Source organism: Spongiibacter tropicus DSM 19543, from assembly GCF_000420325.1.
GTDB classification, from domain to species: domain Bacteria; phylum Pseudomonadota; class Gammaproteobacteria; order Pseudomonadales; family Spongiibacteraceae; genus Spongiibacter; species Spongiibacter tropicus.
Map to the genome: position 1 here is coordinate 114,527 of NZ_ATUS01000004.1, position 55,864 is coordinate 170,390.

59 protein-coding genes and 2 tRNA genes (2 of these 61 cut by a window edge) are annotated in these 55,864 nt (G+C 58.0%); 49 read left to right on the plus strand and 12 right to left on the minus strand.

The features are described 5' to 3' along the window. The 5 genes in view from G411_RS0115385 to G411_RS0115405 are tightly spaced (at most 35 nt apart) and all read left to right on the plus strand, a layout consistent with a single transcriptional unit that may run on beyond the window. A protein-coding gene (locus tag G411_RS0115385) for an FAD:protein FMN transferase (protein ID WP_084495599.1) crosses the window boundary here: on the plus strand, positions 1-1,020 show its 3' portion. 30 nt of this gene lie to the left of the window's left edge; the window shows 1,020 of its 1,050 coding nt (coding positions 31-1,050); its start codon lies off the left edge, out of view; the stop codon is at positions 1,018-1,020. Positions 1,021-1,022: 2 nt separating this feature from the next. Further along, positions 1,023-1,256 (plus strand): (Na+)-NQR maturation NqrM, encoded by a 234-nt coding sequence (gene nqrM, locus G411_RS0115390; RefSeq protein WP_022960110.1) that lies wholly within the window; start codon positions 1,023-1,025, stop codon positions 1,254-1,256. A gap of 35 nt (positions 1,257-1,291) precedes the next feature. Beyond that, positions 1,292-2,539 (plus strand): lipoprotein-releasing ABC transporter permease subunit, encoded by a 1,248-nt coding sequence (locus G411_RS0115395; RefSeq protein ID WP_022960111.1) that lies wholly within the window; start codon positions 1,292-1,294, stop codon positions 2,537-2,539. An 8-nt stretch (positions 2,540-2,547) separates the two neighbouring features. Continuing rightward, on the plus strand, positions 2,548-3,258 hold the full coding sequence (lolD, locus tag G411_RS0115400) for a lipoprotein-releasing ABC transporter ATP-binding protein LolD (protein ID WP_022960112.1): 711 nt from the start codon (positions 2,548-2,550) through the stop codon (positions 3,256-3,258). Next, positions 3,258-4,466 (plus strand): lipoprotein-releasing ABC transporter permease subunit, encoded by a 1,209-nt coding sequence (locus G411_RS0115405; protein ID WP_022960113.1) that lies wholly within the window; start codon positions 3,258-3,260, stop codon positions 4,464-4,466. The genes lolD and G411_RS0115405 overlap by 1 nt, the downstream gene beginning before the upstream one ends. Before the next feature lie 7 nt (positions 4,467-4,473). On the opposite strand, the gene G411_RS20800 is transcribed toward G411_RS0115405, so the two are convergent. Beyond that, complete coding sequence (locus G411_RS20800) at positions 4,474-5,040, minus strand: DUF2062 domain-containing protein (protein WP_022960114.1); 567 nt, start codon at positions 5,038-5,040, stop codon at positions 4,474-4,476. A gap of 100 nt (positions 5,041-5,140) precedes the next feature. Between G411_RS20800 and G411_RS0115415 the strand changes: the two genes are divergently transcribed. From G411_RS0115415 to G411_RS0115480, 14 genes are all read left to right on the plus strand, one after another. Further along, on the plus strand, positions 5,141-7,477 hold the full coding sequence (locus G411_RS0115415) for a DNA internalization-related competence protein ComEC/Rec2 (protein ID WP_022960115.1): 2,337 nt from the start codon (positions 5,141-5,143) through the stop codon (positions 7,475-7,477). 57 nt (positions 7,478-7,534) lie between these two features. Then, positions 7,535-8,167 carry a MotA/TolQ/ExbB proton channel family protein gene (locus tag G411_RS0115420; RefSeq protein ID WP_028968504.1) on the plus strand — a complete coding sequence of 211 codons (633 nt, stop codon included), beginning with the start codon at positions 7,535-7,537 and terminating at the stop codon, positions 8,165-8,167. Continuing rightward, on the plus strand, positions 8,164-8,586 hold the full coding sequence (locus tag G411_RS0115425; protein ID WP_022960117.1) for an ExbD/TolR family protein: 423 nt from the start codon (positions 8,164-8,166) through the stop codon (positions 8,584-8,586). Before G411_RS0115420 ends, G411_RS0115425 begins: the two co-directional genes overlap by 4 nt. Before the next feature lie 23 nt (positions 8,587-8,609). Beyond that, a complete protein-coding gene (gene msbA, locus G411_RS0115430) occupies positions 8,610-10,421 on the plus strand; it encodes a lipid A export permease/ATP-binding protein MsbA (protein ID WP_022960118.1) in 1,812 nt (603 codons plus the stop codon). Next, positions 10,411-11,409: a tetraacyldisaccharide 4'-kinase gene (lpxK, locus tag G411_RS20805; protein WP_022960119.1), complete on the plus strand. Its 999-nt coding sequence runs from the start codon at positions 10,411-10,413 to the stop codon at positions 11,407-11,409. Before msbA ends, lpxK begins: the two co-directional genes overlap by 11 nt. Positions 11,410-11,429: 20 nt before the next feature. Beyond that, positions 11,430-12,197, plus strand: a complete 768-nt coding sequence (kdsB, locus tag G411_RS0115440) for a 3-deoxy-manno-octulosonate cytidylyltransferase (RefSeq protein ID WP_022960120.1) — start codon at positions 11,430-11,432, stop codon at positions 12,195-12,197. Then, the gene (locus G411_RS0115445) at positions 12,190-12,660 is read left to right on the plus strand and encodes a low molecular weight protein-tyrosine-phosphatase (protein ID WP_022960121.1); all 471 of its coding nucleotides are present in this window, start codon (positions 12,190-12,192) and stop codon (positions 12,658-12,660) included. The genes kdsB and G411_RS0115445 overlap by 8 nt, the downstream gene beginning before the upstream one ends. After that, positions 12,657-13,682, plus strand: coding sequence for a UDP-N-acetylmuramate dehydrogenase (murB, locus tag G411_RS0115450; RefSeq protein ID WP_022960122.1), 1,026 nt, complete (start codon positions 12,657-12,659; stop codon positions 13,680-13,682). Before G411_RS0115445 ends, murB begins: the two co-directional genes overlap by 4 nt. Positions 13,683-13,700: 18 nt before the next feature. Beyond that, on the plus strand, positions 13,701-14,288 hold the full coding sequence (locus tag G411_RS0115455) for an alpha-ketoglutarate-dependent dioxygenase AlkB family protein (protein ID WP_022960123.1): 588 nt from the start codon (positions 13,701-13,703) through the stop codon (positions 14,286-14,288). A gap of 101 nt (positions 14,289-14,389) precedes the next feature. After that, entirely contained in the window at positions 14,390-15,046 is a 657-nt protein-coding gene (locus tag G411_RS0115460; RefSeq protein ID WP_022960124.1) for a response regulator, read from the plus strand. Between the two features lie 8 nt (positions 15,047-15,054). Next, positions 15,055-16,890: an excinuclease ABC subunit UvrC gene (uvrC, locus tag G411_RS0115465; protein WP_022960125.1), complete on the plus strand. Its 1,836-nt coding sequence runs from the start codon at positions 15,055-15,057 to the stop codon at positions 16,888-16,890. A gap of 42 nt (positions 16,891-16,932) precedes the next feature. Next, entirely contained in the window at positions 16,933-17,487 is a 555-nt protein-coding gene (pgsA, locus tag G411_RS0115470; protein WP_028968508.1) for a CDP-diacylglycerol--glycerol-3-phosphate 3-phosphatidyltransferase, read from the plus strand. Between the two features lie 118 nt (positions 17,488-17,605). Further along, positions 17,606-17,681 (plus strand) — tRNA-Gly (locus G411_RS0115475). A gap of 38 nt (positions 17,682-17,719) precedes the next feature. Beyond that, positions 17,720-17,793 (plus strand) — tRNA-Cys (locus tag G411_RS0115480). 92 nt (positions 17,794-17,885) lie between these two features. On the opposite strand, the gene G411_RS0115485 is transcribed toward G411_RS0115480, so the two are convergent. After that, positions 17,886-18,470 (minus strand): hypothetical protein, encoded by a 585-nt coding sequence (locus G411_RS0115485; RefSeq protein WP_022960127.1) that lies wholly within the window; start codon positions 18,468-18,470, stop codon positions 17,886-17,888. Positions 18,471-18,705: 235 nt separating this feature from the next. Next, positions 18,706-19,032 carry a metalloregulator ArsR/SmtB family transcription factor gene (locus tag G411_RS0115490; protein WP_022960128.1) on the minus strand — a complete coding sequence of 109 codons (327 nt, stop codon included), beginning with the start codon at positions 19,030-19,032 and terminating at the stop codon, positions 18,706-18,708. A 127-nt stretch (positions 19,033-19,159) separates the two neighbouring features. Here G411_RS0115490 and G411_RS0115495 point away from each other — a divergent pair, with 127 nt between their 5' ends. Next, positions 19,160-19,582 carry a hypothetical protein gene (locus tag G411_RS0115495; protein WP_022960129.1) on the plus strand — a complete coding sequence of 141 codons (423 nt, stop codon included), beginning with the start codon at positions 19,160-19,162 and terminating at the stop codon, positions 19,580-19,582. After that, the gene (locus G411_RS22370) at positions 19,566-21,977 is read left to right on the plus strand and encodes a CFI-box-CTERM domain-containing protein (RefSeq protein ID WP_022960130.1); all 2,412 of its coding nucleotides are present in this window, start codon (positions 19,566-19,568) and stop codon (positions 21,975-21,977) included. Before G411_RS0115495 ends, G411_RS22370 begins: the two co-directional genes overlap by 17 nt. 702 nt (positions 21,978-22,679) lie before the next feature. On the opposite strand, the gene G411_RS0115505 is transcribed toward G411_RS22370, so the two are convergent. From G411_RS0115505 to G411_RS0115520, 4 genes are all read right to left on the minus strand, one after another. Then, positions 22,680-25,307, minus strand: a complete 2,628-nt coding sequence (locus tag G411_RS0115505; RefSeq protein ID WP_022960131.1) for an AAA family ATPase — start codon at positions 25,305-25,307, stop codon at positions 22,680-22,682. A 146-nt stretch (positions 25,308-25,453) separates the two neighbouring features. Beyond that, positions 25,454-26,413, minus strand: coding sequence for a reverse transcriptase family protein (locus G411_RS0115510; protein WP_022960132.1), 960 nt, complete (start codon positions 26,411-26,413; stop codon positions 25,454-25,456). Further along, on the minus strand, positions 26,379-26,684 hold the full coding sequence (locus G411_RS0115515) for a helix-turn-helix domain-containing protein (protein ID WP_022960133.1): 306 nt from the start codon (positions 26,682-26,684) through the stop codon (positions 26,379-26,381). Before G411_RS0115515 ends, G411_RS0115510 begins: the two co-directional genes overlap by 35 nt. 53 nt (positions 26,685-26,737) lie before the next feature. Further along, the gene (locus G411_RS0115520; protein ID WP_022960134.1) at positions 26,738-26,977 is read right to left on the minus strand and encodes a hypothetical protein; all 240 of its coding nucleotides are present in this window, start codon (positions 26,975-26,977) and stop codon (positions 26,738-26,740) included. 805 nt (positions 26,978-27,782) lie between these two features. Between G411_RS0115520 and G411_RS0115530 the strand changes: the two genes are divergently transcribed. Continuing rightward, a complete protein-coding gene (locus G411_RS0115530) occupies positions 27,783-28,289 on the plus strand; it encodes a JAB domain-containing protein (RefSeq protein WP_022960136.1) in 507 nt (168 codons plus the stop codon). Between the two features lie 40 nt (positions 28,290-28,329). On the opposite strand, the gene G411_RS0115535 is transcribed toward G411_RS0115530, so the two are convergent. Beyond that, entirely contained in the window at positions 28,330-29,139 is an 810-nt protein-coding gene (locus G411_RS0115535) for a hypothetical protein (RefSeq protein ID WP_022960137.1), read from the minus strand. A 364-nt stretch (positions 29,140-29,503) separates the two neighbouring features. Between G411_RS0115535 and G411_RS0115540 the strand changes: the two genes are divergently transcribed. After that, positions 29,504-29,899: a hypothetical protein gene (locus G411_RS0115540; RefSeq protein ID WP_022960138.1), complete on the plus strand. Its 396-nt coding sequence runs from the start codon at positions 29,504-29,506 to the stop codon at positions 29,897-29,899. Between the two features lie 1,122 nt (positions 29,900-31,021). Then, positions 31,022-31,330, plus strand: coding sequence for a DUF736 domain-containing protein (locus G411_RS0115545; RefSeq protein ID WP_022960139.1), 309 nt, complete (start codon positions 31,022-31,024; stop codon positions 31,328-31,330). A 46-nt stretch (positions 31,331-31,376) separates the two neighbouring features. Here the strand turns inward: G411_RS0115545 and G411_RS0115550 are convergent, their stop codons facing one another. Continuing rightward, positions 31,377-31,667: a helix-turn-helix domain-containing protein gene (locus G411_RS0115550; protein WP_022960140.1), complete on the minus strand. Its 291-nt coding sequence runs from the start codon at positions 31,665-31,667 to the stop codon at positions 31,377-31,379. A 448-nt stretch (positions 31,668-32,115) separates the two neighbouring features. Here G411_RS0115550 and G411_RS0115555 point away from each other — a divergent pair, with 448 nt between their 5' ends. The 9 genes from G411_RS0115555 (at position 32,116) to G411_RS0115595 (ending at position 39,403) form a co-directional block, all read left to right on the plus strand. After that, positions 32,116-32,463 carry a DUF2958 domain-containing protein gene (locus G411_RS0115555; RefSeq protein WP_022960141.1) on the plus strand — a complete coding sequence of 116 codons (348 nt, stop codon included), beginning with the start codon at positions 32,116-32,118 and terminating at the stop codon, positions 32,461-32,463. A gap of 370 nt (positions 32,464-32,833) precedes the next feature. Continuing rightward, positions 32,834-33,604 carry a DUF7011 domain-containing protein gene (locus G411_RS0115560; RefSeq protein WP_022960142.1) on the plus strand — a complete coding sequence of 257 codons (771 nt, stop codon included), beginning with the start codon at positions 32,834-32,836 and terminating at the stop codon, positions 33,602-33,604. A gap of 83 nt (positions 33,605-33,687) precedes the next feature. Further along, positions 33,688-33,978: a helix-turn-helix transcriptional regulator gene (locus tag G411_RS0115565; protein ID WP_022960143.1), complete on the plus strand. Its 291-nt coding sequence runs from the start codon at positions 33,688-33,690 to the stop codon at positions 33,976-33,978. Between the two features lie 14 nt (positions 33,979-33,992). Further along, entirely contained in the window at positions 33,993-34,829 is an 837-nt protein-coding gene (locus G411_RS0115570; protein ID WP_022960144.1) for a replication initiator protein A, read from the plus strand. A 250-nt stretch (positions 34,830-35,079) separates the two neighbouring features. After that, entirely contained in the window at positions 35,080-35,718 is a 639-nt protein-coding gene (gene parA, locus G411_RS0115575; RefSeq protein ID WP_022960145.1) for a ParA family partition ATPase, read from the plus strand. Next, a complete protein-coding gene (locus G411_RS0115580) occupies positions 35,715-35,966 on the plus strand; it encodes a hypothetical protein (RefSeq protein ID WP_022960146.1) in 252 nt (83 codons plus the stop codon). Before parA ends, G411_RS0115580 begins: the two co-directional genes overlap by 4 nt. Next, positions 35,963-36,496 (plus strand): DUF2840 domain-containing protein, encoded by a 534-nt coding sequence (locus G411_RS0115585; RefSeq protein WP_022960147.1) that lies wholly within the window; start codon positions 35,963-35,965, stop codon positions 36,494-36,496. The genes G411_RS0115580 and G411_RS0115585 overlap by 4 nt, the downstream gene beginning before the upstream one ends. Further along, complete coding sequence (locus G411_RS0115590; RefSeq protein ID WP_022960148.1) at positions 36,493-37,047, plus strand: S26 family signal peptidase; 555 nt, start codon at positions 36,493-36,495, stop codon at positions 37,045-37,047. The genes G411_RS0115585 and G411_RS0115590 overlap by 4 nt, the downstream gene beginning before the upstream one ends. Positions 37,048-37,453: 406 nt before the next feature. Beyond that, positions 37,454-39,403: a relaxase/mobilization nuclease and DUF3363 domain-containing protein gene (locus tag G411_RS0115595; protein ID WP_022960149.1), complete on the plus strand. Its 1,950-nt coding sequence runs from the start codon at positions 37,454-37,456 to the stop codon at positions 39,401-39,403. A gap of 380 nt (positions 39,404-39,783) precedes the next feature. On the opposite strand, the gene G411_RS0115600 is transcribed toward G411_RS0115595, so the two are convergent. After that, on the minus strand, positions 39,784-41,226 hold the full coding sequence (locus G411_RS0115600) for an aminotransferase-like domain-containing protein (protein ID WP_051151356.1): 1,443 nt from the start codon (positions 41,224-41,226) through the stop codon (positions 39,784-39,786). A 159-nt stretch (positions 41,227-41,385) separates the two neighbouring features. Between G411_RS0115600 and G411_RS0115605 the strand changes: the two genes are divergently transcribed. From G411_RS0115605 to panB, 3 genes are read left to right on the plus strand one after another with little or no spacing between them, the layout of a single operon-like run. Then, positions 41,386-42,180 carry a PhzF family phenazine biosynthesis protein gene (locus G411_RS0115605; protein WP_022960151.1) on the plus strand — a complete coding sequence of 265 codons (795 nt, stop codon included), beginning with the start codon at positions 41,386-41,388 and terminating at the stop codon, positions 42,178-42,180. Between the two features lie 43 nt (positions 42,181-42,223). Beyond that, positions 42,224-42,832 carry a 2-hydroxychromene-2-carboxylate isomerase gene (locus tag G411_RS0115610; RefSeq protein ID WP_022960152.1) on the plus strand — a complete coding sequence of 203 codons (609 nt, stop codon included), beginning with the start codon at positions 42,224-42,226 and terminating at the stop codon, positions 42,830-42,832. A 49-nt stretch (positions 42,833-42,881) separates the two neighbouring features. After that, positions 42,882-43,664 carry a 3-methyl-2-oxobutanoate hydroxymethyltransferase gene (gene panB, locus G411_RS0115615; RefSeq protein ID WP_022960153.1) on the plus strand — a complete coding sequence of 261 codons (783 nt, stop codon included), beginning with the start codon at positions 42,882-42,884 and terminating at the stop codon, positions 43,662-43,664. A 100-nt stretch (positions 43,665-43,764) separates the two neighbouring features. On the opposite strand, the gene G411_RS0115620 is transcribed toward panB, so the two are convergent. Then, positions 43,765-44,394, minus strand: a complete 630-nt coding sequence (locus G411_RS0115620) for a LysE family translocator (RefSeq protein WP_022960154.1) — start codon at positions 44,392-44,394, stop codon at positions 43,765-43,767. Positions 44,395-44,482: 88 nt separating this feature from the next. Continuing rightward, a complete protein-coding gene (locus tag G411_RS0115625) occupies positions 44,483-45,910 on the minus strand; it encodes an aminotransferase-like domain-containing protein (RefSeq protein ID WP_022960155.1) in 1,428 nt (475 codons plus the stop codon). 164 nt (positions 45,911-46,074) lie between these two features. Between G411_RS0115625 and ilvE the strand changes: the two genes are divergently transcribed. From ilvE to trbE, 13 genes are all read left to right on the plus strand, one after another. After that, entirely contained in the window at positions 46,075-46,992 is a 918-nt protein-coding gene (gene ilvE, locus G411_RS20810) for a branched-chain-amino-acid transaminase (RefSeq protein ID WP_022960156.1), read from the plus strand. Further along, on the plus strand, positions 46,989-47,495 hold the full coding sequence (locus tag G411_RS0115635; protein ID WP_022960157.1) for a DinB family protein: 507 nt from the start codon (positions 46,989-46,991) through the stop codon (positions 47,493-47,495). Before ilvE ends, G411_RS0115635 begins: the two co-directional genes overlap by 4 nt. A 102-nt stretch (positions 47,496-47,597) precedes the next feature. Then, on the plus strand, positions 47,598-48,044 hold the full coding sequence (locus tag G411_RS0115640) for a PaaI family thioesterase (protein ID WP_022960158.1): 447 nt from the start codon (positions 47,598-47,600) through the stop codon (positions 48,042-48,044). Positions 48,045-48,057: 13 nt separating this feature from the next. Further along, positions 48,058-48,714, plus strand: a complete 657-nt coding sequence (locus tag G411_RS0115645; RefSeq protein ID WP_022960159.1) for a cysteine hydrolase family protein — start codon at positions 48,058-48,060, stop codon at positions 48,712-48,714. A gap of 528 nt (positions 48,715-49,242) precedes the next feature. Further along, positions 49,243-49,554, plus strand: a complete 312-nt coding sequence (locus tag G411_RS0115650) for a DUF1330 domain-containing protein (protein WP_022960160.1) — start codon at positions 49,243-49,245, stop codon at positions 49,552-49,554. Between the two features lie 335 nt (positions 49,555-49,889). Beyond that, entirely contained in the window at positions 49,890-50,825 is a 936-nt protein-coding gene (locus tag G411_RS20815; RefSeq protein WP_022960161.1) for a LysR family transcriptional regulator, read from the plus strand. Between the two features lie 2 nt (positions 50,826-50,827). Next, complete coding sequence (locus G411_RS0115660; RefSeq protein ID WP_022960162.1) at positions 50,828-51,109, plus strand: EexN family lipoprotein; 282 nt, start codon at positions 50,828-50,830, stop codon at positions 51,107-51,109. Positions 51,110-51,326: 217 nt separating this feature from the next. Continuing rightward, positions 51,327-53,321, plus strand: a complete 1,995-nt coding sequence (locus tag G411_RS0115665; protein ID WP_022960163.1) for a conjugal transfer protein TraG — start codon at positions 51,327-51,329, stop codon at positions 53,319-53,321. After that, entirely contained in the window at positions 53,318-53,824 is a 507-nt protein-coding gene (locus G411_RS0115670; protein WP_022960164.1) for a hypothetical protein, read from the plus strand. Before G411_RS0115665 ends, G411_RS0115670 begins: the two co-directional genes overlap by 4 nt. Continuing rightward, complete coding sequence (gene trbB, locus G411_RS0115675) at positions 53,821-54,840, plus strand: P-type conjugative transfer ATPase TrbB (RefSeq protein WP_022960165.1); 1,020 nt, start codon at positions 53,821-53,823, stop codon at positions 54,838-54,840. Before G411_RS0115670 ends, trbB begins: the two co-directional genes overlap by 4 nt. Beyond that, positions 54,837-55,190, plus strand: coding sequence for a TrbC/VirB2 family type IV secretion system protein (locus tag G411_RS0115680; protein WP_022960166.1), 354 nt, complete (start codon positions 54,837-54,839; stop codon positions 55,188-55,190). Before trbB ends, G411_RS0115680 begins: the two co-directional genes overlap by 4 nt. After that, entirely contained in the window at positions 55,187-55,459 is a 273-nt protein-coding gene (locus tag G411_RS0115685; RefSeq protein WP_022960167.1) for a VirB3 family type IV secretion system protein, read from the plus strand. The genes G411_RS0115680 and G411_RS0115685 overlap by 4 nt, the downstream gene beginning before the upstream one ends. Positions 55,460-55,468: 9 nt before the next feature. After that, positions 55,469-55,864, plus strand: partial view of a conjugal transfer protein TrbE gene (trbE, locus tag G411_RS20820; RefSeq protein ID WP_022960168.1) — the 5' end (the start) only. 2,061 nt of this gene lie beyond the right edge of the window; only the first 396 of its 2,457 coding nucleotides appear in the window; the start codon lies at positions 55,469-55,471; its stop codon lies beyond the right edge, outside the window.

Genomic DNA, 55,864 nt, shown 5'->3' on the forward strand with positions numbered 1-55,864 from the left:
ACAGAAAAAGCAGCCCTGGTGCTGCTTTTTCTGTTTCTGTTTCTGGCGGCCTGCAGTGGTGCTCCCGAAGAGGTGATCCGCATCAGCGGAAGCACTATGGGCACGACTTACCATGTTACGTTGCGCAATCCGGGTGAGCTGCGGGCTGAGGAATTAAAGCGCCAACTGGACTACCAGCTGGTGCATTTCAACCAACTGGCTTCAACGTATATCGACGATTCTGAGCTGAATCAGCTTAACCGGGCGCCGGTTGGCGAATGGCAGACGCTCAGTGAGCCCCTCTACAATATTTTCAGCATGTCTCTGGAAGTGAGTTGGCTGACGGGTGGGGCCTTCGATATCACGGTGGCACCATTGGTTGATTTATGGGGATTTGGGCCAGAAAAGCACGATGGTCGGCCAAGTGATGACGCTATCGCGACGGCCATGCAAGATATCGGCTACGACCGTATCGAACTCGATATGCTGGAGCCGAAACTGCGTAAGAAAGCGGCGCTGCACATGGATTTATCCGCCATTGCCAAAGGCTATGGGGTGGATGCCGCGGCGATCTGGTTGGAATCACTGGGGGTGACTGACTACCTCGTGGAAATCGGCGGAGAGATGCGGGTTGCCGGCAGCAGCCCTCGCGGCGATGCCTGGCGAATCGGGGTCGAGAACCCCGGCGGCGGTGCACCGACGCTTGCCATTGAACTGGGCGATACGGCAGTGGCGACCTCCGGGGATTACCGCAACTATTTTGAGGAGGATGGTGTCCGCTATTCCCATACCATCGATCCGCGCACGGGACGTCCCATCAGCCACAGTCTTGCATCGGTGACGGTGCTGGACCCATCTTGTGCCTTTGCGGATGCCATGGCGACTGCCTTTTCAGTGATGGGCACTAAGCGTACACTGGAACTGGCCGAAGCCCAGAATATGCCGGTTTACCTGATTGAGAAAACGGAAGAGGGTTTTGTCAGTCGCTATAGCAGCGCTTTCAAGCCTTATCTGTCTGAGCATTTACAGGAAGAAAATTAGTCATGGCTACTATATTTGCCGCCATCATTGTCATGATGCTGATTGTTGCCGCGATGGCCGTTGGCGTGATCTTTGGCCGCAAGCCCATCGCCGGTTCCTGCGGTGGCGTGGGGGCGGCGCTGGCCGATCCCGATTACGTCTGTGATCTCTGTGGCAATGATCCCAACAAGTGCCGCGAAGAATCTGATAAAGCGGCGTCCTCGGCCCGTCAGGGACAGTTCTACGACGCCAGCTAATCTGGCGTCTTCGTACAGGGCCTTCCTATACCTTCATGGCTGCCTCTCTGCCACTGTTTATCGGTCTTCGCTATTTTCGCCGCGCGGCGGGTGATGATCGCTTCCTGTCTCTGATGTCCTGGTTTTCCCTGCTGGGAATGCTGATCGGCGTGGTGTCGCTGATCGTCGTTACTGCCGTCATGAACGGTTTCGAGCACGAGCTGCAAAAGCGTGTTCTGTCCGTGTTGCCCCACGCCTATATTGAAGGTCCCGAGCAGAAGCTGGAGGATTGGTCGCAATGGCGCGGACAAATTCTGGGGCAGGAGGGGCTGCAGGCCGCTGCGCCCTACGTCGGGGGCAAGGCGATGCTCTCCAGCGGTGGGCGTATTCAGGGCGCAGCCTTGTACGGCATAGACCCAGCGCTGGAGAAGGGTGTCTCTGCCGTCTCAGAGAACATGCTGGCTGGACGTTATTTAGGGGAAGAGGGCGGTCATTACGAGATTGTTCTCGGCGATATTTTGGCGCGTCAACTGGGCCTGAATATCGGTGATTCATTGCAAGTGATTCTTCCCAAGGTCACTGTGACGCCATTTGGTCTGTTTCCCCGAGAGCGCGCCTTTACTGTAGTCGGGGTATTCTCGGTGGGGGCGCAACTGGATGGCACCACGGCGTTTATTCACCTGGCCGACGCCCAGAAGCTCTACCAGCTTGGCGATGCCGTTCAGGGCCTCAGGCTGCAGTTTGACGATATGCTGCGCTCCGCGCAGGGCGCGGCGACACTGCTTGAGCGTTTTCCTGAGGGCAGTCAGGCCATTGACTGGAGCGTCAGTCAGGGCAGCCTGTTTCAGGCCGTGAAGATGGAAAAGCTGATGGTGCGTCTGCTGTTGATGTTTATCGTGGTGATCGCGGCATTCAATATCGTCTCTATTCTGAGTATGGCCGTCTCCTCCCGTCGGGGCGCCATAGCGGTACTGCGGACTATGGGCGCGACACCGGGTACGATCATGGCCATTTTTGTGATCTACGGCCTCGCTACAGGCCTGAGCGGCGTACTGGGAGGGCTGCTGATCGGCCTGCCGCTGGCGCTGTATGTGGGCGATGTGGTGGCTTGGTTTGAACAGTTGTCGGGCCTGTACGTGTTTGACCCCCAGGTCTATTTCATCAGCCGTATCCCCTCACTGCTTCGCCTGAGTGACGTCCTGTGGGTCTGCGGTTTTGGGATTGGCCTGAGTCTGCTGGCAACCCTGTATCCTGGACGACAGGCCGCCCGCGTTCAGCCCGCGGAAGCCCTGCGCTATGAGTAAGCCTATCTATGACTGAGCCATCAATATCCGCTGCCGCAGACTGCGTTCTGCAGTGTGAGGCGCTGAGTAAATCCTATCCCCAAGCCAACGGTCGGCTCGATATTCTGAACGGCGTTGAGCTGGCTGTGGCGCGGGGAGAAACTCTCGCGATTGTCGGTCCCTCCGGCGCCGGTAAGACGACATTGCTGCATATGCTGGGGGGCTTGGATCTGCCCAGTAGCGGTTGCGTACGGGTGAACGGGCAGGATATTTCCGCGTTGGATGACCGCGCTCGCAGCCGTCTGCGCAACGCGGAGCTGGGCTTTGTTTACCAGTTCCACCACCTGCTGGCGGAGTTTACTGCCGTAGAAAATGCCGCGATGCCGTTATTGATCGCGGGCCAGGCCCGGCGGGAAGCGCTGAGCGCAGCTGCGGCGCTTCTCGAGCGTGTTGGGCTCGGCGAGCGTCTGGATCACCGGCCCTCGGCCTTGTCCGGCGGAGAGCGACAACGGGTGGCCATTGCCCGGGCGCTGGTTAATCAGCCGGCCTGTGTCCTGCTGGATGAGCCGACCGGCAATCTGGATGCGGATACTGCGGAGTCGGTACACGCCTTGCTGGCAGAGCTGAATCGTGAATATCAGACCAGTCTGCTGGTGGTCACCCATGATATGCAGCTTGCCCAGCGCATGGATCGCATTTATCGCTTGCAGGCAGGGCAGTTACACGAGCAGGTGGCCTGATGTCTGCCGTCGCCCGATTTATTGGCCTGCGTTACAGCCTCGGTGGTGGCGGTAGCCAGCTGATGTCGTTTCTGTCGCGCTTGTCGATGGCGGGACTGGTGCTTGGTATTGCCATGTTGGTGACGGTGCTCTCGGTAATGAACGGCTTCGACCGGGAAATGCGCGAGCGCATTCTGGCGCTGGTGCCCCACATCAGCCTGGCGCCTTGGGTGACGGAGAGCGGCGATTGGGAGAGTCTGCGTCAGGATGTGCTCAGCCATGATGTTGTAAGAGCCGCGGCGCCCTACGTACAAGGCAATGCGCTGCTGGTGAAAAGCAGCCGTGCCGAGCCGGTACAATTTTTTGGAATTGATCCTGCTGAAGAGCGCCGGGTCTCCCGACTTGGCGACTATGCCAAACTGGATGTCATGCAGGGCCAGCAACTGGTCCTCGGGTCGGGTGTTGCCAAGCGCTTGGACGTGCAGGCCGGTGACTCGCTCAGTCTCGCTTTGCCCCAGTCGGGGCAGCGGGGCGTGCGCTTTTTCCGTTTTGCGGTGGCGGATGTGCTGCACAGTGGCACGGAGCTGGACGAACAACTGGTCCTCATGCCGCTGAGTGAGGCGCGCGAGCTGCTGCCAGATCAGGGGATTGCGCTGCGTCTGGCCTTGCACGATGTCTTTGCCGCGCCACGGGTGGCTTGGGAATTATCCATGTTGCACGGTCGCGATTACCACATCAGCAACTGGAGTCAGCAGTTCGGCAACATGTATCACGCTATTCAGATGTCGCGCAAACTGGTGGTGATTATGTTGTTGGCGGTTGTTGCGGTAGCGGTGTTTAACATCGTCTCCACCCTGGTGCTGGTGGTCAATGACAAACGTGGCGATATCGCCATCCTGCGCAGTCAGGGCGCCAGCCGGGGAGATATTCTCGGCAGCTTCATGGTATACGGCGCGGTGATTGGCCTGATCGGCGCTCTGTTGGGCGCCGCTATGGGGGTACTGCTGTCGCTGGGTATTACCGATATCGTGGCGGGAATCGAGCAGGTTTTTAATCTTCAATTACTGCGTTCGGATGTGTATCCCATCAGCTATTTGCCCAGTGATATTCGCTGGCGCGACGTGCTGATGGTGGCGGGGATTGCGTTTGCGATGAGCGTGATCGCGAGTCTTTATCCGGCCTGGCGAGCGTCTAGGTTGGCCCCGGCGGCGGTACTCCGACAGCAGTAGCGCTTGGCTACGGTTTTTTGTCAGGGGAAGAGGATTTGGTGGCCGCTTGCTGATCGCGCTGAGCGCGCAGCAACTGGCGGCGACGCCAGCGGCGAGCGACATTGACGCGCCAGAGAATATGGATGGACGCCGCGCCTGCCAGCCCCAGAAACAGGCCGGTCAGCAGACAGCCCAGCAGGAACGGGCGCCACAGCAATACCAGTTCTTCCTGAATCCAGGCCCACGACAGTTCAAACGCGAAAGCCTTACTGGGAACATCCAGAATCGCTGCGCCGACTTTATAGCTAAAATAGAAAAATGCCGGCATCGTCACCGGGTTGGTGATCCATACCAACATCACAGAAAGCGGTAGATTGGCGCGTAGTAAAATCGCGGTGAGCGCAGCGAGCAGCATCTGTGTGGGAATCGGCACGAACGCGGTAAACAGGCCAATAAAAAAAGCCAGCGTGACGGACCGACGGTTAAGATGCCAGAGGTTGGGGTCGTGGAGCAGGCTTCCGAATACCCTCACCGAGGGATGCTCGCGCATATGTTCGGGAGCTGGCAGCCAACGCTTGAAGAATTTACGAGCCATCGGCCCCACTTTAAGTTGAAAAGGTTGCAATGAACAGCGCCCAGCCCCGAGAGACCGGATGGCGGCGCTATTATGCCCGTAAGTAATGAGGTACTCCAGCATGTTGTCATGGATGATGACTGCGGTGGCAGGCTTGGCGTGGCTGCCGATGATGCCGTTCCTGCCCCCTTGGCCCGTATTATCAGCCGGGGCGCTGGCGTCATCGCTCGTAGCATTTTTCTGCCGCTCCTCCGGCCGACGTTCCGCACTCGGTCTGTTCGCGCTGTTCCTGCTGTGTTCCGCCTGGAGCAGTGCGTACTGTCAGTCGCGTCTTGACCAGTGGTTTCCTGCATCGCTTGCCGGTGAGGAAGTGGTGTTAGCCGGACGCGTGATTGGGCCGCTGGAAAAGCGCGGCGGCGAAGCACGTCCCTACTGGCGTTTCGATTTTCAACTGTTGCCGGGGCAGTGTGCGCAGCACTATTGTCCTCCCGGTCGGCCGCGGTTCCGCCTCAACCTCTATCAAACGCCGGTGCTCGAACCCGGCGGTCTTTGGCGGCTGCGCCTCAAACTCCGGCCGCCAAGTGGAACCCGGTCGCCGGGCGCGTTTGACTATGCGCGTTGGCTGATGGCCAACGGCTACTCCGGTACAGGCTATGTGCGCGAAGTACTGCGCCCCGTTTCCGGCTCAGCGGGGATAGCGGGGCATTACAATCACGGGCGGTCGTCAATGCTGGATGGTGCGGCAGATGACCTTTCCCGGTACCGCCATCATGCCGTGATGCGCGCACTGCTGTTTGCTGACCGCAGAGCGATGGACAATGAGCATTGGCGCGTGTTCGCCGCGACGGGAACCAGCCACCTGATGGCGATATCGGGCATGCATATCGGCATTGTTTTAGCCTGGGGTATGTTACTGGGACGCTGCGTGTCGGCCATGGGGCATGGGGGTAGGCGTGGGCTGCAGCTCATTGCGGCAACCGGTTTCCTGGCAGCGCTGTTATACGCCGCGATGGCGGGCTTCAGCCTGCCGACTCAGCGGGCGCTGATTATGGCCGGCGTGCTATGCCTGACGCTGGCGTTGGCGCGGCAGCAGTCGTCCTGGTCAGCCCTTTGCCTGGCACTGCTGTTAATCTTGTTAGTGGACCCTCTATCGGTTCACAGCGCGGGCTTATATCTTTCATTCGGCGCGGTTGCCATTCTGCTTAGCGTGGCGCAGGACCGCCGTTGGCAGGGGCATCCCTGGCGACTGGCGCTTGTCGCCCAGCTTAGTCTGATCATTGCCTTGGCGCCTGTCCTCACAGCATGGGGCTTTGGTCTCAGTGCCGTTGCACTGCCGGTGAATTTGCTGGCGATCCCCCTGTTGGCATTGGTCATAATGCCCCTGCTGTTTGCGGCGCTGCTGCTGTCGCCATTCCCCGAGATTTCCCACGCGGTGTTCGGGCTGGCCGATGCGGTACTCGAACTGCTGATGAGCGGATTGGCGTGGTCAGCAGAGCTGTCGCCGCTATGGTGGCCTCAGGGTGGGGGGCTTGCCGTGTTACTGGGCTTGGCCGCGGCGGGTTTGATGTTGCTGCCTCCGGGGCTGCCGGGTCGTGTTCTTTGCCTGCCGCTATTAGTGCTTCTGTTGTTCTTCCCGTCTGCACGTCCAGCATTAGGCAGCGCCTTGATCACGGTATTGGATGTTGGGCAGGGGTTGTCGGTACTGATTGAGACGGCAGAGCACCGCCTGCTCTACGACGTTGGCCCCGACTTCGATAGCGGCTATAACAGCGCTGACGCGGTGGTATTGCCCTATCTCAGGAAGCGGGGTGTCGGCGCGTTGGATCGGCTCGTACTCAGTCATGGCGATCGCGATCACTCTGGCTCCGCAGATGCACTGTTAGAAGTCGTGCCGGTAAATGAGCTTCTGTCGGGAGAGGTGGAACGCCACCGTCGGTTTGCGGCCCGCGACTGTCACGCCGAGACGCCTTGGCATTGGGATGGAGTGTCCTTTGCCTTTCTCCCGACCGGGGCGACGGTTTCGGATAATCCGAACAACCGCTCATGTGTGTTGACACTGTCCATTGATGGTCGACAAGTGGTGATTCCGGGGGATATCGAATCGCTGGTGGAGTCTAGGCTGTTGGCGTCAGGCGCATTGCAAGGTGAAGTATCGCTGCTGCTGGCTGCGCATCACGGTAGCCGCAGTTCCTCCTCACTAGCGTGGGTCAAAACGCTCAATCCTGAACACGTTGTGTTTACGGCCTCTCGTTTCAATCGCTATGCGCATCCTCACCACGCCGTCGTGCAGCGTTACGCCCGGCAGGGGAGTCAGTGCTGGCAGACTGGGATGACCGGGAGCCTCCAGTTCATATTGAGCGGAGAAGGGGTTTCGATGATTGATCCTCCGGCAAAGCGTTTCTTCTGGCAGCATTCTCCAATTGAAATGTGCGCTGGGGAGGATTCCCCGTCGCGGTGACTTTTTCGGGCCTCGCATCGCTGTATAATGCAGCCACTGAAACCGTGGGATTGTGCTGTGCTTGAACTAGTGAAAGCGGGTGGCTGGCTGATGCTGCCCATTATCCTCTCGTCCATTTTGGCGCTGGCCATCTGTGTTGAGCGCTATCTGGCGTTGAATCCTGACAAAATCGCGCCGCGTAATCTGCTCAATCAAGTTTGGGGCTGGATGCAAAACAAGCAGCTCGACAATGAAAAGCTGCGCCAGTTGCGCACCGCTTCGCCGCTGGGTGAGATCATTGCCGCGGGGCTGGGTAATGCCAAGTACGGTCGCGAGATCATGAAAGAAAGTATCGAGGACGCGGCTTCCCACGTGATTCACGGTATGGAACGCTATCTCACTGCTTTGGGGACCATTGCCGCCGTTACGCCCTTGCTGGGCCTGCTGGGCACGGTGATGGGGATGATTCGCGTGTTCAGTGAAATCATGGTGCAGGGTACCGGCAATGCGGCGGTGTTGGCCGGCGGCATATCAGAGGCGCTGATTACGACGGCCTCGGGCCTTTGTGTGGCGATCCCGGCTATGGTCATGCACCGTTATTTTCAGCGTCGCATCGATGCCATCGTCGTGACCATGGAGCAGGACACCATCAAGCTGATCAACGCGGTGCACGGCGATGTTCAGTTCAAAGATGCAGGTAAAACTGCGTGAAGTTCCGGCGTCAGCGTATTGATGATGGCGGCATCAACCTCACGCCGCTGATCGACGTCGTCTTTTTGTTGCTGATTTTCTTCATGGTGTCGACCACCTTCACCAAGGAAAGTCGCTTGCAGCTGGAGTTGCCGACGGCGGATGGCAATCCTGCCATTGAACAGCCTGAATCGCTGGAAATCGTTATCGACGCTAAGGGACAGTACCAGATCAACGACAGACGTCTTGGCAAGGCCTCGATGAGGGATCTGATGCAGGCGATGCAGGGACTGATAGGCAGTGATACGATGCGCCCGGTAGTGATTACCGCGGATGCCAATACGCCCCACCAGGCGGTAGTGAGCGCAATGGATGCCGCTGGCCGACTTGGTCTGGTTCATCTCAGCATTACCACACAGGACGCTGACACCGCTGAGTAGTCGTACTCGTTGCGGTATTTATTATGAATAAAAATCCTTCAGATTTAGCTATTTACACGCGGCTTTTAAAGTACGTTATACCTTTCTGGCCGCTGTTTGTACTCAGTGTATTGGGCTTCTCCTTCTACTCCGGCGTGCAGGTTATGCTGGCGGATATGATGCAGTTGATCGTCGATTATATTGGCGACAACGTTCAGCCCGGGGAAGGCGGGGTCACTGCCAAAATCATGTGGGCGCTGGGCGGTGATGATTTCCATCTCGGCTCTGCGCGCACCTGGATTGTGGTCGCACTGGTGTTGTTAGGTGTTGGTCGCGGTCTCGGTTTTTTTGCCGGTAACTACTTTATTGCCGGAATCTCCCACCGCCTGGTTCATGTGCTGCGCCTGGAACTGTACAAAAAAATGCAGTTCGTCCCCAGCAGCTACTTTGACCGCAATTCTACCGGGGTGATGGTGTCGAAAATCACCTTCAATGTAGAGCAGGTGACCGGCGCGGCCGTCAATGCGCTGAAGGTGGTGCTGCGGGAAGGCACGTTTGCTGTCGGTCTGTTGCTGTATCTGCTGTATATGAATTGGCAGTTGACCATGGTGTTTCTGCTGGCGCTGCCGATGATTGGCGTCACCGTCTGGTGGGTGGGTAAACGCTTTCGCAAGATCAGCCGCAAAATCCAAAATGCGATGGGCGAGGTGAACCAGGTTACCAACGACAGCATTAATGCCTATCGGGAGATTCGCCTTTACGGCGGTGCTGATCAGGAGCTGAGTCGCTTCCGCGATGCCAGCGCGAAGAACCGCGATCAGAACATCAAAATGGCTTTCTATAACGCCATCAGCCCCAGTGTTATCCAGTTCCCTGTGGTTTTAGCCACGGGACTGCTTATCTGGATTGCACTCGGCCTGACCGGCGAAATGACACCGGGCTCCTTTGTGGCGTATCTGTCAGCGGCGCTGTTTCTGCCCAAGCCGATTCGTCAGCTGGCGGAGGTTAGCAGTGTGATCCAGAAGGGGCTGGCGGCAGCACAGGATATTTTTGAGTTCCTCGATGCTGAGCAGGAGAAAGATCAGGGCAGTTATCGCTGCGAACGGGTTCGCGGAGAAATCGATATTCGCCGCCTCAATTTCTCCTACGGCCCCGGCCTGCCAAATGTTCTGACCGACATCAATCTGCATGCGGAGCCGGGTACCTCGCTGGCACTGGTGGGGCTGTCTGGCTCCGGCAAGTCGACACTGGTCAGCCTTATCTCCCGTTTCTATCAGCACGAAGACGGCGAGCTGCTGCTGGATGGCGTGGATATCCGCGACTACGCGCTGGATAATCTCCGCGACAATATCGCACTGGTCACCCAGCAGGTGACCTTGTTTAACGATACGGTCTACAACAATATTGCCTACGGCAGCATGTCGACAGCAAGTCGTGAAGATGTGCTGGCGGCCGTTGAAGCGGCCCACGCGTCCGACTTTATCAATGCGCTGCCGCAGGGCATTGATACGGTGATTGGCGAAGACGGCGTCATGCTGTCGGGTGGCCAGCGCCAGCGTCTGGCGATCGCGCGTGCCTTCCTGAAAAATGCACCGCTGCTGATTCTTGATGAGGCTACCTCGGCGCTGGATAACCGTGCAGAAGCCCATATTCAGAAGGCAATGGAAGAGGTGATGAAAGGGCGGACAACGATCGTAATCGCTCACCGCCTGAGTACGATTGAAAGTGCCGATCAGATCGTGGTGATGGAAGAGGGCCGCATATACGAGCAGGGCAGCCACAGCGAACTGATGGCGCTGGGCCAGCGCTACGCCCAGCTCTATAACAAAAACTTCGAGGAAGCCGGTGAATCTTGAGCAGCAGCTCAATGCCCGATGGTACGGACGTCCCGGCATTCTGTGGTTGATGTTGCCGCTGGAGGGATTGTTCCGAGCTGTTGCTGCGCTGAGACGTCGACTGATTGAGCCACAGCGGCTGCCCGTGCCGGTCATCGTTGTGGGCAACCTCGCCGTGGGTGGCAGCGGAAAAACACCGATGGTGCTGGCATTGGTCGAACACCTTCGCCAGCGGGGCTATCGTCCCGGTGTGGTCAGCCGCGGTTATGGCGGTAAAGCAGCAAGTTATCCCCTGTTTGTCTGTGCAGATACCTCACCGCGTGATGCCGGCGACGAACCCTGTTTGATTGCACGCCGCAGCGGCGTACCCGTGGCGGTGGCTCCCGACCGTCCGGCGGCGGCGGAACTACTAATCGCGCAAGCCGGCTGCGATATTTTAATCAGCGACGACGGCTTGCAGCACTACCGCCTGGCCAGAGACATCGAAATTGTGTTGGTCGATGCGGCAAGAGGCTTCGGCAATGGGCATTGTTTGCCGGTTGGTCCGTTGCGCGAGCCGCGAAGCCGCTTGCAAGCGGTGTCGCTGTGCGTCAGCAATGGTGAGATTGCCGCAGACCTGCCCGAAGTGAGCCATAGCATGCAACTGAGCGGGCAGGTGCTGGTCAATTTGAACGACGGGCAGCGTTGCGGCGTCGCAGAGTGGGCGGGCAGTCAACGCATTCATGCGGTCGCGGGTATCGGTCATCCGCCACGGTTTTTTGCCAGCCTGCGAGCGCTGGGCTTTGAACCTATTGAGCACGCCTTTGGCGACCACCATGCGTTTCAGCCGGACGATTTGCAGTTCGGCGATGACTTGCCGGTCGTCATGACGGAGAAAGACGCCGTGAAGTGCGCGGCATTCTGTCCCGATAACAGTTGGATGCTGCCGGTGGATGCGCAGCTTTCCGACGACTTTTTTGCCACATTGGATATCGAGCTTGAGAGCTTGCCTCACAAGCCCCGGTCCTGAAATTCTGATTGAGGTTGTTCATGTCATACACGGTGATTATTCCCGCACGCTATGCGTCCAGTCGCCTGCCCGGCAAACCCCTGATGGATATCGCGGGCAAGCCAATGATTCAGCATGTGTGGGAGCGCACTCGAAGCAGCGCGGCGAGCGCTGTGGTGATTGCCACGGAAGATGCGCGTGTGGCTGAGGCCTGTGAGGCCTTTGGCGCCGAGGTGTGCATGACCTCGGATGCCCATGAAAGCGGCACCGACCGCCTGCAGGAAGTGGTCAGCAAGCTGGGGCTGGCGGACGATGAGATCGTCGTTAATGTGCAGGGCGATGAGCCCTTGTTGCCCGCGGCGGCGATCGAACAGGTGGCGGAAAATCTTGCTGCCCGGCCTGCCGCGGGGATCGCAACGCTGAAGGAAGCTATTCACGATGCCGAGACCGTATTCAATGCCAATGCAGTGAAAGTGGTGAGCGACCGCGAGGGCTTCGCCCTGTACTTCAGTCGCGCGCCGATTCCCTATGCCCGGGATCACTGGAGTGGCGGCGAGCAGACGCTGCCAGTCGGTCAGGCTTACTGGCGGCATATTGGTATCTATGCCTATCGCGTGGGGTTCCTGCACCAGTTTGTCCAGTGGCCCGGTGGTGAGCTGGAGAACAGCGAGCGACTGGAGCAGCTACGCGCCATGGAGAATGGTGTGCGTATTCATATCGCTGAAAGCTGCGTGGCGATTCCCGGTGGGGTCGATACCGACGCCGACCTGCAAGCGGTTCGTGCGCTGGTGGAGACAGGCAATGGCTGAGCGGGTGCTGTTCGTCTGTCTGGGCAATATCTGTCGTTCACCCACGGCGGAGGCGGTATTCCGCCAGCGAGTGCAGGCGGCCGGAATGGCAGGGCAGATTGATATCGACTCTGCGGGCACTGGCGACTGGCATATCGGCAAGGCGCCAGACCGCCGCAGTCAGCAGTTTGCCGCGCGCTTTGGTTACGACTTGTCGCCGTTGCGGGCCCGTCAGGTCAGTGAGGAGGATTTTCGTGAATTCGATTATATCCTCGCCATGGACCTCGCCAACCTTGCCGACCTGCAGGCAATTCAGCCGCCCGACAGTCGCGCTCGTCTGGAGCTGTTTCTGGCCTACAGTGAGGCTGATGAAGACGAAGTCCCCGACCCCTATTACGGTGGTGATGAGGGCTTCCTGCGGGTGCTGAAACTGGTTGAGTCGGCCAGTGACGGCCTGTTGCAGACCCTGCGAGGTGAGTCTTGACGCTGGCGGTTCAACGCCAGGTATTGCTTACCGGGTTTAATACGCTGGCTTTGCCCGCAGTGGCGGAGGCGTATTGCCGGATTGAACGCGATGAGCAGCTTGCCGAGGCCCTGACGCTTTCCCGGAATGAGGGCTGGACGCCGCTGATTCTGGGGGGCGGCAGCAACTGTGTGTTCAGTCAGAATGTCCCCGGTCTTGTTCTCCATCTTGCCCAGCGAGGTATTCATGCCTCTGAGCATGACGGTGAGCTCGTCGTTGAGGTCGCGGCGGGGGAGAACTGGGACGCACTGGTTCGCTACAGTCTTGAGCAAGGCTGGTATGGCCTTGAAAACCTCATCGCGATTCCGGGTGCTGCGGGCGCTGCGCCGGTGCAGAATATCGGCGCTTATGGTCTGGAGCTGTCCAGTCGCCTGCTGTGGGTGGAAGGTTGGGACATCGACGCAGCGACCCTGCGGCGCTTGAGCCTGGCCGAATGCCAATTGGCTTATCGCGACAGTATCTTCAAACATGCCTTGCGGGATCGCTTTGTGATCTGTCGCCTCGCTCTGCGCCTGAGCCGCCGCCCGGAAACCCGCGCGGATTACCCGGCTCTGCGCGATTTTTTGCAGGAGCAGGGGCAGAACCCCGATGCCCTGCATCCACAGACGCTGGCGCGCGCCGTTGCGGAAATACGTGCCAGTAAGCTGCCCGATTATCGGCGGGAGCCCAATGCCGGCAGCTTCTTCAAAAACCCTATTCTCAGCGCAGGGCAGGCTGAGGCACTGCTTCAGGAATACCCGGGTATGCCGCATTGGCCGATGACCGATGGCCGGGTCAAGCTGGCGGCGGCCTGGCTGGTGGATCAATGCGGCTGGAAAGGACGGCGCGAGGGCAAGGTCGGTGTTCACCCGCAGCAGGCCATCGTGCTGGTCAACTACAACCACGCCAATGGTGAGGAACTGTTGGCGCTGGCGGCCCGCATTCAAGACTCTGTTTACGCGCGGTTTGCTGTCCTGCTGGATATCGAGCCGCGGGTGTATTGAACCCGGGGAGCTGCGACAGTGGGTATTGATATTCCACTTCCTGGTGCTTCGCTGAGGTATTACCCGGACTATGTTACTGATGCCGACCGGCTTTTCTGCGCACTGAGAGATGGCATCGACTGGCAGCAGCCGCAGCTTAAGGTCTTTGGTAAATGGCACCCGACCCCGCGTCTGGTTGCCTTTGTCGGCGATGAGGGCGTGTCTTATCGATACAGCGCGCAGCGACACCAGGCATTGCCCTGGCCTGACGTATTATGCGCTGTTCGCCGTCAGCTTCGGCTGGATTTCGATTTGGACTTTAACAGCGCCTTGCTCAATTACTATCGCGACGGCGATGACAGTATGGGTTGGCACAGTGACGATGAGCCTGAACTGGGCGCCGCGCCGGCTATCGCGTCACTGAGCCTTGGCGACAGCCGGGATTTTCGTTTCCGCCCCTTTCCGGGTCGACATCAAGCGGGTTCACCCACGCATACCGTCACGCTTGAAAATGGCTCACTGCTACTGATGTTGCCTCCGACTCAGGAATTTTGGCAGCACAGCCTGCCACGCCGCGCCCGGCGCGGGCCGCGCATCAATATTACCTTTCGAAATATCTGCCGCTAGGGCACTGGCAAGCCGCTAGTGACAGGAGAGATAAGTCGCACTTATCTAGCACATGCCACCGGCAAAATGGTATCTTCTGGCTCGATAACAGGGAGTCACTTATGATCACAGTGCTGGTTGCAGACGACCACGCCATGGTGCGTACAGGCATAGCAAGGATGCTGGATGATGCCGCGGATATTTCGGTGATTGCGGAGGCTGCCAGTGGCGAAGAAGCCATTCAGCGCTGCCGGGAATTAAAGCCAGATATCGTATTGATGGATGTACGCATGCCCGGTATGGGTGGTTTGGAGGCAACACGTAAACTGCAGCAGCTGGTGCCGGAAACGCGCATTATTGCTGTGAGCGCCCTTGAGCAGGAGCCCATGCCCAGCCGCCTGCTGAAGGCGGGTGCCTGGGCGTATCTGACCAAGGGTGGAGATGACTCCGGGCAGGAGGTGTTGACCGCCGTGCGTCAGGTCGCCAGCGGTCGTCGCTACCTCAGCCCGAGTATCGCGCAGGCACTGGCACTGCGTAGCTATGATGAGAAGTCCGCGTCGCCATTTGATACCTTGTCGGAGCGGGAGATTCAGATCAGCCTGATGATCAGCAATGGGTTACGGGTGCAGGATATTGCCGACACCCTGCATATTCAGGCCAAAACGGTGAACAGTTACCGCTACCGCATTTTCGAAAAGCTGGATGTCAATGGTGACGTGGCGCTGACCTTGCTGGCGATGCGTCACGGGCTGATCGAGGCGCCCGGCGGCGAAGACTGAAGGATTTCATGCCCCCAACAACGAGTTTTGACCACCAGCGCTTTCTGAAGACGGTTACCCAAAAGCCCGGCGTATATGTGATGTTGGACGCCGATGGAAAGGAACTCTATGTCGGCAAGGCAAAGAACCTGCGCAAGCGTTTGAGCAGCTACTTTCGCACTTCCGGCTTGAATAACAAGACCGTTGCGCTGGTCTCGCGTATCGCTCAGATAGAAGTGACGGTGACGGCCAGCGAGCGCGAGGCCTTGCTGCTCGAACAGAATCTGATCAAGCGCTACCGACCGCCGTACAATATTCTGCTGCGCGACGACAAATCCTACCCGTACATATACCTCAGCAGCGATCAGCGGCACCCGCGCCTGAGTCTGCATCGTGGCAGTAAACGCGGCAAGGGGCAGTATTTCGGCCCTTACCCCAGTGCGGGGGCCGTGCGCGAGAGCCTGAACTGGCTGCAAAAAGTGTTCAAAGTTCGCCAGTGTCAGGACAGCTACTACCGCAACCGCAGCCGTCCCTGCCTGCAATACCAGATCGGACGGTGCACCGCGCCCTGCGTCGGCAAAATCAGCGACGATGAGTATGCCCGCGATGTCCACCATACGGAGCTGTTTCTCAGCGGTAAAAGTGCGGCCCTGCAAACAGCTTTGGCTGATGAAATGGAGCAGCATGCTCAGGCACTTGAATTTGAAAAAGCTGCCGAACTTCGGGATCGCATTGCCTACCTCCAGCAGGTTCAGGCCAGTCAGTGCATTGAAGGCGAATCCGGAGATCTCGATATTGTTGCCGGGGTCATTGAAGCGGGCTTGTGCTGTATCCAGCTCTTGTCCGTGCGGGGCGGGCGGGTGCTTGGCAGTCGCAGCTATTTCCCCAAGAGCTCGCTGGAAGAGGGCCTGGAAGCCCACGTTGAAGCATTCATTGCCCAGCACTATTTGATTGGCAGCGGCGCAATGGATATGCCCCGCGAACTGGTACTCAATATTGAGCTGGGCGATGCCGATATACTCGCCGCCAGCCTGAGCGAACAACTCGGGCGACAGGTAGCGATTGTGCATAAAGTTCGCAGCCAGCGGGCCAAGTGGCGGCAACTGGCGATGACCGCTGCCGAGCAGAATCTGCGCAATCGGCTGGCTGCCGGGGAGAGCATGAGTGCGCGTTACCGGGCGCTCGCCGAGGTGCTGGCCTTGCCCGAACCGCCGGAGCGACTGGAGTGCTTTGATATCAGCCACAGCAGTGGTGAGGCCACCGTGGCCTCCTGCGTGGTATTTGACGGTAACGGTCCGTTAAAAAGCGACTATCGCCGGATGAATATCGAGGGCATCACGGCAGCGGATGACTATGCGGCGATGCGGCAGGCGCTGACTCGGCGCTACAAACGCATTGCCAGTGGTGAAGTGCCCCGGCCGGATGTACTGTTTATCGATGGCGGTAAGGGACAGCTGAACCAGGCGCTGGAGGTGCTCGGTGAACTGGAGATCAGTGACTTGCTGGTGGTCGGTGTCGCCAAGGGGGCTGATCGCCGGGCCGGACTGGAGGTGCTGATTCGCGGCGACGATGGTCGGGAAATTAGTCTGCCGGATAACAGTCCGGCCTTGCACCTTATTCAGCATATCCGCGATGAATCCCACCGTTTTGCCATCACCGGGCACAAAGCCCGCCGGGATAAGGCGCGTCGACAGTCTGGCCTGGAGGCGATTCCGGGCGTCGGGGCAAAGCGTCGGCGCGATCTGCTCCGTCACTTTGGCGGATTGCAGGGCGTACAGCAGGCCAGTGTGTCTGATTTATGCATGGTGCCCGGTATTAGTGAAAAAATTGCACAGGATATCTACGAAGGCCTGCGCAGCCGCTAGAAAAGCCCTAAAATGGCGCAAGCCGGTTCAAATGAGACGAGTATGAATATCCCCAACGCCCTGACTTTATTTCGCATCGTATTGATTCCGGTGTTCGTTTTGCTGTTTTACCTGCCGTTTCCCGGCAGTTATCTGGCGACGGCAGCGGTCTTCGGGCTGGCGGGCATCACGGATTGGCTGGATGGCTACCTGGCGCGCAAGCTCGGGCAGTCAACGCCGCTCGGTGCATTTCTGGACCCGGTCGCCGACAAGTTAATGGTGGCGGTTGCATTGGCGTTGTTGATCGAACGCTATGATGCCTGGTGGTTTACCTTGCCGGCGGTGATTATCATCGGTCGCGAGATTGTGATTTCAGCCCTTCGGGAATGGATGGCTGAGCTGGGTAAGCGCACCAGTGTGGCAGTCTCTTACCTGGGCAAGGTGAAAACTACAGCCCAGATTATTGCGATCATCGGCTTGCTGCTGTTGCCGCCAGACCCTGAAAGCCTTGGCTACATGGCGAACATGATCTGCCTGTATGTGGCAGCGCTGCTTACTTTGTGGTCAATGCTGATTTACCTGCGTGCAGCCTGGCCGGATTTACGCGCCAAGGCGTAAAAAAAATCCGCTAAATCAGCAACTTTCCTTGACAGCAGTAGGTGAGTGACTAGAATAGGCGCCTTCTTGATTCGCTGCTCTGTCGTCGCCTGACAGCAGAACAGAAAACCGAGAAAATGCGGGAATAGCTCAGTTGGTAGAGCGCAACCTTGCCAAGGTTGAGGTCGCCGGTTCGAACCCGGTTTCCCGCTCCAAACTCGTCTTTCGGCAATCGATTGAGAGACAGTGAAAAGGCGCGGTGGCAGAGTGGTTATGCAGCGGACTGCAACTCCGTGTACGCCGGTTCGATTCCGACCCGCGCCTCCATTTTCCTTCCCTGACGATATCTTTTTCTAACGCGGCAAAGCTGTGCGCAGTTGTTGGCGTATGCGAGTCGTGGCGGATTTCTCCGCCAGTTCTTATGCAATATTCGCGGTGCTGGCCGGGGCGGTCTTGACGCCATGATAGGCTTTGGCGAAATGCTCCCAGTTCATCGGCATTCTCTGCCGCCAGCGGGCCGGCAGACAGCTCAATGGCACCGGCGAGCCGTTGCATTCATACCAGAACAGCCATTGGCAGTGCAGGTGAGGGGTGAGGCGGCTGACGATCTGTGCGGCAGCAGGCGTCAGGGCCATGCTGCGCAAATCGCTGCGCTTCAGGGTGATGGTCTCCAGAAGACTCAGGCCCTGATTCAGTGCGAACAGAATCGCGGCGCGTTCGCTGCGTTCAAAGTCTGCGATCATAATGCCTTCAAGTGGCGCGGCTTCCTCATGAGGCAACAACTGCCGCGAGTCGCGTATCCAGCCGTTGATTGCCGCCTGCTCCGCAGCGAGCTGTAAACGCTGGTAGGCATCGTGGCGGGCGTTTTTGCCATCGATCCACTCTATACGACTGAGACAGTTCAGTAGCTCATCTATCGCTAGCTCATCAAGGGCTTGCTCATAGAAGGTTCCATCCTTGAAGCAACTCAAGTCCACAAAACAGTTAAGATCTGAAAAACGCATGATTGGGTCCGCCTTAGCTCTAACGGTTTTATTATGTTTTAACGCTCGCCTAAGAACAATTTAACTTAGGGGTTTATACGTATTGTCACAAAGAATCGTGATGGATGTCTCTAATTATTGTGTCGAAAACGCGGAATTTTTGTCCAAAATTGCCGTCAAATGCGCTAAATGTACGGCTGTTAAGATAAAAACGTTTTCATTTTTCACGAATCAAAAACAATGTGTCATTCCGTTTTTAGCAGCAAGTCTCCCCAGTTTTCAGTCTCTCTTGCGCCATTTCGAGGTAGTCCGGGTCGGAAGAAAGTGCCTGGTCAATGATCTCCAGCGCCCAGTCGGGAAGCGAGGGATTGAGTCGGTAGTAGACCCATTTACCCCGACGCTCGTCTTTAACCAGTTCGCAGCGCTTCAGCTCCGCCAGGTGGCGGGAAACTTTAGGTTGGCTCAGTTGTAGCGCGCTGGTCAGATCGCAGACACACAACTCGCCGTGATGGCGCATCAGCAAAAGGCTTTTCAGTCGGGTGTCGTGGGCAAGGCATTTGAAAAACTGCAGGGTATTAGTCATCGAAAACTCCGGTTGCTGATGGCAATTATATTTGTCGCCCCGGATATTTGAAGGGCCTGCGTAAATCACGTACTGCACCTTTCGCGTACTCTGTGTAGGGTTCGTGAAAATGCATGCGTGGTACGTCATGAATAAGAAACGCGGCTTCGTTATTCTCGGATCACTTTTTTCGCTGTGTATGAGCCTGTTTGCGGCCAGATCACTGTGGAAAACACCGGTTAGTGAGGCTGATACAACACAGAGAATAGCGGCCTTATACAGTCAGGAGCTGCATCATTGGCTGGAGGATGGGAGTGACAACTGGCCCACGCCTCGCTATGTCCTTGTCTACAGTCGTCCGGGGCAGCTTTCCCCCTTGCTTGAGCGCCTGCGTTTGGACGACTACGCTGTTTTGTATAGCAATAACGCTCAGCAGAGGGCACTGCTGCGACTGTCGGCACCGGAAGAATTGCTGCGATTACAATGGATTGAAGCGGTCAGCGTTGTTTCTGCAGCGAAGCCGCCGCTAACGACAATAGAAATGAGGCGTCTTAATGCGCGTAGTCCCTGAGAAAAACGGTTACTCACATCTTGTTGCGGCTTTCTTGAGCGCAGGCATTGCCGCGCTTTCGTCGTCGCCACTTCATGCTGGAGACGCGCAGAATATTCGTCTGAATAACGCGCTCGAGCGAAAGATTGGCAGCCATATTCGCGGGCAATTGCAGCGACCCAGCAAGAACGCACTGCAGAGCGATCGTCTGCTTAACGCTGCCGCAGACCAGGGCGCGATTCCCGTCGAACTGCTGTTGCGTCCTGAGCTGCTGCCAGATGATGTGACCATGCAGCTCGAAGACATGGGCTTGACTGTGCGCTATCTGAGTTCAGACCATCGCTGGGCAAGGGTGCTACTCACGACAGATTCCTCACTGCAGGCACTGGCCAGTGCGGAGTGGATTCAGCAGGCCAACTACGCCCCGGAGCCGGTGACACGGCGGGGCGATGCCCGCAGTCGCGCCGGTGTGGCGCTTCGCAGCGAGGTCTTGGCTGCCGACTTAACGGTTGATGGCACTGGGCAGCATATCGGGATTCTGTCCGACAGCTTTGCGCATACCGCCGATGTTCGCGATGCCAATACGACACCTGCCGCGGGGGAGAGTGGTGTTTTGCGCGGCAGCAAACCCCAGGACAGTGGAGATCTGCCCGCATCCGTCCGAATTCTTTTCGATGATGATCGCGATAGCAGCAACGCGCTGGCGGGAACTGATGAAGGCGCGGCCATGGCCGAGCTGATTTACGATATCGCGCCCGGCGCAGAGTTGAGTTTTCACAGTGCGGGAGGCAGTCGGCGAGAGTTCGCTCAGGGTATTGCGGCACTGTGTAACAGCGGCGCCTCGGTGGTTGTGGACGATGTACTGTTTCTGACCGAGTCCAGTTATCAGGACGACTTGCCGGCGCTGGCTGCGAGTGCCTGTGTGGAGCAGGGCGTTGCCTACCTCAGCGCTCTCGGTAACGACGCCAACAAAGCTCACCGCTTTGTCTACCGTGATAGCGACAGTGGTGTCGATATGGCCGGTACGCTGGCGGTGCCCGATGGTAGCGATCTTCACAACTGGTCCGATAATGGTGTTGACCGTTTTATGGCGATCCGCCTGCCGGCCTTTGCGAGCACTTACGTGGTGTTGAACTGGAACCAGCCCAATGCCAGTGTTAACAGCAGTAATGGCGCTCAGATTGACCTCAACCTGTATGCGACCACATCTCCGCAGCTGGACGCACTCGACTCCGCGAGCACAGGATTCTACGCCAGCAGTACCAACACGCAGGGCAGAACCGGCGTGCCTTTTGGTGATGCGGTGGAATTTGTGCTGCTGGAAACCGGGGCGAACAGTCAGACATTCTACCTGGCCATCGATCACTTTGACGGCAGCCAGGGAGACATCCCACAGCAGACCGGCGTGCCGCTGGAGTTTCGTCTCCTTTATACCGGCACTACGCCGACCAGTATTGAATATGCCTTTAATGGACCAAGCGCCTGGGGACATGCGACGGCGATAGGTGCGGCGGCGGTCGCGGCCGTACCCTGGTGGGAATCCCCCCAGTATGTTCCGGGCAGCTATACCACCCCAGCGATTGATCCCGAGCGCTTTAACTCCGTGGGTGGCGTGCTATCTATGCAATTCGATAGCAATGGCGATTATCAGCTCAGCACGCGCCGCACGCCGCAATTTGCCGCCATCGATGGCAACAATACAACGTTTTTGGGCTCACCATCGTCGGTCGTTCCGCCGATTGATGGTGAGCCGGATGGCTATCCCAACTTCTTTGGCACATCCGCCGCCGCACCCAATGCGGCGGCTGTCTTTGCGCTCTTGCTGGAGGCCTTTCCCAATGCCACGCCGGCGCAGTTAATTGCGGCGACCCGGGACAGCGCAATTGATGTGACCGGCAGCGAAGCCTCTACCGGTGAAGACGACGTGACCGGCAGCGGCCTGATGGATGCCCGCGCGGCGGCAGAACTGCTGAGTCAGCGTGTGGATCCCGTCGATAATGGTGGCGGTGATGACAACGCAGGCGGCGATGACAACTCGGACGGCGGTGATGGCGGTTTCGCCGGGGGCATTGGTGGCGGCTCCTCCGGTGGCGGAGGTGGCGGTGGCTGCTTTATCGCCACTGCTGCCTACGGCAGTTTCCTGGCCGAAGATGTAGAACTGCTTCGCGACTTCAGAGATGACGTCTTGCTCAAGTTTGGCGCAGGTCGCGAGTTTGTGCGGCTCTACTATCGTTACTCGCCGCCACTGGCAGAGGCCATTGCCGGGCACGAGTGGGCGAGGGCCGTGGTCCGAGCAGGCCTGTTACCGCTGGTGCTCAGTATCCGCTACCCCATCACCACGATAGCGATGATTCTGTTGATGATTGGCTGCATCGCTGCCCAGCGTCGGCAGAAATACCTGCCAGAAAACGCATAAGTCTGCTAAGGCGTTGTTTTTCCAGCGCTTGATAAGTAGAATTGTGCGCCTTCCTACACGCCTGCAACTCAGCGCGGGCGTGTATCTCGCATCCCTGCCCGGGTGGTGAAATTGGTAGACACAGGAGACTTAAAATCTCTAATGTCAACTATTTTTAGGAGGTGGCAATAGGGCTGAAAGCCACGCAGCATAAGGCTTTCAGAAGGATTTAAGCTTTACGGTTAATTTGAAAATGGCTCGCTAGGTGTCAAATAGGGGCCACTAGAACCAAAGAAGATGTAACAAGCCTGGTAAAGCCAGGCAAATGTAAGACCACGCCCGAGTGGTGAAATTGGTAGACACAAGGGACTTAAACAATTTGAGCCCTCCAGGGGAAACCCTGAAGGTGAAGCCCGTCAAACTCGGCGAAAGCCCTGGATTTGATTAGAATCCGAGCCAACGCCGAGCCAAGCCCTAAGGTAGTTTCTTGGGGAAGGTGTAGAGAGCAGACGGCGGGCACCTAAGGCAAAGCGGTTACACGTGGCGCTAGGGTGAAGGCGTGCTCCAGACCACGAACAGCTATCTATATCGAATGCTGGCGGCGAAAGTCGAAGTGGTAAGAAAATCCCTCGACTGGAAACGGTCGTGCCGGTTCGATTCCGGCCTCGGGCACCATCTTTGTCAACTTCGCATTATTTTGTGCTGTGCTAGTGAAGAGACCTACTACACTGGTGTGGAAGGAACAGGTCCAGTCTTGCGTTTCTTTGCCGTTTCCGTGCTGCGCTTGTCGATCTTTCCACGCCACGTTTCCAGCGCCATGATGTCGTCAAGAAGCTCATCAGGTTCAGGGATCGCGATCCCTCCCATTAGTGCCTTGTCGTGTGCGTAGTTTGAGCACTTTGTCATACCTGCATTCACCTGAGCGTAGTCGTCGTCCTCGACCATCACGCCAGCAAGCCTTTGGGTCTCTACACCTTTTCGGAAGCGCAGGATGACTTCACGCAGTAGAACCTCCTCGACGGCACGCTCCCATGCCATGCGCAAATGAAAGTAGGCTTCGATTGTCAGCCTCCGGTGTTCCTGTTCTTCGCCATCGTTATGAAGTTTTGCGATAGCTTGATGCTGCGCCTTCAAGGCACCGATGCGTTTGCTTGCGTTTTTCCCTTCGAATGGCAAATCCGGGTGAGCCACTCCAAAGCCTTCAGCACGCCGGACCAAGCTTTGGGTGACAATTGGGACGCCAGCCAGTTTCGCTTCCTCGGCGAGCACGCACAAGAAGTAAATATCGTGGGTGAACACGATTACTTGGCGCTGTGCCGCTTCGATGGATAGGCGTTTCGCCACGCGCTCGCGCCGACGGTGGTCAAGTGACGAGACGGGGTCATCAAACACGATGCCGCCCTTGCCTCCACTCAGCCCAACTTCAGCCAGAAAGGAACCGATCGCAACCGCTCGTTGCTCACCCTCGCTCAAGATGTCGCCTGGACTGCGGCTTTGTGGCAGTTCCAATTTGAGTTTATGCAAGGCTTTGCCACGATCTGAACGACTTTGCAATGAAACGCGTAGCGTGCCTACTCCGAGCGCCTTGAACTCGCGGTTCAGAGCCTCGGTAAGTTCTTTGGATACTACCTTTTCCGCCAGCTCCGATGCCTTCAATGAGATGGCGTTTGTCTTCACCGCTGATAGGCATTTCATGAGCTTTGCCTGATGGGCAAGTCGGCTGACAGCCATGGCGACAGCACCCTTGACTTGGCTTAGTCGTACTCGTGCATCCAATTCCATGAACTGCTTTTGCAACGCGGCTCGGGCTTTCTCGTCCGATGCTTTTTCCAAGGTCTCGGCTTCGGAATTCAGCTTGTTTGCCAGTGCCTGGAGCCGAGCTGCTGGATTGACCAGAGCCTGATTGATGTCATTCCACTGGTGTGAGATCACTGCTGCTTTGATGGCCTCTTGGCGAGCAGTCAGAAGTGGTTCAAAAGCCTTGGCATCAGCGGCAAGTTGCGGATCCAGGGCTTCGATTTCTCCATGTGTCACATCGTCGAGGTTTAGCGTCAGGTTTTGTGTAATGAATGGCTTATACTCAGCGTACAGTGCAGCACGGCGTGCTTGAGAGGTCTTCTCCGCTTCCTGCTGGATGAAAGCCTCGAAGCGCAGTAAGCGGTCAGCGCCTTCGGCAAGAGGCTGCTGGCAAAGCGGGCAAGGTGCGTCTGCGCCCAGTTCCGGAAATCCTTTATCTGGATGGGATTCTGCTGCGAACTTGCGAGCAGCATCGAACAGTTCACGCCATGCTTCGCCGCCAGTGCCTGGCAGTAAGTTTTCGCCTTCCTTGAATTGTTTCGCCGCAAGTGCAGCTGCAGCTTGTGCCGTGCGATAGCTGTCAGCTAGCCCCCTCAACTTTGTGACAACGGCTTGATCTACCAATGCGCCTTGGTTGGTTACATTCGCCGCTATGGTCGCGATGCGACGGGCGCGTAGTCGCAATTGTGTAGCTTTCTCTTTCGGGTTGTTCTCCTTTAGGCTCTTGTCTAGCGACGTATGCTGGACAAGTTCTTCCGGTGTCACCGTGGCGAGTGCGTCAATTTGGGCTTGAGTCGTTTTGGCGGAAAGCGACGCGATCAGTTTGCCGACTAACGTATCACCCAGCAAGGGCGCAAACGCTGCGAGATCAGCAGCATAGTGGGAGTGCTCGGTCTCTATCGCCGTCTTTAGCTGCTTGCAGACTTTCGCTAGGCCCTCGAATACATCAAGACCGTAGGGAACATAAGAAAAATCGTCCTCCCTATCGAGGTAAGCGCGGGCGCAACGTGAGTCGAAAATCGCAAACGATGATAGTGCAGCAGGAGCCGTTTTGCCGTGCATCCAGTGTGCATCCTTTGCAACACCGTCTATGACAATCTCGAAGGTGGCTTGCGGGGTCCCCGTGCTTCCTGCGAGGAGATTGGCGTTCGGATGTATTGCCTCCATCTGGTCGCGCGCGCGACACGCACGTTTGAGCACACGTGAGTATCCCGATTTACCTGAACCATTGTCGCCATAGATGACGGTCATTCCAGAAGTGCCGAAAGGCAGATTTTGGTTTTCGGCAATTGCGTTGACATGCCGCATGTTCTTTATGGCACGCAACTCAACGTGGGTCGTCACTTTCACCGGAGCCGGAATCTGGTCAGCTGTTAATGGTTTAGGCTTACGGTCCTTGGGGTCCGGGATGTCATGCGCGGCCTTGAGCAGCGCAAAGAGATCGTCTTGGTCTTCTCCCGTCAGTGTCTGCTTGGCCAGCAGGCGTGCCACAGCATCGCTTTGCCATTCGGGTAATCCCTTAGTCCAGTCCAGTATCTCCTGCAATATCGACATCGGTTTCCTCCCGCCATCGTTGTTGTTTGTCTTTCGGAAACTCTCCATATCTTGTCGCGGAAATCACATAAAACGACAACACATTACGAATAATGTACCAATCTCTTTTCATGTGGTACTTCATGTTGCCCTGTGGGCATGACTGTCTAGGTCTTGGCACTTTCCTTTAAAGCAATCAGCCGCTTTTTCAGCGGGGCTGCTTTCCCTGGATGAAATCGCTCCAAGTGCAGAACGCGCCCCATCGCTTGGGCATAGGGGCCGCGTTCAAACGAAAGTATTTCACCGTTCGATATGCGCAGTTCTATGTCACGTACGGCAGCGCGGGTTCTGCTGTACACGGCTTTCCCCAAGCCAGGTTTGGCGTTCACGGAAAGCTTTGTGACTTCCATACGGGCGCCGGATGTAGAAATCTCATGCTTGGCCCGTTTGGGCTGGTACCCAAGTTTGAGCAACATGCCATAAATCTGCCGCATCACTTCCGATTTTTCCTGATTCGTTAGGAACGCTTTTGACGATACAGCGATGTCATCGACGTAACGGGAGTAGATAAGCCCTTGAGATGCGAGTTTTGTGTGCAGTATCGGTTCATCCTGCCAAAATACGAGGTTCGCCAGAAATGAGCTGGTAATGGCACCTTGTGGCAACTCGCCTTGCCGAGTAGTTAGCTGGGTCAGGCATTGCGACACATCCTGACTGAATCCGAAGAGACCATTCCAAACTTTAAATACAAGTTCTGCGGAAGTGGAGGGGAAAAACCCGCTGATGTCTTCGTTGATAACAATTCTGGCGTTGCTATGGAGTGCTGCGTTTACTTTGTAGTCGCTGCCTTTGATACTCCCAGTCAAATACGCTGGGTAGTCCACATGGTCCAGGATCTGGCTTTTGATCCTTCGGTGGACCTCTTTTAGTGGCGCCAGGGCATCATAGGTGTTGCGGATGCTGCCGTCCGGTTTGGCAATGGACTTTGCGACGCGGTATAGACCGTCGGCCCGCTTGGCAAGCGATAGCAGTTCATCGACAGACAGACCCAACGGTACATGCAGGGCATGCAGCGTGCCGATACGGCGTTGTCTATATAAGGGCGCGCTGATTGCTGACAGGCTCATTGAGCAATTCCAGTGCGGTACGCGCAAGTTCCCCTTGCAGCGTCTTGTCAATGCCGTCTAGGTCGCCGCCTTCTGCGCCCAGGAAAAAGAGGATACCAACGGGTACGCGCAATGCCTGTGCGATCTTGGTCATGGTGGAAAGAGTTGGGTCGCGCTTGTTGTTTTCCAGCATGGACAGGTAGGAGACAGAGCACTCAGCCTGTCGTGCGAGATCAGCTTGGGAGACCCCCCGCCGAGTGCGGCACAGCTTGATGGCTTGTCCAAGGTTCATGAGTTACTCCGATAAATCAAATATTGGGCTTGCTGCGTTTTGGCTCACTCCCATCACTTCATCCAGTCAGTGAGATTACTCACTGTGCGGATGACGATGTCGGTGATGCGCAGAGCCCGGAACACGAGTTCACCGTGTTCAAGCTCCCGCCTTTCCGAACTCGCAAGCATGCTGCGCAACTGCTGCAACACGTTATCCAGTTCTGCCAGAGCGCCAGCATCGAGTTGGCTGTAATGTACATCGCGCAGCTTTTGGAGCGTTGCGATGCTGTTCTTCAAAGTTTCGTACTTCATTGGAGTGCTCCTTTTAAACTCGGCAAAACGCCGAAGCCCCGTAACAAGGCGATTGGCCGAAAGGAGCCAACTCGATGCGCAAGCCCAACACCAGTTTTCGCGGCTATGAAGCCCCGTCTCTGCGACCACCTGATTGTGGCTACCGATTAGCTGATTACACGTTGCTAATGGCGGACACACAGCGGCGAGAGGGCGGACCTTCGCGGCGGACCGATGCTGCCGGCCTGCCTCACCTCAAAATCTCCAACACTGGATGAAGGAGCGGCCTGAATTACTTCAGGCAATACACACGGACCTTTCGCTTTTACGGTAAGAGCAACACTTCAAAGAACAGATACCTAGTCGGTTCGACTAGCCAACGCCATTACAGCATGGATAGCGTCATTTGGCAACAAAAATTCACTGTCAGTGAATTTTATGCTCATTATGTGGGTGTTCCAGTCAAGAAGCACCCTGACCGGGCATCTCTCCAAGTGAATCTTGAAGCCCAATGCATCCCGGCGTACCGCCGTCGGGCTCGCGGGCTGCGCCCCGCGCTTCTTGTCGAATCGCGGCCATCCGGCTTTGATCCCTGACGCCTCCGGCTCTTGAGAGCCTGCGCGCTCCGCTTGCCAGGCCGAGAGAGGCTGGTGGGGTGGGGCGGTCTTGCTGTTTCCCTTCACCGTACCACGGCGTTCTCGCTGTCAAGGGCGGCGCGTGCTCCGCGCGCTTGCGTCCTGCGGCCGTTGGTCACCCCTGACGGCTTGCGCTGCGCCGTGCTAGCGCCGGTTCCGGGCAATTCCGCCCGAGCAACCGGAGCACGATCATGACTAAATTCTCTCTCATTTCCGATTCATCGCTGCTGGTTCGTGACGACCAGGGGCGCTACTTTCCGGCTACTGCCGACCAGATTCTGACGGCTGCGCGCCAGGTGATCGACCAGAAGATCCAGCGTGGCGCCTCGTTCACGTCACCGGCCATCGTCAAGGAGTTCCTTTGTGCGAAGCTGGCAGGGTTCGACCACGAGGTGTTCGCGTGCCTGTTCCTGGATTCGCAGCACCGCTTGATCGAGTATGCCGAGCTGTTTCGCGGCACTATCGACGGGGCGGCGGTCTACCCGCGGGAAGTGGTGAAGATGGCACTTCAGGTCAACGCTGCCGCGGTGATCTTCTCGCATAACCATCCGAGCGGGAATCCCGAGCCGAGCCAAGCGGACCGGACGATTACCCAGCGGCTGAAAGAGGCACTCGCACTGGTGGACGTGCGTACCCTGGATCATATCGTCGTCGGCGGTGAACAGACATCGTCATTCGCCGAGCGGGGGCTGTTGTAGCACAGGGGCTTCGGCCCCTTTTTTACTGTGCCGTGTTTTGCTACTTGGGTCCGTTTCGTTCGCGCTGACGGAAGCGCTTGATATATGCATCATCGACCAAATCGTCGGGACCGAGATTCAGGGCGCAGTTGCCTAAGGAGGCTAGCGCCCGGTCGGTTAGCTTGAAGCCCCTTGGCAGTTGGCCGTAATTCCCGGCACTGTTCTCGTCGATAGCGGCGAACAGCGCCTTGAAGAAGTCTGCTCTGGATGGACGCACCGCCGCTGTGGCGGCAGCGGTCAAGGGGTCCGTTGCCGACATGACGGCGCTCTCAGCATCCATTGCCAGTACCTCTATGAACTCGCTCAGCGAAGGCCAGTATTTCAGGTCATATTGTCCTCTCAACGCAGCCAGTCGATCTTGTACGTAAGACCGAAATAAATAGTTGTGTTGTGAAGCCGCTTCGATCACGGAGCAGCAGTGATATTGAGTATCACTGCTGAAGCCAGACGTGTTGTGCAACTCAGAGCGCTGCTCCAGCAGTGTTGCTAGTTCGGCCGCCTTCCGTGCGATCTGGCGATTCTTATTGGCCAGATCGTCTCGCGCGGTTCTTGCCTCCTGAATTTTCTCCGGGTTCCAGAACGCCGCCGCGCTCAACACAAGGCCGAGAAAACACTGGAGCGCTGGCGGGTGCATATGGAGTTTTCCGTACAGTTCCTCATACACAGGCTTCATTTCAATGCTGCGGTGTAACAGTCGATCCGCGACAGTGCTTTCGCTGGGCAGGATGCGGTGTTCGCTGTTATAGCGCTTCTCCTCCCGAAGAAGGTCTTCGCAGATTTGCTGTGGATTCACTGTTTGCACCGAACTCATGGTCTGTCCTCACTATTGTCGTGTTTCACAGTTTATTGAGTCAGGGTGAAGTTGTCGGTACCTCAATAAACATTGTCGAATCGGCTTTGAGGTACCTGTATACCCCTCATCAATACCTGTGAATGACTCCGATCCGACTTCTTCAATCCGATACTGGGCGTTTCGCTTGCCAATCCGAGAGGGTGCGCTGGGGTGGGCGGTCTTGCTGTACCCCTTCACCGTATCACGGCGTTCTCGCCGTCAAGGGCTTCGCGTGCTGCGCACGCTGGCGGGCGTAGCCGTCTGTGACCCTGTGACTGCTTGCGCTGCGCCGTGTTGATGCCGGTTCCGGGCAATTCCGCCCGAGCAACTGGAGATCGTCATCATGAACGACAAATCACATGTGTCGCTGGAACGTCACGTCTGCCTGGTCTGTGGGACCGCCTTCGATACCGGTAACATCCTACTCGACAAGCGCTTGCGCGCGAGCCTGGAACGCCACACATCGACAGGCTGGGGTCTGTGCGACGAACATCGGCGGCTGTTCGATGAGGGCTTTGTCGCCCTGGTCGAATGCGATCCAGAGCGTAGCGGCAAGCCGACAGGCACCGATCGCTTGAAGCCGGAAGCGGCGTATCGCACGGGGCGTCTGGCCCACCTGAAACGCGACGTGTTCGCCGGCGTGTTCAACATACCGCTTGCCGCCGATCAGGCTTGCGTCTTTGTCGAACCCGGCATCATTGAGCAGCTTCAGGCGATGGTGGCACCGGCATCGGATTGATCGCTCGACCAAGCATCGAAAGCGTCGTCCACGTAGACCGGGGACGGCGCTTTTTTTCTGCTGCGCCCGGTGTCGATGTCTTCGGCCGTGTGGGACTGCGCATTGTGCTTGCACTCCAGGGGAACGGCGTGTCGCCGATCCCCGCCGCTCTCCGTTTGGCGCCCCTGAAAAGCCGCCGAACAGGTTGCACCTGATCGGCCTTCGCGCCTGCGGCGCTACGCGCTTCGCTTGCTGTGTGGTCGGCACATAGTGAAGGCCATAGTCTGTCCAGCCATTCTCCCTCATTACATCACCTTGTCCGCGACTGTAGCCCACGGTCGTGTGCCGTCAAGGCGCGCCGGGCGTGTCCTCGCCTGTGCCTGTCAGCTGAAGTTACCCGGCGCTGGTTTCCTGGACGGCACCCGTCCGCGCGCTCCCGACCGTCGCGGGCGATGAACTCGGGAAAGACGGTGGCAACACGGCCGCCAGGCATATGAGCCGATATTTGGGTTGGTTTATGGGGTGACAAGGCAAATGGGCTCCGAATCTGGGAATCCGGTGGCATCGAAGCGATCCGGCGTCAATTGCACACGAAGCGCAACGGTGCATGCCAAAACACGCTGAACCTTGCCGTGATTGGTTGTGTGTTGCCCGGTAGCCCCGGATGCTGGTGATGGGGCATAAACCGTGAGCGGGTGTGTATCACCAATGCGGGAGAGGCTTGCCTGGCGTGACTGTCCGGTCCGAGCTGCAACATCGGTTGCGAAGGATGGAGGACGTTCTTCGCAAGTCCTGGAGCCATGGCCTGACGTGAACGGGTGACAGCGGATACCGGTATCGCTGTGCCGCGGAATACCGGGTAGGCCATTACCCCTTTTGGGTCAGGTCGGCCCAATGCGTCCTTGGTTCGTTGTGAATCCTGGCGAAGGTGCGGCTGCGCCTCGGGCTCGATGGCCGCAACCCTTCGGCGCAAAGAATATTCCCCGGCGCTGTGCGCCTTCCTCGCGCAACAAATTCTTTGCGCCTTCAGGTCCTCCACGCTGTTGCGGCCGCTGCGCGGTGCGGCCCGCCCGACCGACGCCGACCGGATCACAACAAGGACGCGATGGGCGCGACCTTGGCAACCCGAAAGGAGTACATATCATGGCCAACATCGGCACTTTTACCGCAGAGAAAGACGGCTTCACCGGCACCCTGCGCACCCTGGCGCTCAACGTCAAGCTCAAGTTCGTCCCCAACGACAAGGGCAGCGAGAACGCTCCCGACTACCGCCTCCTGGCAGCCAACGGCCTGGAAGTCGGCGCGGCCTGGCAGAAAGTCAGCCAGGCGGAGCGGCCCTACCTGTCGGTGACCCTCGACGATCCGTCATTTCCCGCGACTGTCTACGCCCGTCTCATCGAGGGCGATGACGGCAAGCACAACCTGCTCTGGTCCCGGAACAAGGGCGAGTGATCGTCACGGCATACGCCCCGCCCATCGTGGCGGGGCTTTCCGTGCGTCAGGATTCGGGATTCGCCAGGCGTCGCTCGGTGTCCGCCATCAGTTCGGCGGAGCTGCATTCCAGTGCCCGTGCGATCTTGAGAATCAGGGCCAGCGTCGGCATGTGCTCGCCGCGTTCGACTTTCCCAAGGTGGGAGCGTTCCACGTCCGCCAGGTGGGCCAAGGTCTCCTGAGCCACGCCCCGTTCCGTGCGCAGGGCGCGCACGGCTTCGCCAAAAGCCCGTGCGGGCTCCGCTTCATAAGTGGTGGCGCCGGCTGGGCGGCCGCGTTGGATTGGACGCTTCTTCATACATGGGAGCGTCGTCTCGCGGCATAATAAAAACCACGTTAAAGATAACTCATTTGCTGTTTTCGACTTATGATGGAAGGGGTTTTGTGACAGGGCCTTTTTATATGCGTGGAGACACAAATGTGGAAAACCGCTTTGGTGGGGACGCTAAATTACGATTTGCCGGATTCGAGGTTTTGCTGATTTCCGTAGATCCGGCTTTGTATCTTTGGGCAAAACCCCGTTTGCGCATTCGTGCCTTGTGGTAAAGGCGCAAGTCCGGTTTCGTGCATTTCAGGATCGCCTTCTTGGTTCATTCCACAGCGAACAGTGTGCGAGCCTGGCGCTCGCCGCTTGCCGTCAACCCCGGCCCGCACCGAACCGTGTTGGGGTATGACGGCTGCGCGGCCTGTCTGCGCCTGGTGTCGCCTCGCTCCGCCGTGGAGCGAACCCATCAGAGGAAGCGACCATGAAAACACTCATCACCGAACAACAACGCACCCAACTGCTGGCCAACGGCCAGGCTAACGCCGAGGGCCGGGACATTGATCCGCCGCCGGTGGTTAAGCTGTTCACGCCGGATGCCCAGGCCACCTGGCTGCTGACGGAACTTGATCCCCAGGACGGCGATGCCGCTTTCGGCTTGTGCGACCTGGGATTGGGTATGCCGGAGCTGGGTAGTGTGCGTCTCTCCGAATTGTCCACCATCCGCGGGCCGCTGGGCCTGCCGGTGGAACGCGACCTGCACTTCATACCCAGGCGCACGCTCTCCGAGTACGCGGCGCTGGCCCGCGACAATGGGTCGATCCTGGATTGATAGGCCCTGCCAGCTCGCCATCGCGGGCTGGCATCAGCACTGCCTTGATGGGATTTTTGTGACTTTTTCGGTCTGACGCCAGACCTCAGGCGCAACACTTCATATTGTTGCTCCAGCAGCGTGCAGCCAAGACGAAAAGAGTCAGGATATTTGTGGCGAGATGGGGCAGGGTACCCGGTGCTGCGCGGAAAAGGGTTCCGCGCAGCCGTCGCATTCGGACGATCCGCACAATGCCCCGGAGCCAATCGGACTTGACGCGCGCCCTTAACGAAGCAGGCAAGATGATACGCCGATAACGCTGTAGCTCCCTCCGCCAGAACCGCCGACTTCGCGCGACGTATCCCGCTGAATGACAGGGAGGAGCCGCGTCGTGGCCAAGTCCGGCGAGCACTGGCAACCTGGTGCCGCCTATCTCTACATCCTGCATCTCGATGGGCCAGCACTGGCCTGGGAGTACCTGCGCCGTCACCCCGACTACCGGCGCGACTGGTCGGGCCGTCGTCGTGATACTGAGGCGGCGGCACACTGGGGGCTGCGCCTGTTGGAAGATCCTGCCCTGGATGCGCGGGACGCACAACCGCTGTGGTGTCCCGATCACGCCGGCATGATCCAGCTCCATCCCGATCTTGATCCGCCACCCGGCGCCGAGGGCTTCGGTCTGTGGCGGCTTCCCGGGCGCAAGCGCTTGGTCCATGACGGGCGTCGGTTGTTGGTGGCCACACGCTGGACCGGCAGTTGTTTGCGCCTGGCTATTGCACCCGGCCTGGGGGAGGGCATGGCCTACGTTTGCGCGGCGCGCGCCTCGGCATGCCGCAATCTGGCCAATGAAGCCGAAAAATTGGTGACCGGGGCGGTGACGAACGCGATGGCTTGTGCCCGTCCCTCGGCGACCGAACTGCTGGAGCTTCACACCCTGCAGGCCCTGGACGGTGTTCTGGCAGGCGCGTCCCTGCGCGCCGTGGCCGCTGTTCTTTTTGGTACGGCCACCGTTGCCCGTGAATGGCATGCTGACAGTGCCCTCCGTGCACGGGTGCGCCGCCTGGTGCGTCGTGGTCGTGCCCTGATGCTGGGCGGTTACCTCAAGCTGGTATCGCCTCCCCTTAAAGGGGGACGTTCCGGTTCACCCACAGATCGTCCCTGAGCAGGGAGTCGCGCTTTCCCCAGACTGTCTCCATCCGGCCACAACAACGTGGCCACCGACCAAGACCGATGGAGAACCCTGTCATGAGACCCACGCTACTGCGGCCTTCCGCCGCCCCCGCTGCCACGCAGCAAGCCGTTCCTCCTTCTCGCTATCTCACCAACGATGAGGCGGCGGACTATCTTCGCCTGTCACCACGGACGCTGGAAAAACAGCGCGTCATTGGTGGTGGCCCGCGCTTTCGCAAATTCGGCCGTCGGGTGATGTACGCGGTCAGTGACCTGGATACCTGGGCCGATGCCCGTAGCTACGAGGCTACCTGTGATCCCGAGTATGTCGAACGCCACGCCGGCGACAGCCGCCATGAACGCTGAACGCACGTCCACCCATGGTTCTCTCCACAAACCCGGGCAATGGTCGGGAACAGCTCGATTTGTTCCGCGCCCTGCCGGGAGAGATGGCGATCCGCGACGCCCAGGACCTGATGGCCTATCCGTTCTTTTCGCTGGCCAAGTCGCGGCGCACAGTACCCATCGATTTCCACTCCGGGCCGGTCACCGTGCGGGTGGAGGGCACAGGAGCGCACGGTATTGCCACCATCTGGGATGCCGATATTCTGATCTGGGCGGCCAGCCAGATTGTCGAGGCCTGCGATGCCGGCATCCGGCCGTCACGACGAATGCGCGCCACACCCTACGAGATCCTGCGCTTTATCGGGCGGGGCACATCGCGGCGCGACTACCAGCGCCTCAGGGCTGCCCTGGATCGCCTGCAATCCACCACGGTGGCCACCTCCATCCGCGAGACCACCGGGCGGCGCCTGCATCGTTTCTCGTGGATCAACGAGTGGAAGGAATGCGCGGATGTCCATGGGCAACCGCTTGGCATCGAACTGATCCTGGCGGACTGGTTCTTCGCCGGGGTGTTGGACGAGGCTCTGGTGCTTACCATCGACCCGGCGTATTTCCGGCTGACCGGCGGCATCGAGCGCTGGCTTTACCGCCTGGTGCGCAAGCACGGCGGCCGCCAACCCGAGGGGTGGCGATTCGATTTCCCCTACCTGCACCGCAAGTCCGGCAGCCTGGCCCGGCCCAGCGACTTCGCCTGCGACCTGCGCGCGTTGGTTATGCGGCAGTCGCTGCCGGGGTACGTGCTGTCCATCGAACGCCGACCCGGTTCGCCGGACATTCTGGTGTTTCGGCCCGTGCCGCGCATGACACGTTGATAACTGCGGGACAAGCTGTGAACGGGCTCGTGCTATCGGGCGTACGGGCCTTCGTGCTATCGGGCGCAAGCGACTCGTGCCATCAGGCGTACGCATTCGCCGTCAGCTCAATGACCACGCGACGTGCGCTTCTCTCTAACGTATTACCTAACAATCAATATCTTTATTTAACATTTACTTACCCCTTGGGGCAGTGGATAAGTCGGATGAGTTTCTCCAAACGATGTGATGCATCGGGGAGGATCGCGCCATGATCATCGCCCTGCTTAACCAGAAGGGCGGGGTGGGCAAGACCACACTGGCCACCCATATCGCCGGGGAGCTCGCACTGCGCGGTCAACAGGTCATCCTGCTGGATGCCGACCCGCAAGGCTCGGCCCTGGACTGGACGCAGCGGCGCAGCCAGCAAGGGCTGCGCCGCTTATTCAGCGCGGTGGGGCTCGCCCGGGAAACCCTGCACCAGGAGGCGCCGGAGCTTGCCCGGCGTTGCGATCACATCGTTATCGATGGCCCGCCTCGCATTGCCGCCATTGCCCGTTCCGCGCTGATGGCTGCAGAGCAGGTGCTGATCCCGGTGCAACCCAGTCCCTACGATCTGTGGGCCAGTGGCGAGATGGTGGCGCTGATCCGCGAGGCACAGGTGTTCCGGCCACACTTGGCCGCGGCCTTTGTGATCAACCGGCGCGTGGTGCGCACGGTGATCGGCCGCGAAGCCCGTGGCACTTTGGATGAACAACCTTTCCCGGCACTGGCCTCCGAGGTGTGCCAGCGTATCCTCTTTGCCGACAGTGTGGCGGCAGGTCGCCTGGCCCGGGAGACCGCACCGGACAGTATGGCGGCACGCGAGATTGCCACCTTGGTCGATGAGCTGCTGCGGAGGGTGCCATGAGTGGAGAACGTGGCAAACGCGTTGCCATCGGCGCACGTCCGCCGGCCGATCCCAATGCCGAAGCCTGGATACGCCAGGGCGATGCCAACGCCGTGCAAAAGGGAGAGCTCTACACCGCCAGGCTGACACTGGATGTGACGCCGGCGATGCGCGCCCGCATCAAGGTCTCGGCCTTCACCCGGAACACCACGGTGGCGGAATTGCTGCGCGCATTGCTGGTGCGCGAGTTTCCGGAGGAGGACGCATGATGCTGTACGAGTCACCCACGAACAGCTTGCCGTTGATGCCGCCTCGGGCGTTCACTGCGCCGAATGACGACGCACCCTTGACCCGCGTCTCGCTGCTCTATGTTGAGCAACGCATCAACCTGTACCTGCGCTTCGGTTGCCCATTGCGTGTTCACCAGATCGACCACTGGCGACGCTGCGCGGTGTTTCCCCCGGCGCAACTGTTTTGTCGCATTCGTTGGGAGTCGAACGACTACGGCACCACACGTTGGCAACTGATGGTCCTGCAAAGCGGCCGACCTGAAGAGCATATGCAACGGGTGCGCGGTGTGCGTCCCGGTGCCCACATCCTGTTGATCGTCGAGGGTGAGCGAAATGTGCGCGCCGTCTTGTCACAGATCGATGCGATTGAGGCGCAGTGCATTGAGCCTGCTGATATATCTCCGACGTATTGGCGTTTGTTGAGTAATCGCCTCGCCGCACGAGAGCCGCTATCCGATTACGACGTCGACCGCCATGCAGCTTGGTTGGCGGGGAGGGCGCTGCAATGACACTGGAAACTGCTGTCAACTCCCGTTCACGTCGCTTGGCGTGTGTCACTGTTCTGGTACTCATGGCAGGCGGTTTGGCCGCACTGGTCTGGGCGGCATTCACGCCGTCAAAAGTACGGGTGGTCTACAACGCCTCTGACAGTGTGCCGATCGGCTGGTATCGCATAACACCGCTTGATACGGAAGCAAATACGATACCGGTGGACAGCATTGTGTTGGTTGATTTGCCTGATGAGGTTGCGGCCTTGGCGGATCAACGTGGCTACCTGCCTTTGGATGTCCCGCTGCTGAAACGGGTCGGTGCGGCAGCACCGCAGCATGTCTGTATTGAGAGTGGCCGCGTGCGCATTGATGGCGCACCCGTGGCCCAGGTGTTGCTCATTGATGCACTGGCACGTCCACTGCCTTCCTGGACGCACTGCCGTCAGCTTGCTGAGGGCGAGCTGTTCCTGCTCAGCACTACCAATCCGGACTCCTTCGATAGCCGCTATTTTGGTCCTATCGAAAAGGCAAACGTGATTGGCGTGGCCCACCGACTCGACCTGGAGTGACCAGCGTGAAAGCGAAAGTTGGAACAATTGTCATGCTCTTTTCGTGTTACTGCCGCTGTCGCAAGGGTGCAGTCGCGCCAACCGAAATGCGGCAGTCCCCTGTACAGATATCTTGCCCCGAGCGCCTTCCACCGTTGGCGGGGCCGAGGCTCGTCGGAGACCGGCTGTTACGTATTGCAGCGTCGCCGGGGCATCGTATCCCCGAGCCTAAAGGCCGGGGAAAGGTGCAGGGCAAGATAAAAGGTCGCGGCACTTCGGTGCGCGAAAAGGCAGTCTGCACATGGGGTGGGCACGGCACGCGCCTGGAGCGGGGAGCGTGCCGTGAAAAGCGCCAATGCCGCGTTGGGACTGATATGGCCGCGTGCCACCTGCGTCCCCTATTGCTGGAGTTCGCTGGAGGTTTCCCATGAGCCGGCGCTGCAATGACGAGAGCGAGCAGTTCAAGGTCAGGCCCAATGCACCGAAAAATCGCGGCCAAACCTTTATCAACTCGGTCATCAAACAGGCCAACAAGGCGGGGTCCAGAGCCCGCAAGGCAGGAGGCCGTCCAGGGGCGCGACTGGGCCGTGGCCATGTTGCCGCCCGCTTTGCCGGGCAGTCCCTGGCGCCCAGTGCCCGGCGCGTCACCATCAAGACCCGGCTGGTGAACCTCTCCAAAGCGGGGAAGCGTTCCACCATCACTCATCTGCGCTATATCGAGCGTGAAGGCGTGGGCCGTGATGGGCAACAGGGCGGGGCCTACAGTGCCCTGAGTGACGATGCCGACCTCGCCGACTTCGAGCAGCGCGGCCGCAAGGATCGCCACCAGTTCCGCTTTATTGTCTCACCCGAGGATGCGGCGGAGCTGGAAGACCTGCACCGCTATACCCGCGACCTGATGCAACGCATGGAGCAGGACTTGGGCACGCAATTGGACTGGGTGGCGGTGGATCATTGGAACACCGACAACCCCCATACCCATATCGTTTTAAGGGGGCGTGATGATCAGGGCAGGGATTTAATCATCTCGCGTGACTATATAGCGGACGGCATGCGGCAGCGGGCCTGCGAACTGGCCACCGATTGGCTGGGGCCGCGCACCGAACTGGAGATCCAGCGCAGTATGCAACACGAGGTTGAGCAGGATCGCTGGACCGGCCTGGATCGTAGCCTACAGCGCGAGGCAGAGGACGGCCTTCTCGATATGCGAAAACTTGGTGAGCCACACCTGAAACGTCAGCGCCTTTTGTTGATTGGTCGGCTGCAGCGTCTGCGGCGCATGGGTCTGGCCAGTGAACGACAACCGGGCCGTTGGGAAATCAATCCCGGCGCGGAACGGACGTTGCGATCCATGGGAGAGCGAGGCGACATCATCCGCACCATGCAACGCGCAATGAGCGGAAGGCAACGTGAACTAGATGTGTTCGAGTCGGGAGAAGACGCCAGTCCCATCATCGGTCGTGTCGCCGCCAAGGGCCTCGCTGACGAATTGAACGATAGGGGTTACCTGGTGCTCGATGGCATCGACGGTAAGGCGCATTACGTGGCGCTGCCTGCCAAGGTGGATCTGGGAGAGTTCCCCATGGGTGCCGTGGTTGAAGCAACAGGTGTTGGTAAAGTCCGCGCTGTGGATCGAGATATTGCTTCACTGACTGAGGAGGGTTTGTACCGTATGAACCCGGATCAGATTCAACGGACTTTAAATACTCCTGGACGTGATCCTGAAGACGTACTGACCTCCCATCGCCGCCGGCTGGAGACCCTGCGCCGCGCTGGCATCGTGGAGCGCCTGGGCGACGACGTCTGGCGCGTACCAGCCGATCTGCCAGAGCAGGGTCGGCAATACGATCGACAGCGCAGCGGTGGGATTGCCGTGACCCTGAAATCCCACCTGTCCATCGAGCGCCAAGCCCGGGCGATAGGTGCCACCTGGTTGGACCAGCAACTGATTGACGGGAGAAATGTCGGTGGTGGCCAGGGCTTCGCTGCCGAGGTCGGAAGCGCCCTACAAAAGCGAGCTGATTTCCTGGTCGAAGAGGGCCTGGCGGAGAGGCGAGGCCGTCGTGTCATCCTTGCCCGCAACCTGCTGGCCACACTGCGCAACAAGGAACTGGCGAAAGTAGCGGAAGGCATCACAGCGGAAACCGGCCTGGAGTTTCGACCGCCCGCCGATGGCGAACGAGTAAGCGGTATCTATCGCCGCAGCCTGATGCTCACCAGTGGCCGTTTTGCCATGCTGGACGATGGCACGGGGTTCAGCCTGGTGCCCTGGAAGCCGGTGATCGAACAGCGGCTGGGGCGGTCGCTGTCGGCTGTGGTGCGGGGCAGTGGTGCCAGTTGGGAATTAGGGCGATCTCGGGGAGCCAGTATTGGCTAATGCCTTCAACCGGGTTGCTGTAGTCAATGGATATACCACCACCAAGGGTGCTTGGGCGGCGTTGTGTCAGTCACATCTTGGATAAAGAGAGCGGCGAATAATATGAAAACTGTCAGCAGCAACAGGCTTTTAAGCCATGTTGGTAAAGGCTGTTTAGTTTGCGGTTTTGGGGGATGCTCGTCTTGCATCGTTCTCTCCCTGCGATGGATCAGCAGGCAAAGTCTGGTTGCATTCGCCCCGGTGGTATAGGGGCAGTTAGCGCATATTGTGCCAGTACACAGTTGTAAAGAAATTTACTGTTATGCATAACAGATAGGGGCATTCCTGATGAAGGCTGGTGCCTGTTGTACCGATTTAGCCGTGCACAACGTCGTCCTTGGCTAGATGTTATTAACGTCTTTTCGCGTCACTAACACCGCAAGGGTGGACAGGGCCTTCATCGCTGTTTCATCCCAGCGGCAGGCACAGGAAAGACGAACAAAATTTTGGTATTTCCTGTTTGCAGAGAAGATGGGGCCCGGCGCGATACTGATACCACGGGCCATGGCCTGCCGGGCCAGTTCGAGGCTGTTGACGTCTTTGGGCAGCTCCACCCAGATGACAAACCCGCCTTCCGGTCGTGTGATGCGGGTACCTTCGGGGAACAGCGCCATGACGGTGCCCGACATACGGGAAACGGCGAGAGCATAGTCGTTTTTCACCTTGCGCAAATGGCGTTCGTACTGGCCGCCCTCCAGCAGTGAGGCGACTGCGAGCTGGGGGATCGTGGGTGTGGCAAGGTTCAACACATATTTCATGTACTCCACCTGTTGCTGGTGGCGTCCCGGTACGATCCAGCCGATGCGCAGCCCCGGCGCCAGGGTCTTGGAAAATGAGCCGCAATACAGCACATCTCCGGCTTGCGATAGCGCCTTGCAAATAGACGGTCTCCCGGTACTGAACCCGAGGTCGCCATAGACATCATCTTCCACCAGGGGAATGTTACGGCTCGCCAGCAGCTCCACCAACCTGGCCTTGTGGTCGTCCGGCATGCAACTCCCCAGGGGATTGCTGAAGTTGGGTGTCACCGTGCAGGCCTTGATGGGCCACTGTTCCAGGGCAAGCTCAAGGGCCTCCAGGGAAATACCGGTACGTGGATGGGTGGGAATTTCCAGGGCTTTCAGGCCGAGGTTGTCGATGACCTGAAGCAGCCCGTAGAAGGTCGGTGATTCAACGGCCACCACATCGCCGGGCTTGGTGACTGCCCGTAGCGCCAGGGAGAGGGCTTCCTGGCAGCCATTGGTGATGACGATCTCGTCGGGGTGGACGGGGCAGCCCGCCTCCACCATGCGCCGGGCAATCTGTCGGCGCAAGGCGGGCAGGCCGGGAGGAAATTCGTAGGCGGCAACATTGTCCCGGTGGAACCTGGCGGCCTGGGTGATGGCCCGTTCAATGGCGCGAACCGGCAGGAACGAGGCGTCGGGTACCGCAGCTCCCAGCTGTATCACCGACGGGTCATGGGATGCCTTGCCCATATTAAGCACCAGGGCCTGCCCGTTGACAGGCACAGGCTTGTTGGGTGGTCTGGATGTCAACGGCTCCGGGGCCAGTGGCTGGGATTTTTCCCGCAGATAATACCCTGAGCGGTTGCGCGCCTCGATCAGGCCGGCATCTTCCAGGTGGCGGTAGGCAGTGATGACCGTCGCGATACTGACGTTACGTTGCTTGCTGAGGGTGCGGACCCCAGGGAGCCTGTCGCCGGGCTGGTAGACGCCCCGCTCGATACCCGCCTTTAGTTCATCGGCAACCTGTTGATACAGCGTTTCCATTTGTGGGCTTTCCAATAGCGATTAACCAGTACAGTTTGAACCTGCTTTTATCGGTACAGCTTTTTAAATACGAGATCTGTACCGTATCAATAAAAATAATTTGAAACTGTATCGAAAAGCAAGGGGTGTTTACAGTGGCTTTGAGAATTTTCCGACTGTTTCACAGGAGTTCATATGCCCTGTCCCCTTTACATTGTCGATGCGTTTACTAGTGGCCCGTTCACGGGCAATCCTGCCGCTGTTTGCATTCTGACCGGCAGGGAGTCTCCGCAGTGGATGCAAAATGTGGCAGCGGAGATGAATCTTTCTGAAACGGCATTTACCTGGCATTTGCAAACCAACGAATGGGTGCTTCGCTGGTTTACGCCCGGTTGTGAAGTCAATCTTTGTGGGCATGCCACCCTGGCCACTGCCCATGTGCTTTGGCAGCGCGGGGTTGGCCGTGACATGATTGATTTTCGTACTCGCAGTGGTCTGCTCTCGGCCACCCGCAACGAGCATGTCATCAGCTTGGAACTGCCTGCGGATTCACCCGTGGAGCTTCCCCCGGACATGCAGGCGAGCATCGCAGGCCTTCTGGGCGTTCAAGCGGAATGGATTGGCCGGGGTGGTGAAGATGTGCTTGTCGTGTTCAAGCAGGCTGATGATGTGAGGCAACTGCAGCCTGACTTGGCCTTGCTGAAAACATTACCTTTTCGTGGCCTGATCGTCACGGCGCCGGGGGATGAGGATGGCGTGGATTGCGTTTCCCGGTTCTTTGCCCCCGCCGCCGGCATCCCGGAAGACCCGATTACCGGATCGGCCCACTGCCTGCTGGCAGTGTATTGGGGGCAACGTCTCGGGCGCAGGACGCTGCGGGGTTACCAGGCATCGGCCCGCACCGGGGTCGTGGATATGGCACTGTCGGGTTCCAGAGTGATATTGAGCGGCCTGGCAAAGACGGTGTTAACGGGCGAATTCCACGGTTGATTGGCGCAATGTTTGCTCATTGTTTAAGGAGGTTTAGGCAATCATGGCAACGACGATCCACGTCTGGTTTGATTTTGCCAGCACCTACAGTTATCCGGCGGTGCTGCGGGCCATGCAATTGGCAGCGGCAAACCACATTTCGCTGCACTGGCGGCCCTTTATGCTGGGCGTGATTTTCAAGCAACAAGGCTGGAACGATTCGCCTTTCAATCTCTATCCCCCTAAAGGGCGATACATGTGGCGGGATATGGAAAGGCTGTGCGCAGCACAGGGCATCCCCTTTAATAAGCCCACACAGTTTCCCCGTAGCGGCCTACTGGCAGGCCGCATAGCCTGCCTTAACCAGACCGCCCCATGGATAACCGCGTTTATCCAGGCGGTTTACCGGGCCAACTTCGTCCATGACCAGAATATCGCGGATACCACTGTCATCGGCGAAATCCTCCACCAACTGAATGTGGATAGCGAGGGCGTTATTACCCGTGCAGCCTCGGAGGAGAGTAAGCAAAAGTTCAGGGGCCAGACTGGTCAGGCTGTGGAGCTGGGCATTTTCGGATCGCCCACCTTTATGATCGGTGATGAAATGTTCTGGGGTGGCGACCGACTGGTGGAGGCCATCGACTTTGCCATGGGACGATATTCCCGATTATGATCTCTGCGGTGTAATACCCGATAACGTTTCTTGATGGGAGTGGGCACCGATGAAACTGTCTGCAACTGATTTTGTGCAAATGAAAGGTTCGAGGCCAATTACCATGCTGACGGCCTATACCTGCCCAGTGGCGAGGGAGCTTGAGGCGGCAGGCATCCCCATTATTTTGGTGGGTGATACCGTGGGCATGGTGGAAATGGGGTTTGACAGTACCCGACAGGTGACCGTGGAGCATATGGTTTACCACATAGGTGCTGTGCGCCGGGGTGCACCCAATACTCATATTATTGGCGATCTGCCCTTCGAGTCGGACAAAACACCTGAGCTGGCATTGGCTAACGCGAAACGACTGCTGGCTGCTGGTGCGGACAGCATCAAGTTGGAAGGCCCCAAGACCGACATTATTTCGTATCTGGTGGAGGAGGGTATTGCGGTGGTAGGACATACCGGCCTGTTGCCACAAACCACCAATAGCTTTGCCAAAGTGGGGCGAAACGCCGAGGAAGCGCTACGAATTCAAAAGGAAGCGGCTGCGATTCAGCAAGCCGGCGCCTTTATGTTGGTGATCGAACATGTTCCCCACGACCTGGCTAACAGTATTACCCAGACATTAACCATCCCGACCATCGGCATTGGCGCCGGATCGGATTGCGATGGGCAGGTGCTGGTCATAAACGATGCCTTGGGTCTTGGAGACTACTGGCCGCCTTTCTCAAAGCAATACGCTCATGTTGGCCGGGAAATCCAGAAGGTGGCCCAGCGGTTTTCTCGGGAGGTAGAATCCAGGGAATTCCCCAACAATATTATCCAATTCACTGGCTCGAAAAAGTAATCGCCGAGTCGGATCAGCAGAATCGCTTCGGAAATAGCCTCGCGTAGGAAATATATCGCAGGCTCAAAGGATGTTTAATTAGGGCGATCCCATTGAGCCCTCAGGTTTTCACGAAAAGATAGCCTCCCGTAATTATCATTATGGTGCCTGCTATCGGTTTTGCTTTGGCTTGGAATCGTAATCTGCTGGATAGCTTCACCACCTTGCTGGCGGAGACTGCGTACAGAATCTTGACGCCACCGACAGCGAATAGGGTTATGCCAAAGATTGCGGCAATATCCGCGCTACGTAGTGTGACGGGGTCAATAAACACGGGAAAGAGACTGGCGTAGAAAAGGACCGCCTTGATATCACTCAGCGTTAATAAAAATCCTGACAGGAAGCTTGCTGATGTGGCTCGCGCACCGTCTGCCGGAAGGCGCGGCTCCCTCTGGGGAATCCTGTGGGTGTGGTTCCTGATCAAGTTAAGGCCAAACCAGATAAGATAACCCGCCGCCAGATAGCGGATCACGACAAAAAAGGCCCCTAGCTGTTCCGACAATGCGCTCAAGCCGAGCAGTGCTATTGCTACAAAAACGAGGTCGCCGGCAACGACACCCAGAGAGGTGATAACACCCTGTTTGATACCCATCGTGGATGCACGTATCACCACCAGAGCGACACTGCTACTGGGAATGGCGGCGAGTAGGGTCATGATCGTTGCCAGGGTGATAATGTCATAGGAACTCACAAAGCACCTCTGCGGCTGGTGTGACTGGATTGCTTATCCAAGCATGCAAATTGGACTTTAGTTGCCGTGATGGTATTGCCTGTCGCACTCAATCCAATAAGCGTCCCAGTGTGTGCAAGGCTGGGGACAGCATCGATTCCCACGGCAATGCGCAGTTTATTCGGAAATGGTTTTTGAATCTTTGATCGCTGGAAAATAAATACCCAGGGGCGATGCTGATCCTGTGTTCCAGTGCTTTTTGGTAAAGCTCGGTGGTATCGAACTCCCCAGGCAACTGCACCCACAAGACAAAGCCGCCGCGGGGTTGGGAGGTTCGGGTGCCGGGTGGAAACGTCGTTTTAATCAGGTCAATGCATTGCCCTATATTCGCGGCATAACGGCGGCGTATTTTGCGGACATGCCTGTCCATGCCGCCATTGCGTAGGTATTCATCCAGTACCCGTTGGTTCAATGTAGCGCTGGCAATATTCTGGGTGAATTTCAGGTAGGCGGCTTTCTCCGTATAACGACCGGGTGATAGCCACCCGACCCGCAGGCCGGGGGAAACCGATTTGGAAAAGGAGCTGCAATAGAGTACCTCCCCAGTCGTGTCGAAGTGTTTGTAAGGGGTTGGGCGATGACCGTCGAAGGCAAGGTCACCGTAGATATCGTCTTCCACCAACGGCACATCGAAGTTATTGAGCAGCGACAGCAGCGCCTGCTTTTGGTTGTTGTCTGGGCAGCTCCCCAGCGGATTGCTGAAGTTGCTGACAACGATACAGGCCTTGACGTCCCACTGCTGGCAGGCGTCCTCGACCTTGTCCAGGTCCATGCCAGACTCAGGGTGGCAGGGGATTTCCACCGCACGTAGTCCCAGGGTATCGATCACCTGCAGCAAACCATAGTAGGTGGGGGATTCCAGCAATACCACATCACCGGGTTCGGCCACGCACTTGAGGGCAATAATCAGTGCTTCGTGACAGCCGTTGGTGACGAGGATATCCGCGGCACTCACCTCACAGCCGTAGCTCAGCATCCGCAGCGCCAGGGATTCGCAGAGTGATGGCAATCCGGGCGGGACTTCGTAGCGCATAAAGCCGGTATCGTCAGCTCGGCTGATTCGGGCGGCGATTCGTTGCAGCTCCTGCCCGGGGAAGTAGCTCTCGTGGGGTAGGGCCGCCCCCAGTTGCACCATGGTCTTGCTGCCAGTGGCCTGGATCAAATCCAGCGCCAGTCGCTGGCGCTTCACCAATATCGGTTTCAACGTGGCCTTGGCAGGGTTTTTTACCAGTTGTGCGGCGTCTTCGCCGCGCCATTTGACAAAGAATCCGGAGCGCTGAACCGCTTCGATCATGCCCTGGTTTTCCAATAGCTTCTGCGCCTGGAGGACAGTATTGATGCTGACACCATGGGTTTCCGCCAGCACACGCGTTCCGGGAATTTTTTCTCCTGGACTGTAGCGTCCTGCCTGGATCTCCCTGGTCAGCTGTTCGGCAAGCTGCTCGTAGCGATGGAGTTGAAAGCGTGGTGCGTCCAAAATCTGTACCCGTTCAAATTGATATAAACTGTATCTGTACCCTTTTTTTGGAAAGATTACACTGTCTGCATTGCTCCCTCAATAGCCTGGCTCCGATGAGCCCATCAATGGCATCGTCATCTTTCAGACGGTACGGGGGCGTCAACTCTGTGAGGTGATATCGGATGCAGGCCCAACCCCAGACCCAACCCAAGTGTCATACAAAAACGAAGTACTCTTGCTGGAAGAACGGTGAGCTGGTGAGCGCTGACCAGGCGGTCGTGTCGATCTATGACCACGGTTTGCTATACGGTGACGGCTGCTTCGAAGGACTGAGATTTTATCACCGGCATCCTTTCCGGTTGGATCGTCACCTGGCGCGGCTGCGCCGCTCCCTCAGTGCACTGGCGATCACTGTTCCCTATACCGATGATACCCTCGCACAAGCAGTCATGGCCTGTATCGCTAGCTCAGGCATGGGCGATGGGTACCTGCGGATTCTGGTGACCCGGGGTGAGGGGGATATGGGGCTGAACCCCCGCAATTGCACCGCGCCCAATGTCTTTATCATTCCGGCATCACTGTCGTTGGTCAGTGATGAAACCCGGCGCCAGGGGGTTAGCCTGATCACCAGCAGTATCAAGCGGGCAGTCGGTACGGGGCTGGATGCAAGGGTCAAATCCCTGAATTACCTGCATTCGGTTCTGGCCAGGGCGGAAGCAAATGCCGCCGGCGTTGATGAAGCCATTTTGCTCAACCAGTTTGGTCAGGTGGCGGAATGCAGCGCCGAGAATATTTTTGTCGTCAAGGCGGGATCGCTGCTAACGCCGCCCGTTCAGGACGGTGCCTTGGAAGGAATTACCCGAGAAACCCTGTTGGAGCTGGCGCCTCAACAAAGACTGGAGGCTCGCGAGCAGTCCCTCACCAGCTACGATCTTTACACTGCCGAGGAGTGTTTTATCTGCGGCAGCGGTGCGCGGTTGATTCCAGTTAAAACAATCGATGGTCGGCAGATCGCCCAGTGTCCTGGGCCTGTATATCAGCGTCTGTCACTTGCCTACAAGGCATTGATTGATGACGAATGTGGGGAGAAAAGACAATGACCTTCGACTTGGCAAGCTACGCCAACACCATGGCTCGCTACAACCAGTGGATGAATGGCGGTCTGTATTCAGCTGCGGAGACCTTGACCCCTGAGCAGCGCCGGTCGGAGTGCGGCCTGTTCTTCGGCTCCATCTACAACACCCTGAATCACTTGCTGGTCTGCGACCTGATGTGGCTGGCCCGATTCAAAAACGAACCCGTCACAGGGAAAAGCCTGACCCAGGAGCTGTTCGGCGATTATGCCCAGTTGCGACAAGCCCGGGAGCAAACTGACAAGGACATTATTGCCTGGGCACAAAACCTGGCGTTATCCCCGCCGCCCGAACGGTTGAACTATGTCAGTTTGTCGAGCAATACCGAGCGGAATGTGGACTTCGCTCAGGCTATCGTGCATTTCTTCAATCACCAAACCCACCATCGTGGACAGGTGACAGCGGCGCTGTCCCAGCAAGGCGTAGACTTCGGGGTGACAGACTTGATCTTTATGCCGGAGGAGAATTGACGACATTGATCACTTTCTCTTTTTTTTCATCATTTTCGAGAGACTGGCATTGAACCAAACGCAGTAAATTTTCAATTAAAAAATTAGGTCGGGAGGTAAAAATTGGAAGCGCAAGATACAGGCTATGAATCCAAGACACTGGAGAGTTTTGGCCGCCAGGCGGTGATGCAAACCCTGGACGCGGAGCTGAGTATACAGGGGCCAGGAATCGTCTCCATCCGCTTTCCCTTCCAATCCCGGTTTACGCAACAGAACGGCTACATCCATGCGGGCATTGTCGCCACTATCCTGGACAGCGCCTGTGGCTATGCCGCATTTACACTGATGCCACAGGGGGCGGATGTGCTCACCGTGGAATTCAAGGTGAACCTGTTGCGCCCAGCCAAGGGAGATCACTTTGCCGCGAAGGCAACGGTGGTCAAACCAGGCAAAACAATTTCTGTCGTCGAAGCTGCGTTGTACAGCTCAGAATATGGCGAAGGAAAACCGGTAGCGACCATGACGGCAACTATCATGACAATGTTGCAATTTTCAAAAATTGAGGAGTAGGCAGGAAAGGATAATGAATGGCTACACAACCCCCGACCTAAACCACAGTGCGTTGATCAGCATCGATGTACAAAACGACTTTGTGCTCGATGATGCCCCCGCCCGCATTCCAGGCACGCTGGAAGCGGTTCCGGCAATGAGAAAGGTGATTCAGTCTTTTCGAGATAGCGACTTACCGGTTTTCCATGTTATCCGCTTGTACCTGCCGGATGGCTCCAATGTGGACTTATGCCGCCGTGCGGCGGTTGAGCGAGGTGCCCGTATCGCGATACCGGAAAGTGACGGTGCTGAGCTTGTTGCATCATTGAAGCCCAATAGTGATACCCGCTTGAATGCCCAGTTATTGTTGTCGGGTGGTATTCAGGAAGTTGGTGACAATGAGTTTGTTCTTTTCAAGCCCCGGTGGGGCGCCTTTTACCAGACAGGGTTGCAAGATTTCCTGCGAGGGCGAGGCATCAATACCTTGGTGTTTCTGGGTTGTAACTATCCCAATTGTCCCCGCACCAGTATCTACCAGGCCAGTGAGCGGGATTTCAGGATCATACTGGTCACGGATGCGATTTCTCAGCTCTATCCCAAGGGGGAAGAAGAGATGGAAAATATTGGCGTGACACTTTGCTCCTCTGAAGGTCTGGACCAGTTGGTACGGGGATCCATTTGTAAAGAATGATTTGGAGGAGTCGGCGTGATTGGGCACTGTAGATGTACGAATATAAAAGTGGAGTGGCAGTTTGACCGTGCCAGCGAAGTTCATCCCGTCATTTGTGATTGCGAATACTGCACAGCCCACAATGCTCAATATGTATTCCAATCTGACACTACCGTGGAAATACACATAAGGGATTTTTCATTCTATCGCCAAATCCAGCAAGGAACGAAGACCGCCGTGTTTCATGAATGTCTAAGTTGCGGAATGTTGGTTTGTGTGACCGTTGATTCAGGCGGACAAGTTTATGGGGCGATTAATCGTGACTGTTTTCCTGAGAGGCTGGTTTTCGCCACGCCATTAAGGGTTGATCATGATGGTGCTCCCATACAAGACCGAATAAAAAAATGGGAACAGAATTGGTGTTCTTCGGTGACTATTAATACAGGATAGATCGCAGAGCATTGAGATAAATGAATCGAGGATGAGCGCAGTGTTGTGTGGGAAGAATATACATCAGTGAATTAATCATCTAGTCAAAGGAGCTTTTTAATGAAGTGCTACGCCATTGGTGAGATTAATTTCTCTGATCATCATTGGGTAAAGGACTATCTTAAGAATGTGACGCCATTAGTGGAAAAGCTGGGGGGTATATATTTGGCAAGAACTCCATCAGTGGAGTTGTTGGAAGGTGAAGGGGGAGCTCCCCAAACGGTCGTTCTTATTCAATTTCCTTCAAAAGAAGTAGCGATGAAGTTTTACCATAGTGATGAATATGAATCTTATAAAAAAGCCAGGAAAGACGGCTCAAATGGGAGGTTTATGCTGGTGAACGGGCATGATGTTGCATTGCACCAAACATAGTTAAAGCGCATCAAGAGTCACATTGAGAAGGCTTTTCTATTACCCGTGAAAAGACTATATCCAATGGTTTTCTGTTGAAGGTTCAGTTTATCTTTTTTCAGAACAGGGACAGGTAAAAATTAATTCTGGCTCAAAGTAGCAGAATCTATCAATAAAGTCTGTGATTGGAGGATGCTGATTTATTTCGTGTGTTAGTTAGCTCGCGAGCTGTATGGAAAAAATCAAGGGTGTGTTGGGTATATACTTCTTTTTGGGCTTATTGGTGGCAAGGAAAGTGTGCCTGGTTTTGAAGCATAAAGTGATAAAAATATTGGTTATAAGTTGGAATAAATTGCATGGAGCTACGTCACTTACGCTGCTTCCTCGCTGTCGCTGATGAATTGCATTTCGCCCGTGCGGCAGAACGCCTGCACATCGAACAGTCACCCCTGTCTCGGGCGATAAAGGAGCTGGAGGAAGATCTGGGAGTCCGCCTGTTCAATCGGACGACGCGCAGTACGAGGTTAACCCGCGCCGGGCAGCTTTTCCTGGACCATGTGCCACGTATCTTTACCGCCCTGGATCAGGCGCGGGGCAGTGTGCAAGCTGCCGCGGCAGGCTTTCATGACCAATTGCGCCTGGCGCTATCCGACGGCATCACGCCTCCGCGTCTCACGGCGCTATTGGCCCAGTGTCGCGAGGAGGAGCCGCAAGTCGATATCCGTCTGTTCGAAGTGCCGTTGGGGCAACAGCTCAGGGGTCTGCATGACGACTTATATGATGTGGGCTTCGCTCAGTCCGCCGAGGTGGGGGATGGTATTGTGGCCGAGCCGGCCTGGAGTGACCCTCTTGTCGTGGCGGTGCCGGCCAGGCACCCGCTGTTGGCCTACCAGCGCATTCCGCTGGACGAGGTGCTGCGTCATCCGCTGGTCGCCTGCGACCCCCTGTCATGCGAAGGCCACTGCCATCAGATTCGTCGTATCCTGCGCAGCGCGGACCGGGAGCCTTTGGTAGTGGAGCAGGTTTCCTCCCACGACCTGATGCTGACGCTGGTGGCGGCAGGATATGCGCTGGCACTGGTGGGCGCTTCTCACCTCGCCGCGTCCCGTCGAGAGGAGGTGGTGGCCAGGCCTCTGGCGGGACGATCACAGGTGCTGACAACCTGGTTGTTGCGGCGGGATTCCGAGCCATCCGAAACCCTTCGAAGATTTATTGGGCGCGTCACTCCGATAAGCGGCGATCCCTCGCACGAGGGGGATTCATTCACATCCGATACCATGGGAGAAAATTGATCATGAAGCGTTTGAGCATACTGCTGTTTGTCGTTCTGTTGAGCGCCTGCGGCGAGAAGCCCGCTTCGACTGAAAAGCCCTCCGTTGAAGCTTCTCTCACTGATACCGTGGAATCGCTGCTGGCCGATCCCGAGCGGCGCAAGGAGCTGCGTGAGCAGTGTCGGCTCAATCGTGCCGAGTTGGGTGACAAGCTGTGCAACATAGTAGCCGAGGCCACCAACAAGGCGTTCCTCGGCAATGGCGAAGTGCCCTATACACCACCGAAGGAAAAGCCAGCGTTTTAATGCCGGGTGGTTGAAAAATTATCGCTGGATAACCCGCGTTGCTGGAATACGCTGTTATTTGCGGTGTTTTTACAGTGCTCCCCCTGCCTGGCAATCTTGCATTTCCGTTCTGTATTGTGCCGATAACAGTCTTTGACCGGCACTGATCCAGCACCGAATCTGACACCTGTTGGCGCGCTCATGTGCGTGCGAAACCAGGGCAAATTCGGAGGCCGATATGCGGGCGACAGGCGTACTCTACGGTCAGGTGCTGACGGTGTTCGGCATCGTCATCGCCGGCGTGTGGGGTGCCACCCAGTGGGTGGCCAGCGCGCTGGGCTACCAGTCTCGCCTGGGTGCGCCCTGGTTCGAACTACTCGATAAACCGGTTTACCACCCATGGCGCTTGTTCGACTGGTGGTTCTTCTTCGACGCCTATGCGCCCGGCGTGTTTGTCACCGGCGGTGCCATCGCCGGGGCCAGTGGCTTGGCGGCGGTGGTGGTTGCTATCGGTATGTCGATCTGGCGGTCGCGGCAATCGCGGCTGGTGACCACCTACGGCTCGGCGCGTTGGGCGGAACCTGCGGAAATCCACCGTGCCGGGCTGGTCGGTGATGCCGGTGTTTTTCTTGGCCAGCACGACGATAAATACCTGCGCCACGAAGGCCCGGAACATGTATTGACCTTCGCACCGACCCGCTCGGGCAAGGGCGTGGGTCTCGTGGTGCCAACCCTCTTGTCCTGGCCCGCCTCGGCGGTGATCCACGACATCAAGGGCGAGAACTGGCAACTGACCGCCGGTTGGCGGGCACGGTTTTCCCACTGCTTGCTGTTCAATCCCACTGATGCTAAGTCGGCGGCCTACAACCCCTTGCTGGAAGTGCGGCGCGGTGCCCATGAAGTCCGCGATGTGCAGAATATTGCCGATATCCTTGTGGACCCTGAAGGCGCGCTGGAGCGCCGCAACCACTGGGAGAAAACTTCTCATGCCTTGCTGGTTGGCGCCATCCTGCATGTGCTTTACGCGGGTGAAGATAAATCCCTGCGTGGTGTCGCCAACTTCCTCTCCGATCCGGCCTGTCCCTTCGAGGTGACACTGCATCGAATGATGACCACCAAGCATTTGGATGACGGGCCACATCCGGTAGTAGCCTCGGCGGCAAGGGAAGTGCTGAACAAGGCGGACAACGAGCGCTCCGGGGTACTGTCCACCGCCATGAGTTTCCTGGGGCTGTACCGTGACCCGACCGTGGCCGCCGTGACCTCCCGCTGCGACTGGCGCATTGCCGATTTGATCGCCGCCGAGCATCCGGTGTCCCTGTACCTGGTGGTGCCGCCCTCGGACATCAACCGTACCAAACCGCTGATTCGCCTGCTCCTCAACCAGATCGGGCGACGGCTGACCGAATCATTGGACAGCAGTGACGGCATCGAGCGTCGGCACAAGCTGTTGCTGATGCTGGACGAGTTTCCCGCACTGGGCCGGCTGGACTTTTTCGAGTCGGCACTCGCCTTTATGGCGGGCTACGGCATTCGCAGTTTCCTGATCGCCCAGAGCCTCAACCAGATTGACAAGGCCTACGGCGTCAACCACGCCATTCTCGACAACTGCCATGTACGGGTGACCTTCGCCACCAACGACGAGCGCACCGCCAAGCGGATTTCCGACACCCTGGGTACGGCTACCGAACTGCGGGCACAGCGCAACTACGCCGGTCACCGGTTGGCGCCGTGGCTGGGGCATTTGATGGTCTCGCGCCAAGAGACGGCGCGGCCCCTGTTGACGCCGGGGGAGGTGATGCAACTGCCGCCGGGCGAAGCAGTGGTGATGGTCTCCGGGCAACCACCGATCAAGGCAAAGAAGCTGCGCTATTACCTTGATGCGAATTTTACCCGCCGGGTATTGCCGCCTCCTGTTCTGGATGAAGGGCGTTATATCGACGTGCCCGAGGTTCGCCCCAATGACTGGAGCGAACTGGCAGTGCCTACGCTGCCGGCTGCGGCTTCCAGCGGGGTTGATAACGCCGGAGGGAGTGATGATGGCGGTCCGCGCCGGCAACCGGAACTTTCGGAGACCGTGACCTGGGAACCGGAAACCAAGCAACCCACCAATGACCTGGCCCTGCTGGATGACGGGGATGATATTGCGCCCCTGCTAGCCAAGTTCGACCCGCGCCTGCAACGTTTGGCACGGGAGGCCGCCCTCGACCCCGACGATGGAATTGCCCTATGAGCCGACTGCATTCCCGCCACCGCCTGAATTTGTTTATCGAGCGCGACCATGCCAGACGCCTGGACGAATTGTCCACGAAGAAGGGGGTATCCAAGTCCTCCATCGTGGCTGCGGCATTGGCGTCCTGGCTCTCGCCCGATGCCGCCGACAAGCGCGAGGCAGCCATGGCAAAACGGCTGGATCGCCTGTCCCGCCAGTTCGAAAAACTGGAGCGGGATCAGAACATCCTGATCGAGACAGTGGCGCTGTATGTGCGCTACTACCTGACGGTGAGCACGCCGCTGCCGGAGTCACATCAGGAGGCGGCCAGGGCCCAGGGCAGGGCGCGCTTCGAGCAATTCGTCGAGCAGTTGGGCCGCCACATTTTGCGTGGCCGCAGTTTGGTGCGGGAGGTTTATGAGGAATTGGAACCCGATACGCGGCGGCTGGATGAGATTGCCGCCCAGGTTGACGCCCAAGAGCGCGAACGGCAACAACAGCTCGACGGGGAGGGCGAATCATGAACGCGACTCACCCATCGTCATCCTCGGCACAATCACTCGACCGGCGCATCCGCATGCTGCACACCGCCATGGGGCCGTTGATTGCCGCCGCGCTGGCGGATCCGGATGTGGTGGAGGTGATGCTCAACCCGGATGGCAGTTTGTGGGTGGATTGTCTGTCCACAGGGCGAGCGCCAACCGGTGAAACGCTGTCCGCCGCCGATGGCGAACGCATCATTCGCCTGGTGGCGGCTCACGTGGGTGTGGAGGTCCATCGCGGTCGGCCACTGTTGAGTGCCGAGCTGCCGGAAACCGGCGAGCGTTTCGAGGGTGTTCTGCCGCCTGCTTCACCGGCCCCCGCCTTTGCCCTGCGCAAGCGGGCGGTGGGTGTGATTCCGTTGGACGACTATGTGCGCGACGGTGTGCTGGCGGAGTCTCAGGCGGCATTTCTGCGAAGTGCGGTGCGGGAGCGACAGAACATCCTGGTGGCCGGCGGCACCAGTACCGGCAAGACGACGCTTGCCAATGCACTGCTGGCGGAGATCGCGGCCACCGATGACCGGGTGCTGGTATTGGAAGATACGGTTGAACTCCAGTGTGTAGCAAAAGACCACGTACCCCTTCGCACACGCCCCGGCGTGGTGTCCATGACCGAGCTGGTGCGGGCCACCATGCGCCTGCGCCCGGACCGGGTGGTGGTCGGTGAGGTGCGCGGTGGCGAGGCGCTGGATTTGGTCAAGGTCTGGGGCACAGGCCATCCCGGCGGCATCGCCACCGTACATGCCGGTTCCGCCCACGGTGCACTGCTTCGTCTTGAGCAACTGATCTTGGAAGTCGCCATCACGCCACCGCGCGCGCTGATCGCCGAGGCAGTGAACGTGGTGGTGTTTATCGCGGGGCGCGGTCGTGCTCGCAAAGTACGCACCGTGGCCCGGGTCACCGGCTTCGACAGCAACGGCTATCACCTCGACGAATCCCTGTCGCCGCTTTCATCTTCAACGGCCTCATCCTCAACCTCATCTGGAGAACCATCATGACCCCTGTTCATCCAATGCGGATTTCTGTAAATCCGGTTTTACGTTCAGGCTTGAACACCCTGGTGTTTGCCGCGTTGTTGCTGTGCCTGGCGACAACGGCACAGGCCGCAGGTTCCAGCATGCCCTGGGAGGGGCCGCTGCAATCCATCCTCGATTCTATCCAGGGGCCGGTGGCCCGGATTGTCGCCGTGATCGCCATTATCGCCACCGGGTTGGCACTGGCCTTTGGTGATACTTCCGGCGGTTTTCGGCGGCTGGTGCAGATCGTGTTTGGCCTGTCCATCGCCTTTGCGGCCTCCTCGTTCTTCCTGTCTTTCTTCAGCTTCTCTGGCGGGGCGGTGGTGGCATGAACGGAGTGTCCGCATTCACCGACGGTTTCGAGGTGCCGCTGCACCGGGCACTGACCGAGCCGATCCTGCTGGGTGGGGCACCGCGTACCGTGGCTATCGCCAACGGCACTCTGGCAGCCGCGGTGGGATTGGGACTGCAACTGTGGTTGCCCGGCCTGGTGCTGTGGCTGCTGGGGCATTCCCTGGCGGTGTGGGGTGCGCAGGCCGACCCGCAGTTCATGGCGGTGTTCCTGCGGCATCTTAAGCACAAGCCTTTGCTGGATGTGTGAGGGGAGACGATGCTGAACCTGACCGAATACCGCAAGCGTCCCGCCCTGTTGGCTGATTGGTTGCCCTGGGCAGGGCTGGTCGCTAGAGGAGTGGTACTCAACAAGGATGGATCGTTCCAGCGCACGGCGCGCTTTCGGGGGCCGGATCTGGACAGTGCCACCCAAGGCGAACTAATCGCCACATCGGCGCGGCTCAATAACGCGCTGCGGCGCCTGGGATCGGGCTGGGCGCTGTTCGTGGAAGCCGAACGACTCCAGGCAGCAGGCTATCCGCAGTCGGAGTTTCCCGAGCCACTGTCCTGGCTGGTGGAGGAGGAAAGGCGAGCTGCCTTCGAGGAAAACCACAGCCACTTCGAAAGCGTCTATCACCTGACGCTGGTGTACCTGCCACCGGAAGAGTCCCGT

What these genes read in the sequence shown, in the direction of transcription:
- nqrM (WP_022960110.1), top strand. Translation starts at nt 1,023, where the DNA reads ATGGCTACTATATTTGCCGCCATCATTGTCATGATGCTGATTGTTGCC.
- G411_RS0115395 (WP_022960111.1), top strand. Translation starts at nt 1,292, where the DNA reads ATGGCTGCCTCTCTGCCACTGTTTATCGGTCTTCGCTATTTTCGCCGC.
- lolD (WP_022960112.1), top strand. Translation starts at nt 2,548, where the DNA reads ATGACTGAGCCATCAATATCCGCTGCCGCAGACTGCGTTCTGCAGTGT.
- G411_RS0115405 (WP_022960113.1), top strand. Translation starts at nt 3,258, where the DNA reads ATGTCTGCCGTCGCCCGATTTATTGGCCTGCGTTACAGCCTCGGTGGT.
- G411_RS20800 (WP_022960114.1), bottom strand. Translation starts at nt 5,040, where the DNA reads ATGGCTCGTAAATTCTTCAAGCGTTGGCTGCCAGCTCCCGAACATATG.
- G411_RS0115415 (WP_022960115.1), top strand. Translation starts at nt 5,141, where the DNA reads ATGTTGTCATGGATGATGACTGCGGTGGCAGGCTTGGCGTGGCTGCCG.
- msbA (WP_022960118.1), top strand. Translation starts at nt 8,610, where the DNA reads ATGAATAAAAATCCTTCAGATTTAGCTATTTACACGCGGCTTTTAAAG.
- kdsB (WP_022960120.1), top strand. Translation starts at nt 11,430, where the DNA reads ATGTCATACACGGTGATTATTCCCGCACGCTATGCGTCCAGTCGCCTG.
- G411_RS0115445 (WP_022960121.1), top strand. Translation starts at nt 12,190, where the DNA reads ATGGCTGAGCGGGTGCTGTTCGTCTGTCTGGGCAATATCTGTCGTTCA.
- G411_RS0115460 (WP_022960124.1), top strand. Translation starts at nt 14,390, where the DNA reads ATGATCACAGTGCTGGTTGCAGACGACCACGCCATGGTGCGTACAGGC.
- uvrC (WP_022960125.1), top strand. Translation starts at nt 15,055, where the DNA reads ATGCCCCCAACAACGAGTTTTGACCACCAGCGCTTTCTGAAGACGGTT.
- pgsA (WP_028968508.1), top strand. Translation starts at nt 16,933, where the DNA reads ATGAATATCCCCAACGCCCTGACTTTATTTCGCATCGTATTGATTCCG.
- G411_RS0115485 (WP_022960127.1), bottom strand. Translation starts at nt 18,470, where the DNA reads ATGCGTTTTTCAGATCTTAACTGTTTTGTGGACTTGAGTTGCTTCAAG.
- G411_RS0115490 (WP_022960128.1), bottom strand. Translation starts at nt 19,032, where the DNA reads ATGACTAATACCCTGCAGTTTTTCAAATGCCTTGCCCACGACACCCGA.
- G411_RS0115495 (WP_022960129.1), top strand. Translation starts at nt 19,160, where the DNA reads ATGAATAAGAAACGCGGCTTCGTTATTCTCGGATCACTTTTTTCGCTG.
- G411_RS22370 (WP_022960130.1), top strand. Translation starts at nt 19,566, where the DNA reads ATGCGCGTAGTCCCTGAGAAAAACGGTTACTCACATCTTGTTGCGGCT.
- G411_RS0115505 (WP_022960131.1), bottom strand. Translation starts at nt 25,307, where the DNA reads ATGTCGATATTGCAGGAGATACTGGACTGGACTAAGGGATTACCCGAA.
- G411_RS0115510 (WP_022960132.1), bottom strand. Translation starts at nt 26,413, where the DNA reads ATGAGCCTGTCAGCAATCAGCGCGCCCTTATATAGACAACGCCGTATC.
- G411_RS0115515 (WP_022960133.1), bottom strand. Translation starts at nt 26,684, where the DNA reads ATGAACCTTGGACAAGCCATCAAGCTGTGCCGCACTCGGCGGGGGGTC.
- G411_RS0115520 (WP_022960134.1), bottom strand. Translation starts at nt 26,977, where the DNA reads ATGAAGTACGAAACTTTGAAGAACAGCATCGCAACGCTCCAAAAGCTG.
- G411_RS0115530 (WP_022960136.1), top strand. Translation starts at nt 27,783, where the DNA reads ATGACTAAATTCTCTCTCATTTCCGATTCATCGCTGCTGGTTCGTGAC.
- G411_RS0115535 (WP_022960137.1), bottom strand. Translation starts at nt 29,139, where the DNA reads ATGAGTTCGGTGCAAACAGTGAATCCACAGCAAATCTGCGAAGACCTT.
- G411_RS0115540 (WP_022960138.1), top strand. Translation starts at nt 29,504, where the DNA reads ATGAACGACAAATCACATGTGTCGCTGGAACGTCACGTCTGCCTGGTC.
- G411_RS0115545 (WP_022960139.1), top strand. Translation starts at nt 31,022, where the DNA reads ATGGCCAACATCGGCACTTTTACCGCAGAGAAAGACGGCTTCACCGGC.
- G411_RS0115550 (WP_022960140.1), bottom strand. Translation starts at nt 31,667, where the DNA reads ATGAAGAAGCGTCCAATCCAACGCGGCCGCCCAGCCGGCGCCACCACT.
- G411_RS0115555 (WP_022960141.1), top strand. Translation starts at nt 32,116, where the DNA reads ATGAAAACACTCATCACCGAACAACAACGCACCCAACTGCTGGCCAAC.
- G411_RS0115565 (WP_022960143.1), top strand. Translation starts at nt 33,688, where the DNA reads ATGAGACCCACGCTACTGCGGCCTTCCGCCGCCCCCGCTGCCACGCAG.
- G411_RS0115570 (WP_022960144.1), top strand. Translation starts at nt 33,993, where the DNA reads ATGGTTCTCTCCACAAACCCGGGCAATGGTCGGGAACAGCTCGATTTG.
- parA (WP_022960145.1), top strand. Translation starts at nt 35,080, where the DNA reads ATGATCATCGCCCTGCTTAACCAGAAGGGCGGGGTGGGCAAGACCACA.
- G411_RS0115580 (WP_022960146.1), top strand. Translation starts at nt 35,715, where the DNA reads ATGAGTGGAGAACGTGGCAAACGCGTTGCCATCGGCGCACGTCCGCCG.
- G411_RS0115585 (WP_022960147.1), top strand. Translation starts at nt 35,963, where the DNA reads ATGATGCTGTACGAGTCACCCACGAACAGCTTGCCGTTGATGCCGCCT.
- G411_RS0115590 (WP_022960148.1), top strand. Translation starts at nt 36,493, where the DNA reads ATGACACTGGAAACTGCTGTCAACTCCCGTTCACGTCGCTTGGCGTGT.
- G411_RS0115595 (WP_022960149.1), top strand. Translation starts at nt 37,454, where the DNA reads ATGAGCCGGCGCTGCAATGACGAGAGCGAGCAGTTCAAGGTCAGGCCC.
- G411_RS0115605 (WP_022960151.1), top strand. Translation starts at nt 41,386, where the DNA reads ATGCCCTGTCCCCTTTACATTGTCGATGCGTTTACTAGTGGCCCGTTC.
- G411_RS0115610 (WP_022960152.1), top strand. Translation starts at nt 42,224, where the DNA reads ATGGCAACGACGATCCACGTCTGGTTTGATTTTGCCAGCACCTACAGT.
- panB (WP_022960153.1), top strand. Translation starts at nt 42,882, where the DNA reads ATGAAACTGTCTGCAACTGATTTTGTGCAAATGAAAGGTTCGAGGCCA.
- ilvE (WP_022960156.1), top strand. Translation starts at nt 46,075, where the DNA reads ATGCAGGCCCAACCCCAGACCCAACCCAAGTGTCATACAAAAACGAAG.
- G411_RS0115635 (WP_022960157.1), top strand. Translation starts at nt 46,989, where the DNA reads ATGACCTTCGACTTGGCAAGCTACGCCAACACCATGGCTCGCTACAAC.
- G411_RS0115645 (WP_022960159.1), top strand. Translation starts at nt 48,058, where the DNA reads ATGAATGGCTACACAACCCCCGACCTAAACCACAGTGCGTTGATCAGC.
- G411_RS0115650 (WP_022960160.1), top strand. Translation starts at nt 49,243, where the DNA reads ATGAAGTGCTACGCCATTGGTGAGATTAATTTCTCTGATCATCATTGG.
- G411_RS20815 (WP_022960161.1), top strand. Translation starts at nt 49,890, where the DNA reads ATGGAGCTACGTCACTTACGCTGCTTCCTCGCTGTCGCTGATGAATTG.
- G411_RS0115660 (WP_022960162.1), top strand. Translation starts at nt 50,828, where the DNA reads ATGAAGCGTTTGAGCATACTGCTGTTTGTCGTTCTGTTGAGCGCCTGC.
- G411_RS0115665 (WP_022960163.1), top strand. Translation starts at nt 51,327, where the DNA reads ATGCGGGCGACAGGCGTACTCTACGGTCAGGTGCTGACGGTGTTCGGC.
- G411_RS0115670 (WP_022960164.1), top strand. Translation starts at nt 53,318, where the DNA reads ATGAGCCGACTGCATTCCCGCCACCGCCTGAATTTGTTTATCGAGCGC.
- trbB (WP_022960165.1), top strand. Translation starts at nt 53,821, where the DNA reads ATGAACGCGACTCACCCATCGTCATCCTCGGCACAATCACTCGACCGG.
- G411_RS0115680 (WP_022960166.1), top strand. Translation starts at nt 54,837, where the DNA reads ATGACCCCTGTTCATCCAATGCGGATTTCTGTAAATCCGGTTTTACGT.
- G411_RS0115685 (WP_022960167.1), top strand. Translation starts at nt 55,187, where the DNA reads ATGAACGGAGTGTCCGCATTCACCGACGGTTTCGAGGTGCCGCTGCAC.